The following is a 56,859-nucleotide window of genomic DNA, read 5'->3' as shown; positions in this document are numbered from 1 at the left end:
GAATTGAAAGGCGAATATAAAGAAGAACCTAAGATAGAGTATGCATTCAATAGTGAACTGATAAATTCATGGTTGAGTGAGAGATGTAATAAATATAAACTTGATATACAAGCCATTAATTCTGGTGATAATGACATTGATATATTTAGATTTCTTAATGATACTCAGACCACATTAAATGCTCTAGATATACTAGTAAACAAACTAGAGGATAGTGAAAAGGTCTTTTCAAAAGAAATACTTATGGATAGCATGGGCGTGATAGATGGCCTATCGACATCACCCTTCAGACTTTTTGATTGTCAACATGATATAGCAGTGTATGGTAGCGCGGGAGCTGGAAAAACAACAACACTTCAAATGTATGCGAGAAAACTAGAGCAGGAAGGAAATAGAGGTGTTATATACTTACCTTTAAATCGATTCTTAAATAAAGTCGACATGAACATGGATTCAAAATCAAAAAACTATGACATTTTAATGAGCATGATCTTGATCTCTAAATCACTTGAGCCAATTCGGGAGAACATTGAAAAACTTGAGTTTCACTTACAAAGCAAACAAAGAAACAAAGTTATATTTGATGGATTAGATGAGGCATATGTAAAATTTCCAGGGATAATAGAAGCAATAAACATTTTTAAAAATAAGTTTAATAATATTCAGTTGCTAATTTCAAGCAGGGATTGTGTTAGTTATCTTTCTGAAATTAATTTTTTAGGGATTACACTGATGCCATTCAGTGAAACTCAGCTCTACTGTTTCATACAAGCATGGTTTAAAGATAAAAACCCAGAATTAAGTGAAGTTATAATTCAAAGTATAAAAGCAAAAAAAATATCTGACATAGTGAGAACTCCATTATTAGCAACACTACTGTGTGATTTAGCTGAAAAAGGAATAGATATTCCATCTAGTGAAAGTGAAATTTTCACTAAAAGATTAGAGCTGTTATGTGGTTCTTATGATACCTACAAAGACATTAAACGAACAAAATTATCCCAAAGCATTTTAATTAAAGCATCCCATAAAATTGCTTTCGCTATGCATTCAAAAACCTTAAGAGCAGCAACTAAGCAAGAGCTTGCTTCTTTTTTAATTAATGATCCCAGTTTTAATTATGAGGAGTCAACATGTTTATTAGCAGTTGATGAGCTAATAGATCCGTGCAATATACTATTCTTCGATCCTATATCTGAGACATTCTCTTTTGGTCACTTGAGGTATCAGGAACACTTAGCGGCATTAGAGCTAATACAGAATAGGTCAATAGAGATTATTCATTACTTAAAAAATGATTGGTGGCGGGGTGCCCTATGTCTTTATGCTCAATGCTGTGAATTCTCTATTTTGTTGGAAGAGTTTACAATCAAATACACTAATATAAAGCCTGCCTTGATTACGTTACGCGAAATGGTTAAATTCAGACCTCAGAAAGAACGTCGCCATTTGAATGAACTAATAAATAATTATGAACGTTCAGATGATGATTACTTCATCGCCTCTACCGAGTGGGAAGACAGTTGGAGAGGTGATAGCTACTAACTTCGCCATTCTTATTCCAGTTAATCATGGCCCGATAGAAGTAAGGCCAGTCATCTCGACAGTGCTTCGCACACTAGTCTCATCCTTTGAATGTAGTAGTCGCTGTGATGGGACTCTAGCGCGGACATGTCTATTTGGTCAGAGACGGACATCTCAATTTAGCTACTACAATATTGGTTCGCATAACAAAGATTATGTTAAATTCTATTGATTAATCATTTAAAATCAATGCTTTAGCGACATATTAAGTATTTCTCCCTATTCTAATTTCTATTGTGGAAGTTTGAGGAATAAAGTCCGCTCTTGGGTTTGCGATGCGTTAAAGCCATGGTGAAGATAAAAGCTTTTAGCCTCTTCAGTCAGTGCATGAACCATGATCGCACGGACACCAATATTTTCCGCGACCCGATAACAGCGCAATACTGCATCGTGAAGTAAATCAGCACCAAGCCCTTTTCCACGGAATGAAACATCTACTGCCAGGCGAGCAAGTATGATTACGGGAATTGGATCTGGCATATTGCGCCTGATATTTCCCGTTGCTTCCACGTGGTTAACGCTGCCGGTGGCCAGAGAGTAAAAACCGACAACCTGTTTAGTGCCTGTTTTACAAACAACAAACGTTCGGGCTGAACCGAGAGCCTGATTTTTTAATCCTCTCTGTTTAAGCCAGTCATCTAGTACAGCCTCGCCACTGACGAACTCAGTAAGTTGATGGGAGCTTGTTAACGGTTCTGGTGCTGTTATATGTCCCACTGGGGTTTCCTTGCCAGAAGTTTATCAATGGCAGCATCATCCGAAACTGGTGCATCGAGCATATCGATAAATTCTGCATACTGCTCATCGTTAAAATTGAATACACGCCGATCGAGGATCACATTCTCCGCAGCTTGGCATGCCATTTCCAGAATGAAGTCTGTACGTGATTTATGGAGGATCTCTGCAGCAGCATCGATGAGGGCTCTTTGTGATTCTTTGGCTCTGAGATTGAGTTGAACATCTGATTTCATAAGTGCTCTCCTTGTATAGCAATCGCTTTACAAGCATAACATAAGTACAGCGTATAGCAAAAGCTATACACACTTTTATCATTACTGCTATGGCAAGATAGTTTCACTTGTAACTTCATGACTTAAATGTACGTCTCAGCTCTTTGTATGCTTACGTGAATGCACATAATGCTCAGAGATTACAGTGAACGCTATCGGTAAAAATCTCGTTAGGGTAATCAGCCGCATATGATGGATAGTAATCTGGTCTAACATCTGGAAAAATTACTGACGAGAAGGTAGTATTCGGATCGTCAGTGATCGTCTTGTGGTGGGACAGATTGTTGATTCGGATTACTTTTGTGATCTAACTCAAACTGAGGTTTGACTGCTTTGTGGTGAGGCAGGCGGGTGGCAAAAGATAGTTTTACGGAAGAAATGCGGACTTCCGGAAACAAACAGGGACAGGACGTGTCCAGTAAAACGTTCAGGAGCAGGTGACGGGATTTCCCGGAGCCTGAATGCACAAACCCCCCGAAATCTGTCATCAACTTGGCGGAAGAGTCAGATATCAGGGGGTCCAAAAGCAGGCGCGTTGCCTGTGAAGGATTATAACGCATGCACCATAGAAAACAACACCCGGCCGCCATAAGAACAGGCCGCCGTGAATGACAATCAGATTTCTGTTCACTGGTCAGATCTACCGAAAGATGAGCTAACCCGTTTCTGGCAGGATGTCGATGCCGGCACTCAGGGTAATTTCCTCATTGCACCGGTCAAAAAACTGACCCGCCGCAAACGCGGTGAGCATTCCACAAAAGCCAAATGTGAGAACCCGGCCTGGTATCGCCCGGAGCATTATAAAAAGCTCTCCGGACAGCTCGGTCATGCCTACAATAGCCTGGTGAAAAAAGACAAAGAAACCGGGCAGGTCAGCCTGCGCATGCATGTTTCTCGTCACCCTCTCTATGTCGCCGGCCGCCGTAAGGCGGGACGTAAATATGGCTTCCGTCCGGAACGTCAGCGCCTGCTCGATGCCCTCTGGCCAGTGCTCATCAGCTTCTGTGATGCCGGCAAGCATACCGTCGGCATGTGTATCTCCCGTCTTGCAAAAGAACTCAGTGCAAAGGACGCAAAAGGCAATGTCATTCCGGAAACAGAAGTGACGGTGTCACGCCTTTCACGGCTTATTGAGGAACAGGTACGGTTTGGCGTTCTGGGCCTCGCAGAAGAACGCGCCTGGGATCGTGAATCCCGCACCTGGCTGCCAACGTATGTCTATATCACCCCCGTGGGATTCCAGATGCTGGGCGTCGATATGGACAAGCTGTTTAAAGAGCAGGAGAAGAAGCTCCGTCAGAGCGCCGAGCGTGAGCAGCTGATCCGGGAAGGGGTGATGAGCGAACATGATGATGTTCAGCCCCATTCCGCGCGGAAATGCTGGTCCGGCCGTAAGCGCCGGGAGGCACTCGTTTACCGCCGCAAAAAAGGCGCGGAGCGTAAACGTGCCAACAATCTGATTAAGCTGCCGGCAGATGAACGACTCCATGCAATGTCTGAATGGATTTACCGCACCCTGCCGCCTGACGAAGCGTACTGGTGCACATCTGAGCGCCTGAAGGCGCTGGCCATCCAGCATCTTTACCAGCTGGATCTGGCGCTTTCTCCACCTGACTAGTCACAGACGAAACAACAGTCTTTCTGTTTACAGGCCCCTCACCGGGGCTTTTCGTGCTGGTTTTTTTCGGCCATTCTGCTCATTTTTCATCCTTTACTCCTTTCTCCTTCCGGTCACCATGACGTACTGCGTGTCGTTATGGTCCACAATGACCACTGTCTCTTTTTTTTACACAGAAATCCGCAAACGAATAAGTGAAGTAACCCGGAAATGAATAAAAGACATTCCGCAAAACAGTCTTACTTCACCTTTTTTATCTCTCTGTGCATTACATTCCAGAGTAGATCTTTGTCTTCGGCCACTCTGTGGATAACGTAAAATGCCTTCGCATGCAGCGGCCTCACGGCCGCGCGCTCAGAAGGAAATCAAAAGTACCTCCCGTCGCAAGCGCCGGGCCCGGTTCTCGCCACAACCAGGCACCGCATACATACCTGACCCCTGCTAAACCGACGCCGCCCCGGCCCGGAGGGCCGGAACACCCTCGCTTTAAGAGGGATGTTGTAACTAGAAATCAAAGCAGCTGCAGTTAGCGTCGCGGCAAGCCCGCTGTACACGCTCGTAAGCGCCTCACGGCGCTAACGCGGAGATACATCCCGTCAGCGGCCTCTGGCCTCGACGTGCTCACTCCGACCGCGCACGTCACTACCAGGCGTGGCGGTTCGCGGGTATGGCTTTGCAGCTACCGTGTTAAGTTCCCTGGTGTTGCTGAAATAACTGAAGAACATCCCCCTAAGCGTCAGCAGCAAGCTGCCGCCGCTAAGGCCCCGGAAATCACGCCCTTTACGTCGTAAACGCCGTAAAGCCCGCTCACCGGGGTTAAAAGGGATTACTTTAACTTCTTCATTGCTGTAAGCGGGTTAAGGCTAATCAGGGCAGGGGGGAGGGTGGCAGAATTTATAGCCAGGTAACCGGCTACGCCGGGCTTTCGGCGCCATTTGACTCCACAGATACATGCAGCTTCATCTGGCGCCTCCATGCCGCTAACGCGGCATCCGATGCTGTAGTCTTTAATGTCTGCTTTGTGCCAGAATCGGACGTTGATAAGATAAATTTTTATACTTAAAGGGGACAGGCTTCCTTAGTAAAAAGGAAAGGCTAGGCGATGAGGATGAGTTCCTGACTTAAAATTTGAACTAAACCCACACCCTGTTCCAGTGCGCATGTCAGCTTTACAAGATTGCTGAGCATAACGTCATAAACCGCCTACCCGATATCTCTCAAAAGTATCAAATTAAACCGATTATTTGCCCGTCCCATACAAAAAGCTCACTTTTCAATCTGAAATGTAATGTGCCATTGATCACATCTGCAAAAATTAGCCAACAGGGTGATTGGTATTTTGTTGATCTAAAGAACCGCAAGGGGCTAGATTGGTCGCGTTGCATGTTAAAAATCTGTAATAACCATTACCTCGGGTAATCCCTATTTCTTACTCTTCCGGTTGCACACCAGATCCGGATATAAACTTAGAGACAGACGATGGTCAACATCACTGAAACCAAAGATAAAGCCGCAGAAAAAGGCACCGAGAATCAACCGGGCTGGGTTAAAACTTGGTGGAAACTCATGGACTTCGATATTGGCATTATCCCTTTGCCTGTCTATATCGTAATGGTCATCCTGATGGTTAGCTTTACCGCGATTAACGGGATTACTAAAGAGTTAGCGATGGTTATCGCTATCGCGGCAACGTTCGCATTCACCCTGGGAGAGATAGGCAACCGTCTACCTCTACTGAGAAATATTGGTGGCGGAGCCGTACTGGTTACTTTCGTGCCTTCACTTTTGGGTTTCCTTGGCTGGATTCCTCAGCCAATGATCGATAGCGTCGGTGAGTTCTTCAAAACCAGTAAGATTTTAAACCTCTTTATTGCAGCAGTGATTGTGGGTTCTATCCTCAGCATGGATCGCTCTCTGCTGATTAAAGGGTTCCTTAAAATCTTCGCCCCTCTTGCGGTCGGTTCGATCTGCGCCGGTTTGGTAGGTACGGGCGTGGGCGTTTTGATGGGCATTGATATTCATGAAGCCTTTTTCTATATCGTTGTCCCCATCATGGCGGGTGGCGTAGGTGAAGGTGCGATTCCGCTGACCATCGGTTATTCACAAATTCTCGGACACGAACAAGGTGAAATGCTGGCGAAAGTTATGCCAGCCATTATGGTGGGCAACCTCACGGCGGTGATTCTTGCTGGTTTGCTGGCAAACATGGGAAAACGCCTGCCTCACCTGAGTGGTAACGGCGTACTACAGCCGGGCGCTGAAGATCTGTTGGGTAATAAACAAAAAATAGAAAAAGCATGTGATATCCGCGCGGTTGCAGCCGCAGGTATCGTCGCTGTTATGCTCTATCTGGTCGGCGTGCTGATGCATGACCTGCTGAAATGGCCAGCGCCGGTGGTGATGCTTTTCCTGGCCGTGTTGTTGATGCTGTGTCACCTGATTTCGCCACGTATCCAGGCGGGTTCAGCAGTGGTGTATAAGTTTGCGCTGACTGCAATGGCCTTCCCGATTTTGTTCACCTTCAGCCTGGTATTAACACCGTGGGAAAGTCTGATTGCAGGCTTCGCACCCGCAAACCTGCTAACCATTGTCTCAACCGTTGTGGCCATGGTGGCAGGCGGCTTCTTTACCGCTCGCTTCGTTAATCTTTATCCAATCGAAGCCGCGATTGTTACCAGCACTCACAGTGGCATGGGCGGTGCCGGTGATATTGCAATCCTGACGGCAAGTAATCGCATGCGCCTGATGCCCTTTGCTCAGATTGCTACCCGCATCGGTGGCGGCATCACCGTCGCTCTGGCGTTAATTATGATGCACTTGATGTACTGATAAAACGAATTGGCAAAGTAATGATGAAAACCCGGACTTACCGTCCGGGTTTTTTATTTAGGCTGTTTCTCGCGGGATGCGTCTGACAGGTGCATACGCATGTAATCTGATGCCGCTTCCTGTGCGCCTTCAAGCAGCAGGCCGATCAGAACAAGGTGCTCCTTACAGCGACGTAGTGCTTGCTCTCGATCTACGGCTTTGGTGTATTCCATTAAACGGCGGATGCGGTTTAAACGGCGCAAGGAATCCAGAACAAACATGTTGCCGGAGCACGCTGCAATCGCTTCATGAAGACGGGTGTTTGCATCAAAAATTTGGGCAGGCGTTACGGAGAAAATTGCCCCATTACACAACCAAAGCTGCTCTTCCTGACATTGGAGAATACTCGCTTCATCAAGTTTGAAAGTGGGTTCGAGGATGCCAGCAGGCTCAATGATTTTCCTGAAACGGTAGCTCTCATTATAAGCCCCGCCAGACGACATTGATTCTGCGAACATCCAGCCATGCCCGGGCAGGCGCTCAACCCACCCTTCATGGTGAATGCGCAATAAGATGTCACTCAGCAAACTACGCGTTACGCCGTAGCGGCGCATCATTTCATTCTCAGTGACTTTCTCAGGTAACTCCCCGTTCAGTCTGTCATTCGCAATTCTGAAATAGATCTCATCCGCGTTGCTTTTTACTGGCTCAGTAAACGGCGAACATGACAGCGCGCCTTCTGCAACGACATAGCCACCTTCCGGATGCCGGCTTATCAGCTCTTTATCAGCCATTTTCGCCAAAGCAGTTCTCACCGGTGAACGCGAAACACGCAGGTGCTCTGCCAGCGCGCGTTCCGGCAAACGGGAACCCACCGGCAGTGATTGATTATTAATGTACTGAATAATGCTCTGAACCAATTGCGTTGACAGCGTCTGGGGCATAACTGCTCACCCTTTAAATAACGAATACATCACTTTAACCCGAGTGGATGAAATCAGTAAATTTGTTACAACTGCTCAATTGTGATCGCTATAACAAAAAATCGCCATAACATTTGTTTTACACCTGATTAATGGTATTTTGAATTAACAATATACCAGAGAGGTGGGCCATGTCAGCGCGAAAGTCAGCATCAGATTTGCAGGATAAAATTTATGGTGCCTGCGACTGTCACGTACATCTCTTTATGCCCGACATTTTTTCCTACTCAAATGACCGGCGCTACACACCTGCTTCTGCCACGCTTATTGATCTCGCCGCCCACAATGAAATGCTGGGCGTTACGCACACTGTGCTGGTGCAGCCGAGCTGCTATGGCACAGACAATCGGGCAGTCTGTCACGGCCTCACTGCTTTAGGTGCGGAGCATGCCCGGGGCGTTGTGGTGATCGATGTTGATCACATTACAGATAAAGAGCTTCGTGCACTTCACCTGAAAGGCGTGCGGGGCATTCGTCTTAACCTCTCTGTATCTGGCCGGGGTGATATCGCACGTATCCGTGCAGAGATGAATCATGCCGCTGAACGCATTGGTCCAATGGGCTGGCATATGCAGATTTTTGCCAGTCCGACGCAGCTGGCCCTGCTTCTACCGCTAATCCGGGACAGCAACGTGCCGATTGTGCTGGATCACTTTGCAGGCGGCGCCGCGCTGGCTCCGCAGATCGCTGAATTACTTGAGCGCCCTGATATATGGATCAAGCTTTCGGCACCGAGTCGTGTGTCTGGCGTTCCAGAGTATGCCGACCTGGCTCCGGTGGTCACCCGATTCGCAGACGTTGCCCCTGACCGCCTGATTTGGGCCTCCGACTGGCCGCATACCGGTGGTCATGGCCGCCGCAGCAGCTCGATTGAAGACATTGAACCTTTTGCTGCCATTGACGATCGGCAGGACCTCCACCACCTGGCCAGGTGGATCGATAACGACGAATTATTCCGCCGTATTCTGACTACCAACGCATACACCCTCTACGATTTCTAGAACTTAAGAGAAGGCTGAATCATGATTGTTACTGTTAACCCTGCCACGGGTCGCACGATTGCAGAGTACCCGCTTCACTCCTCTGCTGATGTTGAGAAACGAATTGCAGATGCGCATCACGTGCAGAAATCCTGGGGGAAAAAGCCCGTTTCCGAGCGCGCAGCCCTGCTCATTAACGTGGCTGAGGTACTTCGTCGCAATAAGTCTCGCTATGCAGCCACCATCACAGAAGAGATGGGTAAGCCGATTGCTGAAGCTGAGTCGGAGATTGAGAAGTGTGCTGTCACTTGCGAGTTTTATGCAGAAAGCGCAGGAAAGTATTTAGGCGACACGCACGTAGCGAGCAACGCCACCGATAGCCGCATCGTTTACGATCCACTTGGTGTTGTACTGGCCATCATGCCGTGGAACTACCCGTTCTGGCAGTTCGTTCGCTTCGCTGCACCTGCACTGGCTGCAGGTAACGGCGCATTACTTAAACATGCTAACAACGTCGCAGCCTGTGCTATTCAGCTTGAAGAGCTTTTCCGCGAAGCCGGTACACCTGAAGGCCTGGTGTCTACGCTGCTGATCAATGCCTCAGATGTTGCAGCTGTTTTAGCAGATGATCGCGTGGCAGCCGTCACGCTCACCGGCTCAACTGAGGTCGGTAAAATTGTGGCGTCACAGGCAGCCAGCCTGATGAAGAAACAGGTTCTGGAACTGGGCGGCTCTGATCCTTTCCTGGTGCTCGCTGATGCCGATGTTGAACTGGCGGCAAAAATGGCGGTTAAAGCGCGCTTCTCAAATACAGGACAAAGCTGCATCTCTTCCAAACGCTTCATTGTTGATGCCTCGGTTGCGGACAAATTCGTTGCCTTGTTTGTTGAGGGCGTGAAAAAACTCAAAACCGGTAATCCAACCGACCGCGACAATACGATTGGGCCAATGGCGCGCGCTAATCTGCGCGACGCCCTGCATGCTCAGGTTGAGCGCAGCGTTCAGGAAGGCGCAAAACTGGTTATCGGCGGTCAGGCAGTAAACAGCGATGGCTATTACTACCTGCCGACCGTGCTGGATAACGTCACGCCACAGATGACCGCGGCAATCGAAGAGACATTCGGTCCGGTGGCTGCGGTTATTCGCGTGCAGTCTGAAGACGAGGCCATTGCGGTTGCTAATAACACCGAGTTTGGCCTTGGTGCTGCCGTGTGGACTGGCGATGTTGAGAATGGGTACCGCGTAGCACGCAGCATTGAAGCTGGCGCGGTGTTTGTAAACGGTCTGGTTGCGTCTGATGCCCGCCTGCCATTTGGCGGCATTAAGCAGTCTGGTTATGGACGAGAGCTTGGTGAGCTGGGTATTCGTGAGTTTACCAACGTCAAAACCCTCTGGATCGGTCCGGCGAAGTAAAGAAGGAGTGTAAGCATGATTAAAACCGAATCGAATTCATATCTGCTGCATCCGGCTGATATTAAAAAACACGATCGCGGGGGCGGTGCCAGTACCACACCTTTGGTCACCGCAGGTATGGGTGCTACAGCCTTCATTACCGGTTACACCGAATTTGTTGGCGGTGCAAAAATCCCATTCCATTTTCACAACTGTGAAGAGAGCGTGTTACTGATTGAAGGTAATGCCATTTTCGATATCGATGGCAAAGAATTTCCGATCAAGCCGCAGGATGTGACATTCATCCCTGCTGGTGTTCCTCACCGGTTCAGAAACGCTTCTGAAACCGAGCCGATGAAGATCATGTGGGTTTACGGTTCTCAGGATGCAAATCGCACGCTGGTTGAAACCGGAGAAACGCGGCCAATTGCGGCAGAGCACATCAGTTAATTTTTACAGATTAAGTTAAGGAAAAAGTCATGAAATTTCTCGTTCTGCCGGGTGATGGTATTGGTCCTGAAATCATCGAATCAGCCGTCGCTGTTTTGCAAGAAATTGATAAAAAACACGGTCTGGGTATTGAGTACGACTACCAGGATATCGGTTTCGCCAGCCTGGAAAAATATGGCACAACGCTGCGTCCAGAGCTGCTGGAGAGCGCACGTAGTTATGAAGGTATTCTGCTGGGCACTATTTCACACGCTGATTATCCGAAACCAGAGAAAGGCGGAATCAACGTCTCTGGCGCATTCCGTGTAGGCCTGGATCTTTACGCCAACGTGCGCCCGGCCCGCACCCGTCCATACATCACCAGCAATCTGCGTGAAGGTAAAACGATGGATCTGGTGATCATGCGCGAAGCAACAGAGGGCTTCTACCCGGACCGCAACATGTCTCGCGGCTGGGGCGAAGTGATGCCAAGCCCGGATATGGCCCTCTCTACGCGTAAAATTACCCGTCACTGCTCGGAGCGTATCGCCCGTCGTGCATTCGAGCTGGCCGCCAAGCGCCGAAAAAAAGTAACCGCTATTCATAAAGCGAACAGCTTCCATATGACGGATGGCCTGTTCCTTGAAGCCGTTCATACCGTGGCGAAAGACTTCCCTGACGTTCAGCTCGACGATCTGTTAGTTGATGCCTCTACTGCACACTTGGTACGTAACCCGGAGCGCTTTGATGTAATGGTTGCAGAGAACTTTTATGGCGACATTCTTTCAGACCTCGCGAGCGAGCTGTCAGGAAGTCTGGGCCTGGCCGGCTCAGTGATGGCGGGCGATAACCAGTGCTGCGCACAGGCGCAACACGGTTCAGCACCTGATATTCAGAATCAGGATAAAGCCAACCCAACCTCCATGATTTTGTCCGTCGCCATGCTGCTGGAGTGGATCGGTGAGAAAAAAGAACTGCCAGTCTGGAGTGAGGCGAGCGCGACTATTCACAACGCCATTGAAAAAGTGCTGGCTGAGCCCGCACACCGCACCGTTGACCTGGGCGGCAGCACCGGTACCAAAGCTTACACCACTGCGGTAATCAAGCAGATCCGCAGCCTGTAACTGAGTGACAGGATGAGGGCAACGGACAGGGACGTCCATCTATTCAACCCAGACAGATGAGACACTAAAATGCCTGAGATTGTGGTTTATGCGGTAGAAGGACGTTCTGCCGAGCAAAAAAGAACGCTGATGGTGAAGATCACTGAAGCCGTGGTTGAATCCTTCGGCGTAGATAAAGACCGTGTAGTGGTCTCTGTGATTGAAACCAAAGCAGCGGATAAAACACGCGGCGGTGTGCTTTACAGCGAACGTAAAAAATAACATTGAAAATGCGGGCATTACGGCCCGCATTTTTCTGAGGAATTAAAATGATTCATGTTCTGGCCATTATTACGGCGAAACCCGGATTACGCGCTGAAATTATTAAGCATATTCAAGAGAACATTCCGTCTGTTCAGGCTGAAGAGGGATGCATTGAATATCGCCCGGTCACAGATTTATCACCGGATGCCGAAAATGGCTTTGGCCCCGATACCGTGTTAATCGTGGAAAAATGGCAAGATGAAACCTGCCTCAAAAACCATGCCGCCGCTCCGCATATGAAACGTTATGCGGAAAATGTGAAGGAATTAATCCAGAAGCGCGATGTCCGTATCCTGAAAGATATCTGATTGGATTTTTAATTAATTCGCAGGCCAGGCAGCTTTACTGCTGATGGTATGCCTACGCACTTTGAACCTTAAACTCGCTTTTATCAGGAGCCTGAAGATGACAACGCTTTCTCGTATAAACCAGCAGTTAGCGAATTATGGTATTACCACCTCTGCTGAGATTATTTATAACCCTGATTACGCCACCCTGTTTACCGAAGAAACGTTGCCTGAATTAACAGGTTTGGAAAAAGGTAGGATAACCAGCACTGGCGCCGTGGCGGTAGATACCGGGGAGTTCACCGGACGATCGCCTAAAGACAAATATATTGTCAGAGATGACACCACGCGCGATAGCGTCTGGTGGTCCGATCAAGGCAAAGGTAAAAACGATAACCACCCCTTGTCTCAGGAGATCTGGGATCACCTTAAAACCCTGGTTTGCCGGCAGTTGTCCGATAAACGCCTTTTCATTGTAGATGCCTGGTGCGGCGCGAATGCGGATACGCGCCTGGCAGTGCGTTTTGTCACTGAAGTGGCATGGCAGGCTCACTTTGTTAAAAACATGTTTATTTCGCCTGAAGCCGCTGAACTTGAAACCTTTACGCCTGACTTCGTGGTAATGAACGGTGCTAAGTGCACCAATCCTGACTGGCACGCCCAGGGACTCAACTCTGAGAACTTTATTGCCTTCAACCTTACGGAAAAAATCCAGCTTATCGGCGGTACCTGGTACGGCGGTGAGATGAAAAAGGGGATGTTCTCAGTGATGAACTACCTGCTGCCACAGCAGGGAATTGCCTCCATGCACTGCTCTGCTAACGTGGGCAAAGAGGGCGATGTTGCGCTGTTCTTTGGTCTTTCTGGCACGGGTAAAACCACGCTTTCAACTGATCCTGTCCGTCAGTTGATCGGTGATGATGAACATGGCTGGGATGACGATGGCGTCTTCAACTTTGAGGGCGGCTGCTACGCTAAAACCATCAATCTCAACCCGCAGGCGGAGCCTGAAATCTTCCAGGCGATACGTCTCGATGCGCTGCTGGAGAATGTGGCAGTAAACGCTGAAGGCATTATCGATTTCAACGATGCTTCGAAAACAGAGAATACGCGCGTTACCTACCCCATCTGGCACATTGAAAATATCGTTAAGCCGGTTTCCAAAGCAGGCCATGCCAGCAAAGTTATCTTTCTGACGGCTGATGCATATGGCGTGCTGCCTCCGGTCTCTGTACTGACTGACGAACAGGCGCAGTATCACTTCCTTTCAGGATTTACGGCCAAGCTGGCGGGCACCGAGCGTGGTGTAACGAAGCCAACGCCGACTTTCTCCGCCTGTTTCGGCGCAGCATTCCTCAGCCTGCATCCTGTTCGTTATGCCGAAGTGCTGGTTAAGCGTATGCAGGCATCGGGCGCGAAAGCATACCTGGTAAACACTGGCTGGAATGGCCAGGGCAAACGTATCTCTATTAAAGATACCCGTGCCATCATTAACGCCATTCTGCACGACGAGGTTGATCAGGCCGTGACTTTCAACCTGCCGATTTTCAATCTGGCAGTACCGCGTGGCCTGAATGCCATTGAGTACGACATTTTAGATCCGCGCGCATCCTGGGAGAGTGAAGAGCAGTGGCGGGATAAGGCGCTTTTCCTCGCTGATAAGTTCACCACCAACTTTGAGAAGTTCACCGATACCGCTGAAGGGCGTGCCCTTGCAGCCATCGGGCCCCTGAAAAAATAAAAATATAATTTTCTTGCCCTGTACCTACTACGAAGGAGATACACATGTTTTCACGTCGTTCTCTGCTAAAAACGTTGCCGCTGGTCGGTGTGGCTGCCGGCATCAATGCAAAGTTAAGTTGGGCTGCTGCTATCTCATCAGATAACTTTGCGAGCAAGCTGACATTCATTCCGCCAAAGGACAGCTGCGACTGCCATGTACACGTTTTTGATCCTGAGCACTTTCCGTTTGCTGAAGCGCGCGTTTACACGCCCGATCGCGCGCCAATCAGTGACCTGCAACGCCATCTGAAAGAGCTGCATATGGATCGGGTGGTACTGATTCAGCCAAGCCCGTACGGCACCGATAACCGCTGCATGCTGAACGCAATTAAGGTGCTTGGTCAGAAGAATGCGCGCGGCGTGGCCGTGGTCGACGATGAAATTACATCTGAAGAGTTGCATAAGCTGGATCAAGAGGGCGTGCGTGGACTACGTCTGAATATGGAAGCGCGTGCAGGGGGCAAACTAAGCGCCGAAGAGAGCGGCAACTATCTGAAGAAAATGGCAGATAAAATCAGTGCTCTTGGTTGGCACCTGCAGATCTACACCAATCTTCATGAAATTGCCGATTTAAGTAAAACCATCAGCCAGCTTCCGGTGCCTGTTGTCATTGATCACCTGGGTAAACTTAAAGCTGAAGAGGGCATCCAGCAGCCCGGTTTCAATGAACTCCTCACGTTACTCGATTCCGGAAAGGTTTACGTCAAACTGTCAGCGCTCTACCGCGTGACGAAAGATACAACATGGCAAAACGTCCGACCGTTTGTTGAGGCGCTGGTCGCCCATAAACCTGAACGTTTGATCTGGGCATCTGACTGGCCGCATACCATGCCGGCACCGGGTAAGAAGCGTACAAAGGAAGGGATAGAGTATTTCTACCCGATCGATGACATCTCAATACTGAATGCGTTTGGCGAATGGCTGCCCACGGAAAAACTACGCACTGAGATATTTGTTAACAACCCAACCCGGCTTTACTGGGCGAAATAGTTTTCTCATGGCGGTTTGCCATAACGCTGTGTATTACGTCACCCGGCATCCGTGATGCCGGTTTTTTAAGGTTCCAGGCATAGTGATAACCGCAAGTCTAACCAGCCATCTGGTGCACCAAATTTCCCTGTCTCTTCCGCTGTTCATACTTATCGTTGCAGGTTATGGGCTTGGCCGCTTTTCGGGCTGGCCGGCAACCGTAAACGAGGGGTTAAACCGCTTCTGTTTTAACGTTGTGCTACCGTGCATGCTGTTTAACGTCATGAGCGGTTTTTATAAAACTCCGTCCGTTGATCCCCGGCTGCTGATCGCGTTTTTTGGCAGCTGCTTCGTTGTTTATGCGCTTGGCCGGTTAATCGCCAGGCGTGTATTTAACCTCGACCCGGTATCGTCATCCGTTTTTGCGTTAGGTGGCATCTTTTCAAACAACACCATGCTGGGTTTACCGCTGGCCACGATTTTACTGGGGCCAGCCTCACTGCCCTCCATCGCGCTGGTGTTGATCTTCAACAGTCTGATTTTGTGGACCCTGCTCACGGTATCGGTTGAGTGGACCCGAAACGGCAATATTTCACCACGTGGAGTGATCAACACGCTGGTCAGCGTTTTTAAAAATCCCATCATTATCGGCATTGTGGCTGGTTCAGCCTGGAGCCTGTTACACCGACCCTTGCCTGAAGCCATTGGTAAGTCGGTTGAAATGGTTTCGGATATGGCCGCACCACTCTCCCTGCTGGCGCTGGGAATGAGCTTATCTTGCTATAGCATTCGCGAAGGGCTGAGAGAAAGCTATGCAATTTGTCTGTTAAAACTTCTTATACAGCCTTTGGTCATTGCCTTGATTGCGTTCGCCACGGGCCTTCCTGCAGCCGAAACAAAAGTAGTGGTATTGCTGGGTTCAATGGCATTAGGGGTGAATGTTTACTTGATGGCGCAAAAATTTGGCGTGATGCAGGGTGCATCGGCAACCAGCACACTCTTCAGCACAGCTATCTCAGCATTCACAACGCCCTTGCTGATGATGTTGATCACCCGGTTCTATCCCTGTAGCTAACAGCAGAACAAAGCTCAGTATGATGCTGGACTCTATGAAAATTAGGACGTCATTACGCTTCGCAATACATCATGCAACCTAGAGATGGCTCAATTAAAGCAAGGTACCCGGCAGGCAGATATCAATATTGCGGTTAGCCGGCAAAGTCACAGCCCGAAAGGTTTTGAATGTCCGCTTTCGCTCATAATGGACAACCATACTCAAATTTCCCATATTGCAGGAGACTTGAGTATGAACATGTCACCGTGGAACAAAGACCGTATCATCGGGCAAAAAAGGCCACTTCAGATATCTCATATCTGGGGGATCCGCATCCGTCTTGAACTGGAAGGTAAAACACGCGATTTAGCTCTGTTCAATATGGCCATTGACAGCAAGCTTCGAAGCTGTGATCTGGTCAAACTCAAAGTGTCTGATGCTGCATATGGTAACTCTGTTTCAAGTAGAGCTACGGTGTTGCAACAGAAAACCGGTAGCCCTGTGCAATTTGAGATAACTAAAGGGACAAGAGAAGCAGTTGCTGCATTGATAAATGCTTGGCAATTTGCACAGTAAAGACTTCTTGTTCCGGTCTCTAGTTGGAACTAACCAGCACACATCAATCCGGCAATACTATCGAATTTTTCATGGGCGGATAGAAAAGCTTGGTCTTGAAAATTCGCTTTACAGCACACACTCCATACCAAGAACAAAACCTTACTTAATCTACAAAAAACAAGAATCTCCGGGTGGTCCAACTTCTGTTGGACCATAATAAACTGGAAAGCACAGTCCGTTATCTGGGCATTTAAGTCGATGATGCGTTAGAGATATCTGAATCGATTGAAGTCTAAGGTTGTCAGGGCTGCAACAGCAGCCCTGTGCCAGAAACGGACATTACTTCCAACAGTCTAAATGATTTAACGGAACGTCAGTCATCATGTATTTTTAGGAAAAAGATGTCCGCGGAACCAGTTAACAACCCTATTTATGACAACGGGTTGATACCAGTGATCATCACCGTGTTCAGCACCTTCAATGAGTACATAGTCCGCTTTGTTTCCCGACTCCAAAAGTGCCTTGTAAAGCGTTACGCTCTGATTAGGTGATACTAACGTATCTTTGCTTCCATGCATTATCAGGAACGGAGGTCTACATCCCTTGATATGTCCTATGGGGCTTGCATTAATCGCTTTTTCAGGTGTGGAGCTGATAGAAGTACCTTCAAAATCCCTGAAAGCCACACCATTAACTAGTAATGATTCTGTTACTGCAGGAGACTGATGCACCTTTTGACGATGCTCAGGAAAGCCGTCACCTATGTTACGCAGATCTGAAATTCCATAAAGCGTGGTCACAGCCTGCACATCAGCGGACTGGCTGAGGAAATTGCCGTGATCAAATGATTTATCGCCATTAGTGGTACCGAGCATCTGAGCCAGCCATCCTCCAGCAGAATCACCTAATACACCAATTCGCGAGGGGTCAATTCCATAATCGGGGGCATGTTGACGAAGGTACCTTACTGCTGATTTAGCATCTATTAATGGCGCAGGGAAAATATCCGGGATTGTCCTGTATTCTGCAGCTGCAACAACAAAGCCAGCCTCAGCTAAGGCCATGCGCATTTCCAGAAATTTATTGTGCTCAGCTGTCATAAATCCTCCCCCAGGAAAATAGATGATGGCTGGTTTCAAATCACTTGTGCGAGGAACCAGAAAGGACATGTGCAATTGCCTGACCGAGCGAGTCTTTTTTACTGTCTCGTATACCACATCACTGATATTGTCTATAGGGGTTCGATTCAAAGTGACTTGGATAATTTTCGCCCCATGAGCATAACCAGGAACATCATGATAATTAGAGGATATTTCATTATTTTCTTTAGAAATCATAAAAAAACACCAGTTTTTAAATATTGTTTCACCAGCCCACCTATAATTCTGAAAGGGTAGGCCATCCTGTCAGATAATTTTCAAGGCCGAATTAATGGTAGCAAAAAATAAAATTCGCTTTAACACCCATTTGAAATATGTACAGACTAACATTGATGTCAGACATACGTAAAATATAATCCTCTGTAATTACACTATCCCGACCAAGCTTGGTGAAATCGGTTCTGTCTCCGGATGACTACTGTATACATACATATCGGAAGGCTCATCAATTCAAACCCTTGTATTATCTACAAATCACAAAAAGTGATATTTATATTCATAGCCAGTTACGCCCTTGGGTTATTGTTATTTTTTTCATATTTCAACCGGTCTTCACGAAAGCGATCAGCATTATCGACAATCCAGGTCCACAGCGGGATCATTCGCACAAGTAACTCCATACCTGTATCGGACAGCTCGTATTCGACTCGTGGCGGGATTTCACTGAAATCATGGCGAATAACCAGTCCGTCGCGCTCAAGCTGTCGTAATGTACGTGTCAGCATGCGCTGAGTCACTCCGTGCATACGCCTGCCAATTTCGGCGTGACGTAGTCTGCCATAAACGCCAAGCGTGTTGACGATACCCAGTGACCATCGACTGCCTGCATGAGCCAGTACCTCCCGCCGCAAGCCATCATCATCGTCTTTCAGACCCTTACAAACAGCCTGCGAATACTGAAGAATTTCGTCCCGATCCATTTCACAGATTCCCGGTATCATACGTGTACCTTCTTTTTTAGCCTGTTATGAATTGCTAGAGTGGCGCAACAATTCATGTAAGGCCAGATTATGAACAAAACTGATCTTAACGCTACGTCTGAGAAAATCCTCGTGCTCGGTGCCGGTGAGCTGGGCCTCCCCGTTCTGCGAAATCTTGCCCTTCGGGCAAAAGATGTGAAGGGAACGAAAATCAGCGTACTGCTGCGCGAAAGTACCGTAACGTCAGATGAACCCGTAAAAAAATTAGTAATCAAGGAAATCAGAAACCTCGGTATTAATATAGTCACGGGCGATCTCGTCATGAGTTCTGTCGACGATTTGGCCAGCCTCTTTGCGCAATTTGACACAGTCGTTGGCTGCACGGGGTACGCGGCCGGAATAAATACACCAATGAAACTGGCGCAGGCGGCCCTGCAGGCGCGGATTCCACGCTATTTTCCATGGCAGTTTGGTGCCGATTTTGATGCCATCGGACGCGGCAGCCCACAAGACATCTTCGACGCGCAGATTGACGTGCGTGATTTACTACGCAGCCAGCATGAAACTGAGTGGGTCATCATTTCGACCGGCATCTTCATGAGCTATTTGTTCGAACCAGACTTCGGTGTGGTCGATCTGCAGAACGATACTGTTCACGCACTCGGCAGCATTGACAACACCATGACGCTGACAACACCTGATGATATCGGGATGCTGACGGCAGCGATCGTATTTACAACTCCTCGCATCCGTAATGAAATTGTGTATATCGCCGGTGATACACTGACCTACGCAGAGGTTGCAGATAAGCTGCAATCAACGCTTGGCCGCCCTTTCGACTGCACGGTATGGAGCGAACAATATCTGATGGATAAACTGGCGCTCAACCCACAAGACATGATGTCTAAGTATCGTGCCGTTTTTGCGCAGGGGCGGGGAGTTGCATGGGATAAAAAGCAGACATTCAATGAACGCCATAACATTCCGGTCACCGATGTGGCAGCCTGGATTAATGCAAACCTGACCCCGGGCAGCTCGCTATAAACGTATTTAAGCTGCTGTAATAAATACCAGAGTCTTTCTCCTGCCTATCCGAATACGGTGATGAGAAAGACTCTGTTCCCCCTGTTGGCACTGATAGCAAAGCGGTTATGCTGTGTGCGCTGAAAACCGGCTCTCCGGTAAACCGGGGAATACGGCTGATTTCGCTCTCAGCAGCGCTCCATCATGCCTTGACGGCACAGAAAGACCCACGCTGGCACTGGTACAATACAGCGTTGTGAATGCTTCTCCCGCGAGTGTCGGACAAGTGCTCTGAATTCCTGGAGAGGGCAGGATACGGTCCGTCGTTCCGTCCGGACGATAACGTACAACACGGCTTCCTCCCCATTCGGCATTCCAGATATAGCCCATTGCGTCCACGCAGGAGCCGTCAGGCGCCCCCTTTCCTTCTGTTACAGTGAACACGCGCTGGTTATTCATAGAGGGGTAATCACAGCACATTATACGGCCCTGCATCGAGTCACAGTAATACATCGTGCTGCCGTCCGGACTGAAGCAGATGCTGTTCGGGATGGCCACCTCAGGCAGGGGTAGCGTCTCAATGCTGAGTGTCACTGCATTTAGCCTGTGAAATCTTCCTATGACTTTCGCGGGGTACCCGTCATCCATGGTCCCGAAGACGAAATTACCCTCACGGTCGCACCGACCATCCCCTGTCCGTGTGCCCGGTCCTCCTGGTGACGCCACTATCGGCATAAAGGTACCTGTATTCAGATCGCAGAAGGCGAATCTGGATTCCAGCCCCATCAGTAAAACGTCAGAATTTTCAGTAAGTGCAAACGAACCGAGGCGCTCCGGCAGGGACCAGCGCATCACAACACTGGTGTCTTCTTCAAGGGCAAGCAGTTCGCTGCCTTCAATGTCAGTCCAGTAAATCCTGCGTGTCCTCTCGCACCAGATTGGGCACTCTCCCAGCAAATTTCTGGCATCAGCAGCCACTGAAAACATGTTATTTCTCCCGCATATAAAAGTTTCGCATCGCCTGACCAAAAACTTACGGCCATCTGCACTATGGCAGAGCGCCGTAAGGAGTAATTCTCACCCTGTCAGGGCAAAAAACGCGCTGAAAGTTTGTCACCAAAAAGCATGATGGCGAGACCTGCCAGCATGACCAGCATGCCCCCCAGTTTGAGCAGCGAAACCGGTCGCCTAACAGCACCCAGCAGACCGAAATGGTCAATCATTTGCGACGAGAGTAATTGCCCAACGATTGCCAGCCCTAGCAGAGCTGAAAAACCGATTTTCGGTGCCAGCACCACGTAGCTGAACAACGCACAGGCACCGATCAGGCCGCCCGCCAGACTCCACGCAGGCTGCGAAGGAATAGCAGCGAGAGAGCTAAATAACCCTCCACGTAGCAGCGAGTAAATCCCGAGGCTCAACGCCCCGGCCGTAAAGGAAAAGAACGCGGCGGTGACCGGATCCCCTCCGAGTCCTTTTGCGAGCTGACTGTTCAGGGTCGTCTGCAGGGTAATACCAAGACCCGCTGCAAAAGCTATTACGTAATAAATCGCGCTCATGCTGTTATTTCCTGTCAGTTTGCCTGTACCAGCGGCAGGAATTTCTCCGCAAAGATGTCCGGCTCATACCCGGCTGCCGCAAATAGGTGCTCGCGTGATTCATCAATGGCGGCGCGAAGGCGCTCACTGTCCACACCCAGCACTTTGCCGTTCTGCTTGACGATGCGCCCGCCGATCATCACGGTATCGATATTGCTGCGTTCAGCTGCATGTACCACCGTTCCGAATGCATTTCCGTTCGGGTAAAGGTTGAGGTCAGCCGCGTTAATCAGGATCAGATCAGCCTGTTTGCCCGGCGTCAGGCTGCCTATTTTATCCTGCAGACCGGCACAAAACGCACCATCGACCGTTGCCGATTTAAGCAGCTGCGCTGCCGGGATCGTTGTCAATGAATGATCTGATTCACAGCAGTGCTGCTTATGCATGCCCATTACGCGCTGCAGATAAAACGCCACGCGCATTTCCATAAACATGTCGGTGCTGTAAGACGTTTCGTTATCCACGCTCAGGCCAGGATTGATGCCATGACGCAGCGCAGCCTCGATGGCAAACATCCCGCTTTCAATACCGTAGTGCGAATCTGAGCGCGGGCAGACGTTTACCCGCACGCCGGCTTCACGCAGGATTTCCCAGCCCTCATCAGGCAGCGCGGTACAGTGGTTAAAGATATTGTCCGGACCCAGCAGGCCCTGCTGATGCAGCGATTCAAGCTCGGAGGCCATCTCAGCACCAAAGAACTCGGTCACGATTGGCAGCCCCAGCCTGCGGGCCTCGGCCCACAATTCCGGCTCCAGCTGGGCCATGACGCCGAGCGTCACAAGACTATCAGGATTATCCCTGAAATATTTTTCCTGCAGACGCTGCCAGTTGCCAGGCCAGTGCGCTTTATCCCATTCGCCTGCTACCGGCGCACCGGACGCATGAATAGCGCGAATACCGGCATCAAGCAGGGCTTCAACGGCGGCGTCTGAATGCGCTGCGGTACGGCTGTTGTGCGAGTTATCGATCATGGTAGTGATACCCGCATCAATCGCGCCCAGCGCCGTCAGCAGGTTGCCAACATAGATATCGGCAGGCCGGTAATATTTCGCGAACGAGAAATGCGTGGCATTGCTGTAGTCGTCCAGACAGGTGGCGTTGGGGTTGATGCGGCGCAGCTGACCTTCCCAGGCGTGACGATGAGAATCGACCATCCCCGGCATGGCAATCATATTTGTGGCATCAATGACGTGAGCACCCTCGGCGTTCAGGTCCTTGCCGATTGCGGTGATGGTTGAACCTGTGACAAGAATATCGCCACGTTCATGGTTACCAACATTCTCATCCATACTCAGTATGGTTGCACCGCGGATCAGGGTTACCGGCGCATTTTCCGTCTGATTATTAACAATATTTCTGATGTAATCGGTCATTTGAAGTGTCTCTTTCAGGTTCAGAAGGGAAACAATACGCCTCCTGTTTAAACTGAAAAAGATGACTAACTTGTTTTCATCATTCAGAATTTACGAATAATGAGCATTATCACCGTTACATGCTATTCAGGAGTGCAGTCAGGTGGATCGTATTCAGGCTATGCAGGTTTTTATAAGGGTGGCTGAGGCCGGAAGCTTCGTCCGGGCCGCGGAAACACTTTCCCTGCCTTCTTCTACTGTTACCAGCACCATCAAAAACCTGGAGAAATATCTGCAGGTGCGTCTGCTGAACCGGACCACAAGACGTGTCAGCCTTACTCCGGAAGGTCTGCAGTATCTGGCGCAGTGCCGGGAAATTCTGGCCTTAGTTGAACATACGGAAGCCAGTCTGGCCGATTTGAACAGGCGCCCCCGTGGCCGTTTACGCGTTGATATGCCCGGCGGTATAGCGCACTTCATCGTCATGCCAAACCTGAAAGAGTTCTACAGCCGTTATCCTGACATTTACCTGATGACCGGCGTCAGCGACCGGCAGGTTGACCTGGTTCAGGAGGGTGTAGACTGCGTGATCAGAACCGGAGAGTTACTTAACTCCACGCTTGTAGCTCGTCCGCTCGGAGAATTTCGCTGGATAACCTGCGCCTCTCCCGACTATCTCAGGGAGTACGGTATTCCGCAGTCACCTGAAGATCTGTCTCATCATCGGGCTATTCATTATTTTTCCGGACAAAGCCGGCGTACAGACGAATTGCGTTTTGTAAAGGGAACAGAAACGCTGTCCGTATCCGTCAGTGGGCAGGCAGCCGTCAACGAGACGGGGCTTTATATAAAAATGTGCCTTGAAGGGTTCGGACTGGCGCAGCTTGCTGAAAATGTTGTAGCAGAACACCTGGAGAAAGGAACGTTGGTTGAAGTTCTGGCCGACTGGCAGCCGCCGTCTGTTCCTGTCACGCTACTTTATCCTCATCAACGTTTTCTTTCCCCTGCTGTACGTGCATTTGCAGACTGGATAGGTGAAATATTCAGTTGATACGCCTGTCACAGCTCCCCGTTGCACATTAAAAGTCGCCAGTATTCAGGGCCCCTGAAAGAGCGGCAGACTTTGTTTCTGCGGGTAAGATCTTCCCGGAGCAGCGACTTCCCGGAGAAAGGCACTACTCAATAATTCACATCTCCGGTTTATGGAGGATGCCAGCTAAGAGCGCCAGCAATATCCGGGCCCGCTTTCAACTGAAGTGTCTGAGTAAAATACTTTCAAGGATGTGAAAAACGGTCCTGATGCGCTGCGGTACCAGGGTCTGATAGGGCCTGTAAAGATAAAGCTGCCAGGTTTCCAGTTTCAGTTCGGGCAGGACATTGACCAGCCTGCCGTCTTCAAGGTATTCCCTGCAGGCTAGATTACTCGACTGAATGACAGCTTTACCGGCTAACGCAGCCTGGATCTCCGACTGGGAGTCGGTGGTAAAAAACTCCAGATGGCGCGGTACAAAAGTATCAACGCCATCGAGCATATATTCGAATACTTTTCCGGTTTCAGGATTCAGCAGACCACTGAAAGGATAGCGCTGGCGCAGATCGTCGAAATTTTTCGGCGCGCCCAGCTTCTCAATGAGCCCGGGTGATGTCATCAGCGCGTGATGAACCAGCGTAATGGGCCTGACGATAAAATTCGGGTTTGGCTCCCGCTCTATACGGATCCCCATGTCAATGCGGTTCTGAACAGTATCCAGCTTCATCATGTCTAACCGCCAGTCTATAAACAGCTCAGGATAAGGATCGAGCGAGGTAAGAAGCTCATATAACACCTGCTCGTGGCCGGGAAACCGGAATAACGTGATCCTCACAACGCCCTTCATGTCATTGTCATCTCGGGCCGTCTGAAAAAGAGCCTCTGAATCTTCAAGTAGCCGCATGGCCTTCGGCAGGAAAAGCTCACCAAAGCTGGTCAGCACAATTGATCGGGTATTCCGCTTAAAAAGGGGCTCGCCGAGCTGATTTTCCAGTTCGGCAATAGTCCGCGTCACCACTGAAGGGGAAATGGCCAGTCTGACTGCTGCTTCACGAAAGTTCATCGTTTCTGCAGCGGCAACAAAAAATTTCAGCGCATCAAGTTTATTCATCATTATTGTGATTTTAGCAATTCTGACTTTCTAAATTAACAATTTTTCAGCAACAAATCCAGCCATATACTTAACGTCTCAGAATCAGAAATGCTTTAGAAAAGGGTTAGATAATCATGAAAATGAGAAGGTTAGGTAGCCAGGGACTTCATGTCTCGGAAATGGGGCTGGGGTGCATGGGCATGGACCATGGCTATGGCTATTCAGTTGAAATCCGTGAGCGAACAAAGCTGATAGACAAGGCTGTAGAACTGGGCTGCAACCTTTTCGACACTGCCCCCATTTACGGATTTGAAAACGAAGAACTGCTGGGTGTTGCGCTCAGCAAACACAGGGACAACGTTATCATCGCGACCAAATTCGGCGTGACCGGAATGGAAAACATTGATGGACAGCTGGTGCCGGTATTAGACAGCCGTCCGGCGTCTGTCAGAGAGCAACTGGAAGGTTCACTCAGTCGTCTGCAAACCGACCATATCGACCTGTTTTATCAGCATCGTGTCGATCCAAAAGTTGAGCCGGAAGTGGTGGCGGGATTAATGAAAGAGCTGATCGCGGAGGGGAAAATTAAGTACTGGGGCTTATCCAATGCGCCCGTATCTTACATACGCCGGGCTCATGCGATCTGCCCGGTCACCGCGGTCGAAGACCAGTATTCAATGATGTGGCGTAAACCTGAGCAGGATTTGTTCAAAGTCTGCGATGAACTTGATATTGGCTTTATGGCCTACAGCCCGCTGGGTAATGGATTCCTGAGTGGTCAGGTTACCGCTGATACAACTTACGGGGAAGGCGATTACCGGGGCATGATGGGGCGCTTCAAACCTGAAGTAATGGAAAATAACCAGGCGCTACTGGATTTGATTGCTCAAATCGCGGAAAGAAACAACGCAACTTCAGCACAGATTGTTCTTGCCTGGGAGCTGGCTCAGAAGCCTTACATCGTACCGATCCCGGGAACAACGAAATTACACCGGCTCGAAGAGAATTTTCACGCCGCAAATGTTCAGCTCAGTGACGCTGAATTAAATGATATCAATCAAGCTTTATCCCGGCTTGAAATTGACGAAACATTCTTCTGAAAAATAAGAGATCGACATGAAAACAACTGTATTTGTTACCCACCCCAACATTAATCAGTCACGGGTAAACTCAGCCCTGGCAAAAGGTGCAGCATCACTGACCGACTTGGAAGTGCGTTATCTGTATGACCTGTATCCGGATGGCAAAATCGACGTGGCCGCTGAACAGGCTGCACTGGAAAAGACGGATCGTATCGTGCTGCAGTTTCCTATGCAGTGGTACAGCACGCCGCCACTCCTTAAACAGTGGCTTGACGATGTACTGACGTACGGCTGGTCACATGGTGGAGAAACACAGGCGCTGCGCGACAAGCAACTCATGCTGGCCGTTTCGCTGGGTGGTGCAGAGTCTGCCTATCAGCCTGATGGCGCTGCCGGACATACGGTAGGCGAGTACCTGCTGTCTTTTGAAACCATCTCCGGGTATCTGGGTATGAACTACATCAAGCCGTTTATTACAGGCGGAAGCGCGACGATAACTGACGAAGAAATCGCAGCTCAGGTCGAACAATATAAAACGGTATTAGCCTGATTACCTTCGGGCGACCATCAGTGTTTTAAAACGCCCTCAAATGTGCCGTTGCCGTTAACGGCACATTTTTTATCTATGGGAAGGAGAAATCCTGTGTCTTTACAGCCAGTTGAACTGAATAAAGCATACCGATTATTGCAGATCGGCCCAACTACAATGATTTCCGCTAAACATAATGGTAATGCCAATGTAATGGCCGCCGCATGGGTGAGTCTGGTGGGGATCAATAAAGTCATGGCGTATATCAGTCCGCAGGCTTACACCCGTGGATTGGTGGAAGAAAGTGGTCTGTTTGCCGTACAGATACCCGTAGTCAGCCAGATGGAAACCGTTTTGTACGCAGGTGAGCACAGCTACCGTGACAGGCCTGACAAGAATCATAAAATACCGATGTTCTACATGAAAGAGTTCGATATTCCGCTGGTACAGGGCTGTGCTGGCTGGCTTGTATGTAAAGTAATGCCAAACGCGGAATACGAGCTGGAACATAATCTGTTCATGGGAGAAATTGCCGGGGCGTGGAGTGACAATCGGGTTTTTCGCAATGGGCACTGGATATTTGATGAAGCACCAGACGAATTACGAACCATACACTATGTCGCCGGGGGGCAGTTTTATGCCATCGGCAAAGGAACCCGCTTTGACCATGGTCCGGGCAAAGACTGATACACGAGTGCTTTATGTACTGGTACAACAAACTGCAGGGCTGGTTGTTAAAATGCTTTTCTTTTCCCTCATGACCAGCAGCAGGCGATGTTGCCTCTGAGCCAGAAGGGGAAGCCGCTTTTCGACGCCTGCAGCCTGCCTTCCTATATGCTCCTGTCAGCCCGCAGCACTCATAAATGAACAATGGCATATCAAAGAGAAGGATCTGTGTCTTTAACCAGAAAGTGACAGTTTTGTTCTACCCACCGGTTGAGTTCATTTGCTGCCTGCCAGAGGGACGTTCCCAGCTCCGTGAGTGCATATTCGACTTTGGGCGGTACTTCACGAAAGACAGTGCGCGTAACAAGATGCCTGCTTTCGAGTTCCTTAAGATTCTGTGACAGCACCTTTTCTGATATGCCCTGAATTTTTCTTCGCAAATCACCCGGCCTCGATGCACCGTCAGAAAGGGCATGAATAATGAGCAATGTCCATTTGCTGATCAGAACTTCCAGAACTTCCCGTGCAGGACAAGCTTCTTTTAATACATCACCGGGATTTTTGTTATCGAGCGTAAAACAGGGGGTGTATTTTTCCATACTTACCTTTAGGTGGGTACTTGAAGATAAGTTAGTCTAAATCTACTATAGCGCTGAAATCAAGAGATTTGCATATGCCATGCTGCTGCGGCTTAACCATCGTAATTATTGAAATAACCAGATAATGAGTTGGTAATGCTAAGTTTGTGACACGATGACGTCAAACGTTACGGACACTGATAGCCATTAACCGCCAGCACGAAAAAAATAATTTTTTGTGTAATAACGGTAGTTTTATCAAATAAGCTGGCTTGCTATATAAGCACCTACGCTAATAAAAATCAATCCTTATGACTCGGGATATATCAATGAAATATCATGTACTTTCTGCTTCACTGTTAGTTTCACTTCTTTTTACTACTGCTGCACAGGCGAAAACAGCGAGTTATAAGCTGGATGAATCGCATACGTCTGTGATTATCAGCTGGAACCACCTGGGTTTTTCGAACCCGACGGCATCCGTCCATCACGTGGATGGCACAGTTAAGTTCGATCCGGCAACGAAAATCTTATCACTGGTTAATATCAACATTCCTGTAGCCAGTATTGATACTGGCGTTCCAGCACTGAATAAAGAGTTTGGCCAGCCAGATTATTTTGATGCGGAGAAGTATCCAGTCGCAAATTTCAAAAGCACCAGTATAAAAAGTAATGGCGATAAGTATGATGTGTACGGCAATCTAACCATTAAATCCATAACCCGACCGGTTATTCTTCATGCAACCCTGAATAAAGCAGGTTTCCAGGCTATGGAGAAAAAAAACGCAGTAGGGTTTAATGTCACTGGTATGATTAAGAGATCCGAATTTAAAATTGATAAATACGTTCCATATGTAAGCGACAACGTCACACTGACCGTGTCTTCGGAGGCATATTCAGAATAATAAGATGTTGAGTCTTTAACGCTTCAGAAGCATGAGCTGATGAAGCATCTTTATTTACAGTCCAAACTTTTGCCAATTTTGCATCCTGTGCGCAATCCTTCGGAAAGGATGAACTAATGAGTCAGCGTGTATCACTGCATGCTGAACCTACCAGTCCGGTCAGAGGGCAAGACGGGAAAAATTATGATGTCAGACAATTCATCTGAGGGCTAATTCATGACAGGTAACTTTTTAGAACTTGCCAGAAAACGGCGCACCATTTATGCACTTGGAAAAGATATTCCTGTCCCAGAGAACGAGTTGATCGGCACTGTCATTGAAGCAGTGAAGCAAGCTCCTTCTGCTTTTAACTCGCAAAGCTCAAGGCTTCTGATTTTACTGGGTGATCAGCATGCTCGCTTCTGGGAACTTACGCGTGAGCAGTTACGAAAAATCGTCCCTGCAGAGAGTTTTTCCGCCACCTCCGAAAAAATAGACGGATTTGCAGCAGCTGCTGGCTCAATACTTTTTTTCGAGGATCAGGATGTTATTAAGTCACTTCAGGAGCAGTTTGCAGCCTATGCTGACAATTTCCCGGTATGGTCTGAGCACAGCACAGGTATTGCACAGTATGCTGTCTGGCTGGCGCTGGCTGAAAAAGGAATCGGTGTCAACCTGCAACACTATAATCCTCTGATCGACGACGATGTTCGCACCGAGTGGAATGTTCCTTCATCCTGGAAACTCCGTGCGCATATGAATTTCGGTGCCATCCTTTTACCCGCTGCAGAAAAAGCCTTTATGAGCGACGAAAAGCGATACATCGTTGCAAGATAGGCCGGAAGATTTGCTTCTCATTACATTTACAGCCAGCGACCGCCCCGAGTGCCGGGGCGGTCGCTTAGCTATCCTCGCCTTAAACGGCCCATCAGCGTAAAACCCGCTGTTTGGGATTAAGAACGGTCCCGACAGCAGTAAAATTATTCAGAGCGACAGTTAATAGCATTCGTAACATAACCGATCGCTCCCCTGCTCAGTCCGGCTGCTGTGCAGGTTCCAGGTGAGCGTTTCGTCCGGCAGCCATTCCGGTGCAGGCACCAGCGATGGCGATTGCTACAGTCATCAGTAACGGTACCGTCCAGCCTCCGGACAGCTCCTGTACTTTGCCCAGTAACAGTGGCCCCATTGCCGCCATCAGATAACCGACACTCTGTGCCATGCCTGACAGCGCGGCAGCATCTCCGGCGTTTTTAGTCCGGAGTCCGATGAAGGTCAGACCCAGCATCATGCTGGCGCCCGAGCCGAAGCCAAGAAGCGCCGCCCACAGCATTGCCAGATTCGGCAAATACAGGATGCCGATATAGGACACCGCGGTTAACAGGCTCACGCCAGCAGCAGCTAATTTCTGATCGTTAAGACGACGCAGCGTGGCGGCCAGAATCAGGCCAGGAATGGCGGTGGTCAGCTGAAGGATGCCGTGTACCTCACCAGCCTGAGCGGAGGAGAGTCCACTGTCCGTAAGAACGGCTGGTAGCCAGCCGACCGCAACATAAAACGGCATCGCATTCAGGCCCATAAACAGGGTGACCTGCCAGGCCAGAGGCGAGCGCCAGACCGCAACGGTCGCCGCTTTTTTCTCCCCCACAGCTGGAAGCTGATGCTTTTCCTTCAACTGGGGCAACCATAAAAGCAGCGCCAGCAGAGGCGCAATCACCAGCATGGCTAACGCGATGTTCCAGCCCCAGCTCTGCGTCAGAGGAATGACAATGGCTGAACCAATAGCACCAGCCGCGCCCATGGTGATGGAATAGGCCCCCGTCACGGAAGCCACGTTGCCGGAAAAATCACGCTTTATAAGGCCAGGCAGAAGAACATTGCCCAAGGCAATCCCGATACCTATCAATATGGTTCCGCCATAAAGCGCCCAGACACTGCCTGTGGAGCGAAGCATAATACCGGCTGAAATCACGGAGAGTGCACCAAAAAGGGTGCGTTCCAGACCGTACTTCCTGGAGACGGAGGCGCTCAGGGGGGAAAAGGCGGCAAAGGCCAGTAAAGGCAGAGAGTTAAGCAACCCAACGGCAGTAATACTTAGCCCAAAATCATGGCGAATTAACTCTAAAACGGGTGCAACAGCGGTAAAAGGAACACGCAGGTTAATGGCGATAAAGAGGATACCGGTCACAAGTATGACTGAAGACCACTTGTTCGTAGTGTAGGACATAAACGGTGCTTTCTCTGAAAAAAGAAAGACTTTAAAGGACGCATGAGTTACATAATACAGATAAACTGACAACATATAACTAAATCATGCCAGTTAATAAAAGGACGGTGACCACACCGGATGAGTTTGATGCTGATGCTTTCAGTCAGGCTGCTATCGCCCTGCAAGTGTCTTCGTCTGGCGAGTATGCCGGGCAGAGTCCGCACGCTCATCGTAAGGGTCAGCTTATTCTCTCTTTGCGCGGTGCAGTAAGCTGTGAGGTTGAGGATGCGCTGTGGCTTGTTCCACCGGGACATGCTGTCTGGGTACCGGGTGAAATCCCTCACAGCTGCCGGGTCACAAAGAATGCAGAGACCTGCTTTCTGTTTATCGAACCCGGCGCGGCAGCGATGCCGGAAACCTGCTGTGCCCTGGCGATTAGTCCTCTGGTCCGTGAGCTTGTTCTGTTTCTGGCAGAGCAGGAACATGTTTATTCGCCTGACAGCAAAACCGCGAGGCTGGCAGCAGTACTGCTGGAACATATTTCGGACGTGCCGGTTAGAGCGCTTCACCTGCCTGTATCCGACCATCCGAAAATCCGGGCTATGGCTGAAACACTTTTTAAGTATCCTGATGACCGGAGGACGTTAAAAGAGTGGGCTGTACACCTGGCAACCAGCGAGCGATCGCTGGCCAGGCTGATAAAAAATGCCACAGGACTGAGCTTTGGTCGCTGGCGTCAGCAACTGCATTTAATGATTGCGCTTAGCCATCTGGCAGAAGGTCAGCCCGTGCAGCGCGTAGCCGGAACGCTGGGTTATGATTCGGTCAGTGCGTTTATTACGATGTTCAGGAAAGCGCTGGGTAAATCACCGACTCAATATTTTTCATCTCTAAACTAATCCAGAAAGACACCAACCGGAATTTTATAAACAATTCCAAGGTCCGCTTCTCGCTCATAGCGGACCTCCAGCTCAGCCAGCATGTCCGCTTTGTGCCAGGAGCCGACATTCAGAATTTACCAGCTACTCATTTATAAAATGATCTAGCTGGTATCATTCAAATTTAATTCTTCGTATTCGCGGGAGAGTTAGCTACCACGACCTTACCTGTTATCCCGCCATTTTCAACAAGCCGATGTGCCTCTCGCAGACGAGCCGCGTCGAGTGGATGGAGCACGCAGTTCACTGTCGATCGCAGCACACCATCATCCACCAGAGCGGCTATCTTTTCGAGAATATGATGTTGTTCAACCATGTCTGGCGTTTCAAAAAGCGGGCGGGTGAAAACCATCTCCCAGTGCAGAGAGACACTTTTGGCTTTGAATGGCACAGAATCCAGCGAATCGTGGTCGGTGATAACCGCGACTTTTCCTTGCGGAGCAATTAATTCCGAAAGCTGTATCCAGTGCTCCGCTGTGTTCGATAGCGCAGCTATGTACGTGACAGGCGGTATGGGTAACGAACTGATTTGCTCATTTAATGACAGGCGGTGATTAATGACGTGATGCGCACCGAGGGCCAGACACCAGTCACGACTTTGAGCCCGGGAGGCTGTGCCAATGACGGTCAGATCTGTCAGGCGACGCGCAAGTTGGATCATCATTGAGCCCACTCCGCCCCCGGCACCTAAAATTAGCAAGCTGCCTGTAGCCGACTTTTTGTCCTGCAGAACGCAAAGTCGCTCAAAAAGGAGCTGCCAGGCGGTCAGGGAGGTTAATGGCAGCGCTGCGGCGGCGGCGAAGTTCAGGCTTTTGGGCATATGTCCTGCGATGCGCTCGTCAACAAGATGAAACTGCGCGTTGCTGCCGCTGCGATGGAAAGAACCCGCGTAATACACTTTGTCACCGGGACTGAACAACGTAACTTTTTCTCCCACTGAATCAACAATGCCAGAGGCATCCCAACCTAAGTAATTAACACTATCGGGTGCATCAACGAGGCCTGCCCGTATTTTGGTGTCTACAGGGTTAACCGAAACGGCGTGTATGGCGACACATAAATCATAGGGGCCGGGTACAGGGCGTTCTGTGGTTACGTCAGTCAGGCAATCCTCTTCACTCAGAACGGAGTTTTTTCGATAAGCAATGGCTTTCATGACCGGGCGTTCACGCATAACCCTCTCCGGAAGTTAACTGTGATTCATCGTTCAAAATGCCGAATGACCTTCCACCGCCGGGGCAATCGGCCTGGCCACGCTCGTCTATAGAATTCAGTACATACAAAAACACCATATTCATCTTCCAACGTGATAAAGAGTTTTTACCTTAGCCGCTTTGGTATCAGGAAAAAACTGGTGTACATTTCCTGTCTTTACGGACTCTGATGTCCGCAATGAGGGATATTATGGACAGCCTCAATAGTTTCCTGGTTTTTGTGCGTGTCGCGGAAGCAGGCAGTTTTGTCGCTGCCGGACGTGCTATGGGTATTTCTGCTTCAGCCGTCGGCAAGAGCGTGGCGCGGCTGGAAGCGAAGTTAAACGTGCGTCTTTTCCACCGTACAACGCGCAGCATAACCCTTACGGCAGAAGGTGAGCGCTTACTGGAGCGAAGCCGACGGATTCTGGCCGAGATAGAGGCAGTGCAAGCAGAGTTGGTAGGTTCCACTAAAGAACCTCGTGGCCGTTTACGTATAAGTTTACCGGTAATGAGTACTCCCTTGCTTCCAGTGCTCGGTGATTTTATGCGGAAATACCCCAAAATTGAGCTGGATTTAGACTTTACCGACAGGCTTGTTGATGTTGTTGGTGAAGGGTTTGATGCAGTTATCAGAGCTGGCGAACCGGCAGACTCGCGCCTCCAGGCGAGGAAACTGGGATCTTTTCATTCAGTGCTTGTGGCATCTTCCGAGTACCTTGCTCAAAAAGGCACTCCCCTGTTACCAGCCGATCTTCTCAGTCACACCTGTCTGCATTATCGTTTTCCACACAGTGGCAAACTCGAACCATGGGAATTCAATAGTGATGACAGCATGTCCGAACTGACGCTGCCGGTTTCTATGATCTGCAATAATATCGAATCGCGGATAAGCTTCGCCCGGCAGGGGCTGGGGTTAGCTTATTTGCCAGAGTTTGCCATCAAAGAACATTTATCTGATGGCACGCTAAGACCTGTTTTAACCGGCTACACAAAACGTACAGGCGTTTTTTATGTTCTATGGCCTTCCGGAAAACACCTGACATTAAAAGTACGCGTTCTCATTGATTTTCTTCGGAAGAGAGTATTATTAGAAACATGATGCGCCCCCAGGTACCGTCGACATCAGTAGTGCGAGGGCTATAGCCAACAGCCTTTAATGTCCGCTTTTCGCTCATGAGGGACAGCCATACTCAGATCACCCACATTTCAGGAGATTTGAGTATGAACACATCACCGTGGAACAAAGACCGTATCATCGGCCAAAAAAGACCACTTCAGATATCTCATATCTGGGGGATCCGAATCAGGCTTGAACTGGAAGGTAAAACGCGCGATTTGGCTCTGTTCAATATGGCCCTGGATAGTAAGCTTCGAGGCTGTGATCTGGTAAAACTCAAAGTATCTGATGTTGCATATGGTAGCTCTGTTTCAAGCAGAGCTACGGTGCTACAACAGAAAACCGGCAGCCCTGTCCAATTTGAGATAACCAAAGGGACAAGAGAGGCTGTTTCTGCATTGATAAAGCTTGGCAATTTACGCGGTAAAGACTACCTGTTCCGATCTCGGGTCGGTATTAACCAACACATATCACCCCGGCAATACAACCGAATTTTTCATGGGTGGGTAGCAAAAATTGGTCTCGAAGATTCTCTTTACAGTACACATTCCATGAGAAGAACAAAACCTTACCTGATCTACAAGAAAACTAAGAATCTTCGTGTGATTCAACTCCTGTTAGGTCATAAGAAACTGGAAAGCACGGTCCGTTATCTGGGTATTGAAGTCGATGATGCGTTAGAGATTTCTGAATCGATTGAAGTCTAAGTTTGTCAGGGCTGCAACAGCAGCCCTGTGCCAAAAGCGGACCTTTCATACTTCTTGGTATATTCAGGCGAATAAGCCTTAATGCGATGAAACAAATATCGACGCTTGCTGTACAGGCGGAACGGCGAAGTATCGCTGCATACGTTTAATCTCCTCTGCGGGTGGCAGACCAAACAGGCGTTTAAACTCGCGATTAAATTGCGACGGACTTTCATAACCGACGGCGTAACTCGCTGCAGCAGCAGTTATTTGCTGACGCACCATCAACATCCGCGCCTGGTGCAGGCGTACCGATTTAACATACTGCATCGGCGGCATCCGGGTTATCGCTTTAAAATGGCTGTGAAACGTCGGCACACTCATTCCGGCTTCCATCGCCAGTTGCGTCAGCGTTAACGGCTCAGCGTAGGTAGCATGGATGCGCTGTAGCACTTTACCGATTTTGCCAAATTGCCCTTGCAAGGTCAGCGCGGCGCGCATGGCATTTCCCTGTGCGCCTGTTAATACGCGGAAATAGAGCTCACGTACCCGTGCAGGACCGAGGATCGCCGCTTCAAGCGGATTGTTAAGGACTTCGAGCAAGTGCCGCACGGCCGTTTTTACCGCGTCGTCCATTGGGCTCGACATCATGCTTTGCGGCGCGGCGAGAGGATATCGGGCGTCATGCTGTTCAATCTGCAACATCAGTTCAGCGGCCAAATGAAAATCCAGATGCATATAAATCGCCAGCAACGGATGTTCAGCGGACGCGTCGGTTTCCATCACAAACGGCACCGGCACCGAAACCGCCAGGTAGTGCTGTTCATCATATAAATAGGTCTGCTGACCAAAATAGCCGCGTTTGCTCCCCTGGCAGACAATCACGATCCCCGGATCGTAAAGCACTGGCGTTCTGGCAAGTGGACGATCGGCACGCAATATTCGCACATCAGGCAATGCGGTAAGGTTATATCCCTCCTGCACCGCAAGTGCTTTAACTAAGGTAATCATCCCGGGCATCACAGCACCTCATAAAATCAGGCAAGAAAAATAGAAGATACGGCCTAAAAATGCGGCAGGACGTAGAATACCATGCAACCTTCATTGTTCATGGGAGTTCTTTTATGACATCTGCAAAAACGATTTTAATCACCGGCGTCAGCAGTGGCTTTGGCCGTGCACTGGCGCAGGAAGCCCTCGCCACAGGCCATCGGGTCATCGGTACCGTGCGCAGCCGCGAAGCACAGCACGATTTCGAGGCGCTTCATTCGCAGCGGGCTTTCGGCCGTCTGCTCGATATCACGAACTTTGAGCATATTGATGAGGTGGTTGCGGAGATTGAGTCTACCGTCGGTCCGGTTGATGTGCTGGTAAACAATGCCGGTTACGGTCATGAAGGCATAATGGAAGAATCCTCGCTCGCAGAGATGCGCCGCCAGTTTGAAGTCAATGTGTTTGGCGCAGTGGCAATGATCAAAGCCATGCTACCGGGCATGCGCCAGCGTCGTCATGGCCATATTATTAATATCACCTCGATGGGCAGTTTCATTACCCTGCCCGGCATCAGCTATTACTGCGGCAGCAAATTTGCGCTGGAAGGAATATCAGAAACGTTAAGTAAAGAGCTGGCTCCGTTCAACATACACGTAACCGCCGTGGCACCTGGCTCGTTTCGCACCGACTGGGCCGGACGATCGATGGTACGCAGCGCTCGCAGCATCCCGGACTACGACGCTTTATTTGATCCGATTCGTCAGGCACGTGAAGAAAAAAGCGGTAAGCAACTCGGCGATCCCGTTAAGGCCGCACATGCCATGCTGGCAATGATTGAGAGTCAGAACCCTCCAACGCATTTATTGTTAGGCAGTGATGCATTAAGTTTAGTGCGGCAAAAGCTCGAGGCATTAGGTAAGGAAATAGAACAATGGGAAGAAATAACACGTTCAACGGATGGCTGATCAGCTGCTGAGACAGAGAGCATACTGGATAATGGATTATGGCTGGTCGCACAAGCGCTCATTTCGCTCGGGCATCATGCTGATGCCCTTGCAGTTCAGCCTTTTTACTTTCAGGCTTCCAGGCTTGCGGTGAAATCAACTTCCGCTCCTCGCTCATAGCGGACTGCGCTCACTTATCGCAGTGAGCGTTACCTTGAGTTTAATGCCTGCCTGGTACAGTCAGGTTGACAGTACCTGTTTCAGGCCTTCGTCATTAAAAACGGTTCCGGTCTTCAGGACGCCATAACACCAGTGCACCAGTTTCCGCATCAGCGCGCCAATGGCCACCATTTTAGGTTTACCCCGCAGGCACATCTCATCGTAAATATTACGCATTCGCTTATTGTAGATTTTTCCGCACAGCGCAGACATGTAAAGCTTCGCTCTCAACTGAGGCGGACCGATTTTCGACATCCGGGGCCGGCTCCGAACCGATGTGCCTGAACGTTTCTCGATCGGCACCACGCCCAGAAATGCGGCAGCCTGCTCAGCTGATGAAAAGTCATGGCTGCGAAGCACGACCAGCATATGCATTCCCAGCTGGGGGCCAACAGATTTAATTGAGGTCAGAAGTGTATAATCACGCCTCAGTGCAGGGCTGGCTTTGATATGCGCTTTAATCTGCCGCTCGATATTGCTTACCTCGTCGCGCAGCAGCTGCGCCATATGCATGCAGGAACTGATAATATCTGCAGGTGTGTCTGTGGACAGGTATTTCTCCAGCCTGTTCTCCTCACGCAGGGCATCACCCAGCAGAACATCCCGCCGTCGCAGGAGTGCACCGAGATATCTGATTTCGGGTGCCGGCGGCTCCCAGCGGTGAGGGTTCTTAAGGAATGCGTAGCAGGCCAGCATATACGCATCCACCTTATCCGTTTTTGTCATTATTCCCATGCCGCGTGCAAACTCTCTGCTACGGTGAGGGTTGGCCAGAGAGACATAGAAACCAGCATCATGTAACTCAGTAGCCAGCCGTTCGTGATAAACCCCGGTAGCCTCCATCACCACATGAACATCTTCCGGACCGCAGTGCTGGAGCCTGAGCCAGCGAAGAATATTTTCAACTGAATGTCTGTTATTTTGGATGTTACGGGTTTTTATGCGTCCTTTGATACCGTCATAAAGCATGCAAAGATCCAGGGTGTTTTTACTTACGTCAATGCCGACTGGAAACATGGTTAAACTCCTCTCACATAAACCGTCACGCCTGTTCGCCTTGTACATACGGAGTCGAGCTCCCGGTAACCGTTCAACCTGATGTGCTGGCGTGAAAGGTGAAGCGGAGGGCCATATGCTGCAAATCAAGGTTCAGCGGTGCCGACTTTTCTGACCTTAAGGGAAGGGGGCGGCTCACTCTGCTTCAGTGGTGGTAGCTAATCACCACAAACTGTTAGATACAAGGGAAGGGATGGGACAGGCAGAACCTTTCAAACCGCAGCGGCTTAAGCCGGTCACGGCGCCCGTCGACTTTCTCTCCCTGTCTGGCTTCAGCTGGCGCCTCCATGCCGCGATGCGGCATCAGTGAGTTCTGCAGGGCAGCGTGCCCTTTTTTTGTTGTCAAAACTCGTTTCGGGAATATGCTTTCAGAAACAGATAAGCGAGGCGATAAAATGGACACGTTGCTTTTACCCGGCCAGAATCCCCGTGCTTGGGCCGAAACCATGATCAACCTTGAGGCCCGGAAACTGGTGAATACGGCCAACACGGTGGCGGCTATGCATCTCCAGGATGGTTTTATCCGGATTCAGTTTGTGGATGAGATCAGGGCATTCATCATGGCCCAGTTTGAGGCCGCGCGCCGGGCGAAAACGGATGATGACTGTATGGCCTGTCTGCGGGCCTTACGGGCTGAGAATACCAGCCTGCTGGAGCAGTCCCGATCGCTAAAAACCGGCTATGCAAAACTCTATGCTGAGGTGAAGGTTGTCCGGGACGAGAACAAAATTGTGGGCTACATCATTTCAGCGGTCGACGTCGTGGTGGCCGGTGCGGCCATCTTTGGTGGGATCGTCATGATGTCCTCCATGACGCCGGTGGGCGTGGTGGCCGGTGCCGTGATTGTTGTTAACGGGCTTAACACTATTTCACGTGAGGCCGCACACAACCTCCTCGGTGATAAGCAGACGGAGGGAATTTTCGCTGACGGCTCGATGGAGGTCGCAGAATTCCTGGGCTTCAGCCGGCAGCAGGGGCTGGGGACCTACAAGGCTGTCACACTCTTCAGCGAAGTCTACGGCGCGTATGGCCTGAGGCTGAAACCCGAAGCACAACGGCTGTGGTACTGGACCAGGCCCGATTTCTTCAGGAAAGTATCCGGCACGCCACGTCCCGCAATGGCGCTTAAAATTGCGGGATGGGGGGTTAAAGCCAAAGTGGCGCTTGATTTACTGACTATTGAGCCTTCCGGGAAATAGTCTTCTGCAGGCGGAATGCTTTCCAGCCCAGTACAGGTGGGAAGGTCACCCAGGCAATGATCAGGACGACAAGGGAACTCATTCCCCCGGAAAGAATGTGTGTCCGGCTGCCGGCAATGAGGGTGACCAGCATAACCAGAACCAGCGCGACAGTGATCCATACCGACACCCGGAAGCGCCGAGAGAGCGCATCGATGAGATGCTGCATGGTGCCTCCGCCTGCTGCAAGCCTGCCCAGTAAATTGTCCACTTCACTCTTGCTGAAACCTGCCTCAAGCAGCTCTTTCTCACTGATAGCCATCACGTCCTCCCTAATCAGGCGAAAGTATACTGTACCAGACCAATAATCCCCAGGTGACCGGCGTAAGCATAATAAAAGAAATTACGCGGCATGAAACGCCTGCGGCCCTCCGGACAGATTTGCCTGCAGAATGAAACCACCACCAGGGGGAATACCAGAGTAGGCAGCGTGGCCAGTAATAATGTTTCTGCGGGCATATCCAGGAGATGCGATAACCCGTTTAAACAAATCAGTGACAGCACGGCAGCGAGGGCTGCCAGCCGCTGCACTCCGGGTGTATCGCGGCCAGAAACCGTTGCCATACTGATGGCCAGCGTTATTCCTGCCAGCCCGTAGCTTGCCGGCTGCAGTGGCCAAATCATGAGGGCCAGGAGCAGATATCCCGCAAACATTCCTTTCCGGCCGTGCCGGTACTGCAGGGCAAGCAGCTGCGTGACGCCGGCAAACACGAACAGAATGTTCAGGGCCCACCAGGGCTGCTGATGCCAGAAGGCCAGGCTGAACACCGGCTGGGTGATGACTGCCCAGATCCACAGACGATTGGCTCTCTTCTGAAGTCGTTCCGGGGTGCGCTGTACGTTCATCGCCCATATAAGCGTGAACAGGGGGAAGGCCATCCGGCCAAGCGCATACATCACCGGCAAGGCTGGCGACAGAAACACCGTATTGATGTGGTCGATAATCATGGCCAGAAGTGCGAGAAGTTTGACCATATCGAGAGCTGCGGGACTGAGCTGGCTGGCGTTCCGGATAGTGGGAAGAACGTCGGGTACTGAACGATTCATGCTGTAGATTCCCCTGGCGACAAGCGGTTAACAGCCAGCCCTGAAAATAATGCCAGAATGCCCTGCCGGTTTGCGTTGTGACCCTGATCTTAAGTTTCTCCAGAATCTTGCGCACCGCAAATTCTGATTTATCACGCAGCACGCGCATTGCGCCTGCCACATCCTTATTCTGAATACAAATACTTAAAATATGAAAATCGTTCACACCGCCCCCTTTCTTACACTCTTATTATCGGCTGCATGAATATTATATTTAGCGGAGTGGGAAAAATCCTAATAAAAAATTCATATTAGCGCCCAAAATCTGGGCAAATGTATCGACCCTTTTATATATATGGCGTTCGCTCATGAATTATCTGTATTATTTGCTGAAATTTTTTCCCTGACCAAAGCGAAATCTTCACGAATAGATTTTGCGGCAGGCTTCCACCCTTTAGCCCATTCCTCGTTCATACGGCCTTCACTGACAATTTTCAGGGTGATGGCATAAGGGGTGCGCTGCAGTTTCTTCGACAGCCAGAGTATATGATCGTCGATTCTGTCATCCGGAATATCAGCAATAATCGAATGAATAAGGTCCAGGTCCTCCGGTGCCCACGGTTTTCCTGAACGCGGAAACACTTCATCCGGAAGGCGTGGTTTTTTTTCCTTTTCTTCTTTTACCTGCTTTTTAGCTTCTTTTTCCGCAGTGATGAGGCGCTGCCGCTCCGTTAACCCTCCCAGAATTGCAACCGTCCTGACCATATTTTCACGCTGCTCACGTGTAATATTTACTTCACCGCATATAATGGCATTTAAAGTATCTACAAGGTTTTCCAGCTTGCTTTCTGTCAATTTTAACGTCATTCGGAAATCTCCTTAATCATTATTCTTTTTTAGCCCATTCTGATGCAGGCTACGCCAGCGCCAGGGCTCAGTCTGACCCGGTTCTGACCAGAGTCCGACTGACTGAAGGCGGGCTTCGGCCTCCAGAACAGCGTAGTCTGGCCGGGTGGGTTTTCCGTGGTACCGGTATGCCCAGGCCAGGCCTTTGCGTATCTGTTCGGCATTCACATCCGTCACGCCAATCCACACGGTACCGAGCAGACGTCCATAGCGATCCTTATCACTTCCGGTGACGGTTACATGCCGCTGGGCCACCATTGATGAGAGTTCCTGACGGGAACGCTGGCCAAAGGGCTGACTCTTTTCCGGCGCATCGATGCCGGCCAGACGAATGCGCGTCAGTTGGTTTCCTGGCTCAAGCATCTCAACGGTATCCCCGTCCAGCACGCGCACAATCCGGCCGCTGAAATCTGCACTGGCCGAAAACGCCATAACGATCAGGATCAGAGAGCAAAACTTCCGTTTCATTATTCGTTATCCCAGGTTGTATACATTGCGGTTATTAAGAACGTAAATTTCAACTCGGCTTATCCTCCAACGAGGCTTTTTAAAGGAATACCGAACATTGAATGTAATTTCCTGATCATGGGCAGTGTCAGATTACGTTTACGGTTAAGCACTTCATAGACCCGGTTAGATTTTCCGATTGCCGGCTCAAGATCTTTTACCGTCAGTCCCTGCTGTTCCATCCTGAACTTAATAGCTTCAATCGGGTCCGGCGCTTCGATAGGAAAGTGTTTATTTTCGTATTCATTAATCAGCACACACATGATTTCAAAAAAGTCTCCCTCCGGGGTATCGGCAGGAGGTTCGTTATCAAACATAGGCTCTACGGCGCGTAACGCAGCTTCATAGTCCTGTTCAGTTTTAATTGGTTTAATCTGCATAGGGTTTACTCCATGCTGACAGTTTCAGCATCTATTTTGTCATATTCTTTATGCGTACCAATGAATTTTATAAACATCCATCCTCGCTGGTATGCAATCGCAACAATTAACCGATAGTCATTTCCCTTAATATTAAAAACCACTCGCCTGTTTTTAAGAATACTGGCACTGCGGTACTGTTCTTTGATTTCTGCCGGGGTTTTCCATTCAGCTTTACTGGCCTCATCTACCCAGGCTTTTAGCGGCTGCTCTGCATCGGGATTCGCCGTCCAGAAATCCCTCAGTGTCTTGATAGCGATTATCTTCATGTCATAATGTTAGTCCCATTTTAGGACTATCTCAAGTTTTTTGTCCCATTATGGGACTTTTATTTTTCTGAAGAGACATACCAGGGGTCAGGGCCGGCTATGCTTGCACTGAGTGATTTGATATTTTTTGTTGTCTGCCAGCAGTCGTGACATGAGCCTAAGGTACACAAGGCTCAGGATACCCCTGGGCCACAAGAGGTATCTATGATGAATTATCAGATGACGCTGAACGAACTCGTTACCACCACAGAACAGGCCAGAGCGAACTACCGCCGTCATGGTACCGATACATCCAAAATGTTCTATGAAGTTTGGTATGTACTGCTGGGAAGGGAGGCTTTCGACCAACAGACGCTGACGCTCAGGTGTCCGCTTGCACTGGAAGAAATGTACCGCCTGGCAATTGACGCGCCGTAGAACTATTAAGTTGCAGTCAGAGCCGCGAAAGCGGCTCTTGAAGATACTTACCTGAACTGCTTTTCTGATGTGCTGATCCCCTCAGCCAATGAGCTCCAGGGCATAATTGATATTGAGGCCTGTCATATTGGTATTGAGGGCCTTCATCATGTCTGCACTCGTATACTTGACATTGCCCTTCAGGCTTCCCTGATAGCCTTTTGACGTGACCACTGCCAGTTGTTCCGGATTGCAGAGGGCTTTCATGCCTGCGAGCAGGTCTGACTCAACGGCACGCAGATAAAGCGGGGAGGCCGCCACCACAAACCGATCGTCAGGCCTTGCCTGCATCAGCGCCTTCAGGGAGGTACACCGTCGTTCCGAAGGTGGACGCGTTGTCAGCCTTTCCCAGTAAGTGCGATGGCAGAACGGCATCGTGGAGAACGTCGCTTCATACGGGACCACGGGATCAGAGACATGAAGTAGCCCCAGGCCTGCGGATAAAATCCACATCTCAGCACCACTACGCGCTGCAGCTGCAGCTGCCCTGCTCCAGTGCTGGCCTGTATATAGCTCGCCGGCGGTCATGGGGGGCGATCCGCGACGGGCCTGCGCCAGTCTTTCCGTCCAGAGCCTGTAAGCTCCCTCCACGTCACGTTCATCCGGGAAGACCGCATCACCTGCAGCCACAGTTTTGCGGCGCGTGCAGGTGACGATGAGATGGACGTCAGGTCGCGTTTTATAACAGACAGACATTATTTTCGAGCCGGTTTACGAAGCTTCTGAAGGAGTAAAATTTCCCTGTCATCCAACTCATCCCCATGTTTCAGCTTTTTAAATATAATTTTGTATCTCTTCGCTCTTCTCCATGTATGAATACTGACCAGCATTGCGGTTAATGCAATTATGATGGCAATAATTGATACATAAATAGATGTATTTTCTGGCAATTTTCTATTCCTCATGCGGACGAGGGAATGAAGACGTACCGGCCACTGCTCCGGCGTCGTTCCACACAATCACCCTGGCCAGATGGTCCGCCACCTCCTGCCCTGTGTAACCGGCCAGGATCGCCAGAGCCCTGGAGCCTGCGTCACGGGGCTGCGGACTCCGGAACCCGAATGCGTCCGTCATCAGGAGCCACTGCAGACGTTCCGTCCAGCGCTCGCCGGGTTTGCGGACCGGCGAAAACACAATCTCCGTCAGCTGCCCGCGGTTGCAGTACAGCTGTCGCCGTTCCAGCTCATCCAGAAGGCAGTTCAGTTCGCGCCGGTCAGCGTCTTCCTGACTCATCTGAGCCCAGCGGATGCGGTGCAGCCGCAGCTCCTGCGCCTGGTCGCCCGTGAACCCCGCGCGGGCCAGCAGGTCAGCCAGCGCGGCCTGCGTGTCTTCTTCATACCCGGCAGCCGTGAGCGGGAACGCCTCCGGACTGTCGCGCAGAACGTGCAGAAACCGCGCCGGTGCCGGCAGCGCTCGGAGGGCTTCCTCAGGGCTCATCACGGCAAGGCGAATATCCTCAGTCAGCCCGGTGATCCCCAGCGCCTGCAGCGCGGTGTCCAGCTGGCGGTACCAGGTGCCGGTCAGGTCCGCCGGCGCGGTACCGTCCGGTGTACCCTCCTCCGGCGCGGCGCTCTCATTGATCTGCACCCGGACCGCAATCCCCGCCTCATGGCAGGCCTGCAGCCAGGCGGCGACCTGCAGGGGATCGCCTTCCAGGCGCGTCAGCTGCCCGGCCGTGTTCCACAGCTGCAGGCAGGTGATGCCGTCGAGACGGATCACGTAGTCGCCCCGGCACGCCAGGTACCAGCAACCGTTCAGCTCCACCGGCCGGTCGTCAGCTTCCTCTGCCTGGCTGCGCGGGACCAGGGGCAGAACCCGGACCGCCGTCGCGCGCTGCTCCGCCAGGACGCGCGCCTGTTCGTCAGCGAGTAGCGGGGCGGCCAGTGCACGGCCGGCGTCCGTCAGCTCAACGGCCAGCTGCATGTTCGGGGCGCGCAGGGTGCGCAGCCAGCCCGCGGCTTCCATGCGCCGGCAGGAGGCGCGGAGGTTCGTTCCGTACACCGGGGCGTCCCCGCCCTGCTCCAGCACCCGCTCAATATCCCGCGTGGCCACCGGTCCGGGACGTTTCGCATCAAGGGCGGCCAGCACAATCAGCACCCGCCGCTGCAGGGGGGACGGGCGGCGTGTTTTCACACCGGTCATTAATGCAGCCTCATGGTCTGGTTTCCTGCAACGATCAGCATCAGACGTTCCCTGTCCGCGTCGATGACCTCCCGGGGGGCTTTTGCCGCGACGGCCAGACTGGACCAGAGTGATAACACGGCATACGCCTTTGCCTGCTCGAGTGCGAGGCCAATGCCGTCAAGGATCTCCGTTCTGGCCAGATGCTTTCTGATAGCGGCTTCACATTCACCTGTCAGGATTTCATAGGGGAGTGAAGTGTTCTGTTCTCGTTCCATCCTGCACGCTCCGTCTGATAATGTCGGGTTAAGTGAAAATTCATATCATGAATGATTTTAAACTGATCCAGTAAATATAATATCAAATATGATTTCAATGAATAACAACAAATACCATATCCAGTATGATTTTGTGCTTCTTGTTTTATTATCATATCCTATACGGGTTTCCCGCCGCGCAGATCCGAAAACTCCCGAAGTCGGATGCTGAGCCACGGGGCAGGCAGACTTCCGTCCTGTCTTGTCACCGCAGAAAAGGCATAAAAAAAACCGCCGGGAAGGCGGTCTGTATGCAGCTGACTGGCTGGATCACAAGGTGGCGAATCACGCCGCCGCCAACTGAATAACCCCCCCGTCAATACGGCTCTCGCAGTACGCTTACGAGCAGTGGAAGAGCTTTTACATACGAAAAACGTCCATGGTATTACACACCGATAACACCAATGCCGGCCGATAAGAATAAGCGCTCTTGTGCCGCAGGAAAAAAAACGTCATTCCTGTGCAGGGCTCTGCACAGCGTACAGGCCCGCTACTATGGGTACAGGATTCTTCTCAGCCCTAATCTACTGGCGCAGCTGACTTTTCCATATCGCAGCGTTCAGCATTTTTTTTAAAGTACAGATGAACATTAAGGGCAAGCAGAAGCAAAAGCAGGGCGGTATCAGCAGATAAAACCCAGGCAATCTCACCGGACTGCAACGCTGTACCTATAGTGGTCATCCCGAAGAATGTCACCACTGAACGCGGAACACGGAATGCAGCCATGGTCTGGCCATATTCACCTTCATGACTTGCAGCCCTGACCTGACCGGCAATAAAAATTGACCACCATACACCAGTGAGTTCAAGGCACAGGGCAAGAGAGGGGAGAAACCACGGCTTTCTGTCATAGTCCCAGAAAGTAAGTAAGGCCGCTGCCGAAAAAATAAACAAAAAGGTGCAAAGAAAAAAACGCCACCGGAAGTTAACCGTAGTTTGCCCCACCGAGCGGGGATAAAGCCACGAAGCCAGGCTGTCAAGGACGCCGCTGATTGCTCCCAGAATAAAAACAGCAGCAAACGGTGTGGTACCTAATGAAAACGCAATCACGTCAAAATTGGTATTAAACGACGTCTCCGTAAACGCCATCACGCACATAGCCAGCGCAAGAAACCAGTTTCGTTTAAGACACCGGAAGGTCTGACGATAAATACCGGCGAAGTCTCTTTTTTCCGTTTCAGGGACATCCTCATCCGGACCGGCGCAGGTCTTACCGCGGATCAGGGGAAGAAGTGTAAGGGCCGAAATGAGGAAACAGCCGGCGGCTACACTGAAAAACAGGGAGGGTGAATAGCGGTCATACAAGGCGGCCAGTACCAATCCGGTGACGAAAACGGCGATCCCGCTGATATATGACGCCACGGCCACACTCGTTTCATAATCCCTGTGAAGTTCAGGCAGCAGATACTGATTAACGATAATCGACGCAAAATTTACGGTGAGGGAAAGGGATATAACCAGTACTGGTGTGACGACGGGTCTGAAATGCGACTGATTTCCGAAAGCGAAAACCAGAAAGCCACAACACGCCTGCGCAGTCATCAGCCAGAAGAACCGGTGACGGCTCCGATCGATGAGCCGCCCGGCCAGAGGCCCCCACACCAGGCTTGACAGCGCAGTTGAACCTATCAGCACTGAAATAACAAGCGGGTCGGTTTTTATTTTAACAAGATAGAAGGAAAAAAAACCCAGATAAAGGCAGAAGCCGAATGTGGACAACAGTATGAAAAGACACAGCGTAAGCTGCCGGTAGCTCTTAATCATGCACATCTTCCCCATACAGAAAAGCATACTCCATCACCCGCTTTCTCCCGGCATGCTCAGCGGCGCGTATTGAAGGAAGGTTACTGCTTTCGATGGTTCCCCATAGCGATGCCGGTGTGCGGGGCGTGCTGAGAAAAGAAAGTAAAGCCTGTTGAGCGGAACCCGCAATATGCTTTCCGCGAAAGCGCGGAATAACGATCTCCTCGGTGATCCACTGTCCGGATATAAAAGCCCTGCGCGCGTTATCACAGATGATAAAACCGGCACGCAACCCCTCATAAACTATGATGAACAGGTTTCCGTCCTTAATGGCATCGCGAATGTCTTCTTCATCTGCAGGAACCACCTTATCCTTCAGGAAAGGATTGCTGGAATAAGTCTCGGCATAGGCAAGTTCCAGAGCCTGAAGGCACCACTCAGCTGACTGCTGGCAGGCACGCTCAATGCGGACAGTATGGCCGCTGATTACAGCTCCTTTTTTTTCATCCACGCTGCCGCCGACATAGAAAAACTGGTCGGCACAACCGCGCGTATCCTCAGATACGGGTCGGAGAACGCGGACTGAACGTGCGCCCATGGGATGCCATACGTCCAGTATTGAGGCCATTGCCCGCCGGGTCAGAGGAGCAGAGCTGGCGACCAGATCAATGAACGGCTTCTTCAAATCGCCGCCTCTGTATCTGGGTCCGGTGAGGTAGTCATTACCGTCGCAGGAAATGATTTTCTGAAGAAAAAAATCCTGAGGCAGACCGGTTTCCCGGAAAGGGAAATTTGATGAAAAATTGCTGTCCTCACACCAGAGCAGCTGTTCATCAATATAGTCTTTCATGCCGTTCCTGAGTAACCATGAGTCAACAGGCAGCCTGCTGAACTGCTCAAGCATATAATCAAGCATTAACTTGTTCCTTTTATTTCAACGGGGGCAGCCCCAATTACCACTGGGATACCTGTTTTATAGAAAGATAGAATGATGTTGATGACGTCTTTTCGGTCAGCACCGGGCCGGACAGAGAAATTGTTGAGGCTCCGGCGTTCAAAGATGTGATGAAAGACTTCTTTCGTTAATTCAAGGGCATTTTCCTTATAAGTGAACCGGATGTAAGAATTCCCCTCATCCGGTAAAACATCCTGACCCGTATGCAATACCGGTTCAGTTCCCCCGAGCAGATTGCCCATACTCCGGAAAAATTCCACCGCTGAGATATCGCCGGCGTGATCTTCCACACACGCGGGTTCAGGGAAAACAGGGAAAGAGGAAACTCCGTAAACGAGCCCCACCGTCAGGTGCAGCGACTGGTGTCCGTCTTCCGTTACCGGATTATGAAGCGTCCCTTTCCGGACGAAGAGAATATCGCCTGCTTTTAGCGTGATGTCTTCGTGTTCAAACTTCCATTTTTTCTTACCCGCGAGCTGCACGATGACCACATCGTGGTCATCAGTATGCGCACCGGCACCGGTGCTGTCAGCGGGCGACCAGTAAATATTGTAATGCGAAAGGATCCCTTTTTTATCAGCCAGATAAGTGTACAGAGAAAAGTATTCCGGCATCCTTTTCTCGAGGTGGTTGAATACGATTGTCCGCTTACGCAGCAGCATAAGGGCCATCGTGTAAAATCCCAGTATTCCGCCAGTACACGTCTCACTGGCAGTGATAGTAGACATCACCACAGCAGAGCAATTTGATGTCTTTTTCAGGATGACGGATCCCCCGAAAAAGACGGTGAAGTGAGTAATTAAATAAAGTCTCTGAGAAGGAGGCATTTCCCTCTGACAATACGAAGTCCTTTTTAAAAGGTTCAGTGTCTGTCAGCAGAGTTATCAGCTCTTTCATCGGAAAGGTAATCATACCAGCACTCCGGTGCGAATCAGTTGCGTGATTACCTGAGTGAAAACATCTTTAGTGTCAGTATCACGGAATTCATAGCTGAAGCCATGTCTGGCCATCTCATTTTTAAGATCAAACACTTTGTCCGCTACTTCATTTTTGACCAAAAAATCTTTTCCACGAAGGTATATGCGCGTTGAGCCGGCTTCCGTTTCCCCGAAGACGATGTCACCATGATATTTATAAGACCTGTTACCGGTTATTCGGGGGGGGGGGAAGTATATTTGAAAAAACTGTTACTTTTCAGCCGACTTATAATCCGTGCCAGACCTTTCTGTGCAATATCATCAATGTTGTTTTTTCCTGAAATAGTTATGTTCACTTAATGTAAAAATTAGCACAGTAATATTCAGGTGGGTGACTGACTCAGGGTTGTACGCAGGACGATCTGCGGCACGTCATAATTTATCTGAGTGACTATTTTTGTGGAAAGGGTTGAATACTGATGGGTGATAAACTTTTGAGTCAGGTCTGGGTGTTTCTCACCAATAATTACGTGGGACATACGGATTTATGGCTGAGCACCCGCCCCTGGCCTGCCAGCATGGAATCTGCACCGATATCTCTCAGCACACAAAGACAATGGGTGGTGGTGTCGAAATCGAACAGACCGCTTGCTTATTACTGCCCGGCCAGCGCGATGTGGTGCTACGGTTCAGGGATTTATCCGCTGACCTTTGACCCGAACATCGATTCGGCCAGCAAAGCCCCTCCCGGTATTTATCTGGGTGAAGATGTCATTTACGGTCTTGATTATTTCATCTGATAAAAATGAAGGGCGGGTATCGCATTACTCTGAGACCCATAACGTTTGCCACTACTTTGAGTGTGAACGGATAACTCCAGTGAACTGTATTCATCATATGATGCATATTTGAGGGTTAATTGTAGTACATTTGTATTGCTTAAGTGTGCTAAATGGATTACAAATACTCCTGACTACTAACCCTAATCTGGAGCCGTCATGATGAGCAAGCTACAGGAAAAATCTGCGCGAATAGTTGCAATAATGAACAACAAAGGCGGGCCTGGTAAGACCAGTTCAGCGACCAATCTTGCTGTCCACTATGCCCGATCAGGAAAGCGCACGCTGCTGATTGACTCCGACCAGCAGGCCAATACGACAGAAGTGACCGCAAATGGCAAAAAGTACTATTCCATGTATGGGCCAACAATTTGCGACCTATATAATAATTCCCGATTTGATATCCGTGATGTCATCATTCCTGCGATGGCCGGTGAAGCGCCTATCCCTAACCTTGATCTGATCCCGTCCGACCCGACGTTTGAAAAAATTATCGAACAGACCCTTACACGCAGTCACCGTGAAAAAATCCTGGGCCGACACCTTGAGAAAGTCCGGGCCGAATACGATTACATCATTATTGACTGCGCACCTGGGCTCAATATCGCAACCGGTAATGCCATTTTCATTGCCGACCATGTTCTTGTTCCTGTCGATGGTGGGAGTTTTTCGCTCAGTGGTCTGGAAATCATGCTGGACTACATGGATGAGATCTCTGAAGAAGATTACTCGCGTTTCAGCGTGTTCCGTAATAACTACAACGGTGCCAATAAGAAAATTAACACTTATATCGATACCGCGCTGACATCACACGAGAGGATCTCTCCGCGCCTGTTGAAAAGCCGGATTCGTACCGATCAGGCAATTGTGCAGTCTCAGGTGGCTTGCCTGCCACTCTACTACTACCAGAAAAGCGCAATGGCTTTAGTTGACTACGGCAAACTGGCACGTGAGCTAGAAGAAATTATCAGCAGTGAGGCAGCATAATGTCTAAAGAACTTGTTCGACCAAAAATGGAAAAACCGGAACGGGCCAGAAAAGAAAGCAGCCTGACAAATATTGCGGCTAAAAAGAAAAATACGACAGGTGAAACGCCCAAAACAATACGCATGACACCCGCCGAAAAGGTGCTGGCACAGGAGCTGGTCGAACAGATCCAGGCTCTGACACATAAAAATATCACGGTATCGACGTTGTTGCGTGCAGGACTCTACCTTGCTCAATCAGCCGGGCCGGAGAAGGTGCTGAAAGCGATTAAAGAGAATATTTAATAATACAAATGAAATACATTTGTATTTCGTTTGTACTCTTTTGTAAGCTGGATTTCCAGCTCAACTGGGCCTGCTGGATAAGCAGGCCATTTTATCCTGATAGTTAAATATCGTAATTTCTGCGTTACGCAAAGCAGGGGACCGGTGAGAACAAGTAGTCAACATCAAGAAATAGTGATTCGGTCTTCATTCTTGATGTATTTTTGAAGGGAGACCTTTAAAGGCGTCTTCCCAATAGAGTTCCCTTTGCTCATCATTAACGACTTTACTCATCCATGACTCTGAGCGGTTCCACCGCACAGCAACTTCTTTCATGGTCCAGTTCTTTTCTTTTAATATTTTTTTTATCGCCTGAGTGGATAACCGGGCATTGCGCCAGTCTTCCAGGGTTTTTCTGGAAACATGAAAATCAAATTCCGGATATTTTTCTTCAAGATTTTCTTTAGAAATAAAAGACCAGCTAGGTTCCTGATACTGGTTAAAGTGTACAAGGCTATATCGATCATCCTGGGTTATGCTGATTTGAGATTCGTAATGTTCTACCCATACAGAATTTTGACGAATATACTCAAACAGAATAGACAGCACCTCTTTACCTTTACGTTCCTGTGATTTAAATAAATCAAAAACACCCTGCTGGTTATTTATTTTTATTGCACCGTCATTAATGAGTGCATTTACCGCTGATGCCCGCACACTCTCAACAGCGTTGGTTATCGAGGTATTATAATAATTTAACAATTGAGCACAGAAAAAAATCATCTTCCCGTCAATGATCTGAACTTTCAAATAGCAGTACCCTTCATCATTCCAGAAGGCCCTGAACTGCAAGGGAAGATATGTTTTTTTAAACCCTTCAAGCAATCTGACACTGAGCTTCACCGTAGACCCCCTTTGATGATTTCATGACAATAAATTGAATTATAGTTCAAGATGTGTCAAATCATATGTTATGACAGACGCAGTACTGAGGTGCATATCTTAAGGAAATTTGATGTTTTTAGGGGCAGAAAGACCATGGCTACCGCAGTCTTGTACATTTAACGCGGCCGGATGAGTATCAATAACAGTTATATCCGTCAAAGGCGGTGAGCTCTCACATAGAAACAGAACCATAATGAAATACAAAAGAACTACTTATGTATTACATTAAATCGTGAAGTGGTTTCACTTAATGGCTGTAGGATGGTTAATCTTCTTGTCGTCCTTCCCCACTATAACCTACCAAAATTAGTTGGATATCTCATTTAATGCACTCTTAACCGATCGTTCTAATACATCCAGCTCCTGGTGATGTATTATCACCTCAGTTGTCAGCTTAACGGGCAACTACCTCACGTTACGCCTGGATAACAGGCGCAACACACACGTAAATCTGAGAGGAATTCCACATGGAAACTCAAAGAAATCGATATATAAACTTTACAGAAGGAATTATCCATGACCCAATTTACCGAGGACCTACATAATGTAGTAGATCAAATCTTAGCCGGCGCAGAAATCTCTGATAGTGAAATTTTCAAAGAATTAACTATTGAACCTGATTTTTACAAGGTGCAGGACCAGTATTACGGTGGAAATGGTATCCATTTCAATTCGAAATCAGAAACCCGCTTTTCACTGCGTAACAAATCCAAAGGTGTAATGTATCTGGCCACCACGGCATTTACAGGACTGAAAGAGTTTTATCAGGATGATCAGTTCATCGAAACAGAGGATCTTGAGAGCAACTGTATGGCGGTAATTCAGGCAGCACGCACAATCAAAATCATTGATTTGGCTGCCCTGGCACCCCATCTGAAAACTCCGTTAGGTTATTTGATGGGCTCTAAAGCTGTCTATGGGGATACTCAGTGGCTGGCAGAAGTGCTTTCTCAGTATGCTGATGGTATTGAATATTTGTCTCAACACACCGGCAAAACCTGTATCGCTTTGTGGTCTGACACCGTTGATGGAAACGGGATGCTGAAGAATATCTCAGTCACCCCGTTGAGCCAGTTCAGTCTCAACGGAAAAAGTACGCAGGCGATCTTAAAATCAAAGCTGGGTATTCTTACTCTCTGAGATCAAAAATGGGCCGAAAGGCCCATTTTCTACATGGTATGGTTGGTACCAAAGTTTTCCGCCAGTATTCTGAAATGGGCCATCTCTTCAGGTGTGGCACCACGACGCAGTGCTTCAACAATAGAGATATGTTTCCCAGTTCCCGGAATATCGACCTTACGGGTAAAAAAGTGACATTTACGTACAGCACTGACCTTGTGTTTAATCAGGGATAATAATTCCGGGACACCGGCCAGCATACCGCTTTCTGAATTTTCTTCACGGGTGCAGAACTGAAATACCGGATACAGATTTTCAGCGCCCCATTTGATAAATATCACTTCCCCACGATTGCCTTTCTTTATAAGGGTCGGAACCGTTGTGGACAGAATTTTAATGACGGCGGAAGACTTATGTACCCCTCCGGATTTCTCCAGAGATTTAAGAAACAGCTCTCTGGCTTCTGCGCGATCTTCCTGTTCCTGCTTTTCCGGAGTTCTTGCATTAATTAGCGTCATCAGCTGAGCCCGCTTTCTTAACTCAGCCCAGAATTCTTCATCCTGCAACGTAAGCATATCCATCAGCTGTTCGCGTGGCAGTTCCTGCAATGCCTCAACGAACTTGGTTCCCACATTGTGGATGCGGGCCAGTAACAGCTGGATTTCAGTGTGCTCAGCGCTTTTGTGTTGAGCACGGGCTTTTGATGCATAACTTGCGTTTGTCATAATCGCCTCGCCTCGAGTGTTTAAGATTTCCATGTGCTAATAATACACAAAATCTTAAAGGAGTGCAATTTTTGCACTTTCTGCATTCTGCGCAAAATCTGCATTCCGATTTCCGCTATTTGAGGAAAGGTCACCCGACTGAGGGCTGTTTGTCACAGAACACAACATACGGTCCTTCCCTCCCCTTCTGACCCCATCATCCAGGCAAAAAAGATCCTTTTTCGATCCTTTTCCGATCCCGATCTCTGCTCACGCTAAAATAATTGTTTCTGATTTATGGTATATATCCAGAAAGCGGAAATTCAGCGCGCAGCGCTCTGCGGGTTTTTTCCGTGGCAGGCGCGGTCGCGAGCGACGAAAATGACAGCAGAACTTCATCAGATTGCGCTGCGTGAAAAATGGCCGGGTTGCAAGGGTGTGACCCGCCAGAATTTACACAGCGTGACCAGAACGACGGGGACACCATGACTCTGCCCTCTTTTATTAATGCCTCCCCTGCCCTGCCGGCAACGGGACAGCCGGCGGGCCTGGACTACGGCCGCGCACTTTCCCTGCGCGAGATGGCCCGGCACTACACCGAGCTGCCAAAATATCTGCTGGCCCCGGAAGTGGCCGGACTTCTGCACTTTGTTCAGGACTGGAGCCAGCACGCTTTTTTCAATACCTTATGGAATACCGGGGCGCGCCTGAACGAATGCCTTGCCCTGAGGCGACGCGACTTTCACCTTAATGAAAGCATTCCGCATGTCGTTCTGCGCACGGCCAAGCAGCGGCGTGCCGGCGGTGGCCGTCCGCGCAAGGGGAAAAGTGCCAACCGCGTTGTCCCGCTCTCCGATCCGGCCTACGTCGATGAGATGCGCCGGCTGTTCGCCAGCACGAAGGAGCAGTTTGAGGATGACCCCATCACCGGCGAACGCCGCGCGCAGCCGGTGTGGAATGTGTCCGACCGGACGGTGCGTAACTGGCTGGTGCGGGCTACGGATGCTGCAAATCGTGACGGTGTCAGACTGAGTATCGACGTCAGCCCCCACACGTTCAGGCACAGTTTTGCGATGCACCTTTTATATGGCCACGTTCACCCGAAGGTGCTTCAGGGTCTGCTGGGGCACGAGAAGTTTGAGAGTACCGAGGTGTACACGAAGATATTCGCGCTCGATATCGCCGCCAGTCAGCAGCTGCGGTTCACCCTCGATACACGTGACGCGCTGCAGCTGCTGCGCGGTAATAACTGAAGCAAGGAAAGGCACATGTTTGATGATGATGATGATGCAGACCAGGAACCCCGGGCCCCTGAACTCAGCCAGGATGTTCAGGCCCTGATCGACAACGGGCTGGCGTTTCTGGATAAGGCGCGTGAAGAGCTGGAAGCATCTAAAGCGAAGTTCTCGGTCGTCAGCTTCTGGACCGCGGTTGAGATCCTGCTGAAAGTCCCCCTCGTACACGAACACTGGACACTGGTCTGTTCAGGTTAAAAAGTTGTCCGGAGTAAGTATGTTGCAGGCGATTTTCAGTCCGTGACTTACGATGAAACCCGTACCCGCCTCGGGGACATCCTCGAGAAACCCTTGCCTAAAGAAACAATGACCGTTTTCGATAAAGTCAGGCAGCACCGCAACCGGGTGGCTCACTTCTATCATCCATCATTCACTGACGCTGAACAGAATCAGATCCAAAGAGAACAGGCAGATGCCTGGTTTGCCCTCAACCGTCTCATGCGGGATGAATGGAAGTCCATCTTCGCCGCTAAAGACAGCTACAGCTGGAAGCTGGCGCACGGTGAAACCCGACTGCTCAGGGGAAGTGAGTTCTATGCTGCCGTTCGGCTGCGGCAAGTTAAAGAAGAACTGGATGCGCTGGCCAAATCCGGTAAGCAGATAGCCGTCTGTGATATCTGCAAACAAGAAGCACAGGTTACCCAATCTCATTCCACCGGGAGTGAGGAACGAACGCTGTTCATTACCCGATGCCATGTCTGTACCAGTCAGTCCCGTCATATTTTATTCAGTTGTCCAAACTGTGACGAGCGACAGTCCTTACCTGAAGGTGATGAACCTTTTACCTGTGACAACTGCAACGAGGTCGTCGATCGAATGACGCTTCTCGATGAGGAAACATTCCGGAGCGTCGATGAACAGGAGTACTCCGTACTGCCTGCCGGTTGCACAAACTGCATGACACCTGACAGTGTCTGTAAACTCGGTGATGGTTATCTCTGTACTCACTGTCTTTCTTACTATGAAGAACTGCACGCGTGCGGGTTCTGCAACCACTTCAGCGATAGCGTGCCTGAACTGAGTCATTTTAGAGGATGTGAATTTTGCGATGGTGACAGCCGTTATCATGATGATTAAACAATACAAAAGGAATACATTTGAAATTCATTTGAATTACAAAAGAAATCCTTTTGTAATCGTTTCGTGGTGACAATGAGAAATAATAAAATACATATGTATTTCAATTGTATTACGTTAAGGGCTTTCTATGTCAACGTGGACCAGTATCTCTATCGGTAACTTCACTCTTTACGATACGCAGAATGACTATTATCAGTGGTATTTTCAGCAGGGCGACCGTGTCAGGGAGATTGTCAAAGAGGAGGACGGAAGCTGGTCAGAAGAGACGTTTATCGGCTATCGGACGACCGTAGCGCAGATGCGCCGGCGGTTACAGCTGAACGGATATGACCGGACGGCTCTCGAAAGGGATTTTTCTACTGCCATTGAGTCCTGGAAAGCGGATTCTATTGCGGAACTTGAAAGCGAACTCCATTCCGAAGAAGGGGGCGCTTATCGAGGTGGCAAAATTGCGTGGCTGGAGCACATCATCCCGGTTCTTGACAATGCGACGCTGGATGACTGGCTTGACCGGTTAAAAAAGGCGGCGTGTTGGCCAAGCACAGAGAGTGATGACAACCCGTATATGAGGTGGATTAAAACAGGTGATCCTGTCCTTTCCC

The 56,859-nt window shown here is 49.7% G+C and carries 59 protein-coding genes and 2 pseudogenes (1 of these 61 only partly in view); 33 read left to right on the top strand and 28 right to left on the bottom strand.

Annotated elements, in window-relative coordinates; translation table 11 throughout:
- Positions 1-1,545, top strand: the 3' portion of a protein-coding gene (locus LA04_RS05185) for an NACHT domain-containing protein (protein WP_047650719.1). Its footprint begins 1,164 nt before the window's first position; only the last 1,545 of its 2,709 coding nucleotides appear in the window; its start codon lies off the left edge, out of view; its stop codon occupies positions 1,543-1,545.
- Between the two features lie 270 nt (positions 1,546-1,815).
- Here the strand turns inward: LA04_RS05185 and LA04_RS05180 are convergent, their stop codons facing one another.
- Together LA04_RS05180 and LA04_RS05175 are read right to left on the bottom strand one after the other, a co-directional pair.
- Positions 1,816-2,301, bottom strand: a complete 486-nt coding sequence (locus tag LA04_RS05180; protein WP_047650718.1) for a GNAT family N-acetyltransferase — start codon at positions 2,299-2,301, stop codon at positions 1,816-1,818.
- Positions 2,289-2,555: a type II toxin-antitoxin system TacA family antitoxin gene (locus LA04_RS05175; RefSeq protein WP_047650717.1), complete on the bottom strand. Its 267-nt coding sequence runs from the start codon at positions 2,553-2,555 to the stop codon at positions 2,289-2,291. Before LA04_RS05175 ends, LA04_RS05180 begins: the two co-directional genes overlap by 13 nt.
- Before the next feature lie 643 nt (positions 2,556-3,198).
- Here LA04_RS05175 and repA point away from each other — a divergent pair.
- The gene (gene repA, locus LA04_RS05165) at positions 3,199-4,212 is read left to right on the top strand and encodes a plasmid replication initiator RepA (RefSeq protein ID WP_047650716.1); all 1,014 of its coding nucleotides are present in this window, start codon (positions 3,199-3,201) and stop codon (positions 4,210-4,212) included.
- A 1,479-nt stretch (positions 4,213-5,691) separates the two neighbouring features.
- Positions 5,692-7,041, top strand: coding sequence for a 2-hydroxycarboxylate transporter family protein (locus tag LA04_RS05160; RefSeq protein WP_047650715.1), 1,350 nt, complete (start codon positions 5,692-5,694; stop codon positions 7,039-7,041).
- A 53-nt stretch (positions 7,042-7,094) separates the two neighbouring features.
- Here LA04_RS05160 and LA04_RS05155 read toward each other — a convergent pair whose 3' ends face one another.
- On the bottom strand, positions 7,095-7,964 hold the full coding sequence (locus tag LA04_RS05155) for a GntR family transcriptional regulator (RefSeq protein WP_047650714.1): 870 nt from the start codon (positions 7,962-7,964) through the stop codon (positions 7,095-7,097).
- Between the two features lie 170 nt (positions 7,965-8,134).
- On the opposite strand from LA04_RS05155, the gene LA04_RS05150 reads away from it, so the two are divergent.
- The 10 genes and pseudogenes from LA04_RS05150 (at position 8,135) to LA04_RS24925 (ending at position 17,135) form a co-directional block, all read left to right on the top strand.
- Entirely contained in the window at positions 8,135-9,004 is an 870-nt protein-coding gene (locus tag LA04_RS05150) for an amidohydrolase family protein (protein ID WP_072015507.1), read from the top strand.
- 21 nt (positions 9,005-9,025) lie between these two features.
- Positions 9,026-10,396, top strand: a complete 1,371-nt coding sequence (locus tag LA04_RS05145; protein ID WP_047650713.1) for an NAD-dependent succinate-semialdehyde dehydrogenase — start codon at positions 9,026-9,028, stop codon at positions 10,394-10,396.
- 15 nt (positions 10,397-10,411) lie between these two features.
- Entirely contained in the window at positions 10,412-10,825 is a 414-nt protein-coding gene (locus LA04_RS05140; protein WP_047650712.1) for a cupin domain-containing protein, read from the top strand.
- A 29-nt stretch (positions 10,826-10,854) separates the two neighbouring features.
- Positions 10,855-11,928: an isocitrate/isopropylmalate dehydrogenase family protein gene (locus LA04_RS05135; protein ID WP_047650711.1), complete on the top strand. Its 1,074-nt coding sequence runs from the start codon at positions 10,855-10,857 to the stop codon at positions 11,926-11,928.
- Between the two features lie 69 nt (positions 11,929-11,997).
- Entirely contained in the window at positions 11,998-12,189 is a 192-nt protein-coding gene (locus tag LA04_RS05130; protein WP_047650710.1) for a tautomerase family protein, read from the top strand.
- A gap of 47 nt (positions 12,190-12,236) precedes the next feature.
- The gene (locus LA04_RS05125) at positions 12,237-12,539 is read left to right on the top strand and encodes a putative quinol monooxygenase (RefSeq protein WP_047650709.1); all 303 of its coding nucleotides are present in this window, start codon (positions 12,237-12,239) and stop codon (positions 12,537-12,539) included.
- Between the two features lie 97 nt (positions 12,540-12,636).
- On the top strand, positions 12,637-14,259 hold the full coding sequence (gene pckA, locus LA04_RS05120; RefSeq protein WP_047650708.1) for a phosphoenolpyruvate carboxykinase (ATP): 1,623 nt from the start codon (positions 12,637-12,639) through the stop codon (positions 14,257-14,259).
- A gap of 44 nt (positions 14,260-14,303) precedes the next feature.
- Positions 14,304-15,290 carry an amidohydrolase family protein gene (locus LA04_RS05115; RefSeq protein WP_047650707.1) on the top strand — a complete coding sequence of 329 codons (987 nt, stop codon included), beginning with the start codon at positions 14,304-14,306 and terminating at the stop codon, positions 15,288-15,290.
- A gap of 82 nt (positions 15,291-15,372) precedes the next feature.
- The gene (locus LA04_RS05110; protein WP_407044000.1) at positions 15,373-16,344 is read left to right on the top strand and encodes an AEC family transporter; all 972 of its coding nucleotides are present in this window, start codon (positions 15,373-15,375) and stop codon (positions 16,342-16,344) included.
- Between the two features lie 231 nt (positions 16,345-16,575).
- Positions 16,576-17,135: pseudogene (locus tag LA04_RS24925) on the top strand (tyrosine-type recombinase/integrase).
- Positions 17,136-17,261: 126 nt separating this feature from the next.
- On the opposite strand, the gene LA04_RS05100 reads toward LA04_RS24925, so the two are convergent.
- Together LA04_RS05100 and LA04_RS05095 are read right to left on the bottom strand one after the other, a co-directional pair.
- Entirely contained in the window at positions 17,262-18,218 is a 957-nt protein-coding gene (locus LA04_RS05100; protein WP_047650706.1) for an alpha/beta hydrolase, read from the bottom strand.
- A gap of 329 nt (positions 18,219-18,547) precedes the next feature.
- On the bottom strand, positions 18,548-18,982 hold the full coding sequence (locus LA04_RS05095) for a winged helix-turn-helix transcriptional regulator (protein WP_200882517.1): 435 nt from the start codon (positions 18,980-18,982) through the stop codon (positions 18,548-18,550).
- Positions 18,983-19,051: 69 nt separating this feature from the next.
- On the opposite strand from LA04_RS05095, the gene LA04_RS05090 reads away from it, so the two are divergent.
- The gene (locus LA04_RS05090) at positions 19,052-20,005 is read left to right on the top strand and encodes an aromatic alcohol reductase (RefSeq protein WP_047650705.1); all 954 of its coding nucleotides are present in this window, start codon (positions 19,052-19,054) and stop codon (positions 20,003-20,005) included.
- 105 nt (positions 20,006-20,110) lie between these two features.
- Here LA04_RS05090 and LA04_RS05085 read toward each other — a convergent pair whose 3' ends face one another.
- From LA04_RS05085 to LA04_RS05075, 3 genes are all read right to left on the bottom strand, one after another.
- On the bottom strand, positions 20,111-20,971 hold the full coding sequence (locus tag LA04_RS05085; RefSeq protein WP_047650704.1) for an SMP-30/gluconolactonase/LRE family protein: 861 nt from the start codon (positions 20,969-20,971) through the stop codon (positions 20,111-20,113).
- Positions 20,972-21,069: 98 nt separating this feature from the next.
- On the bottom strand, positions 21,070-21,543 hold the full coding sequence (locus LA04_RS05080; RefSeq protein ID WP_012539997.1) for a DMT family transporter: 474 nt from the start codon (positions 21,541-21,543) through the stop codon (positions 21,070-21,072).
- A 14-nt stretch (positions 21,544-21,557) separates the two neighbouring features.
- Entirely contained in the window at positions 21,558-22,955 is a 1,398-nt protein-coding gene (locus LA04_RS05075; protein ID WP_047650702.1) for an amidohydrolase family protein, read from the bottom strand.
- Between the two features lie 142 nt (positions 22,956-23,097).
- Between LA04_RS05075 and LA04_RS05070 the strand changes: the two genes are divergently transcribed.
- Positions 23,098-23,985 carry a LysR family transcriptional regulator gene (locus LA04_RS05070; protein WP_032700793.1) on the top strand — a complete coding sequence of 296 codons (888 nt, stop codon included), beginning with the start codon at positions 23,098-23,100 and terminating at the stop codon, positions 23,983-23,985.
- A gap of 196 nt (positions 23,986-24,181) precedes the next feature.
- On the opposite strand, the gene LA04_RS05065 is transcribed toward LA04_RS05070, so the two are convergent.
- Positions 24,182-25,075 carry a LysR family transcriptional regulator gene (locus tag LA04_RS05065; RefSeq protein ID WP_032700859.1) on the bottom strand — a complete coding sequence of 298 codons (894 nt, stop codon included), beginning with the start codon at positions 25,073-25,075 and terminating at the stop codon, positions 24,182-24,184.
- A gap of 116 nt (positions 25,076-25,191) precedes the next feature.
- On the opposite strand from LA04_RS05065, the gene LA04_RS05060 reads away from it, so the two are divergent.
- The 3 genes from LA04_RS05060 to LA04_RS05050 all read left to right on the top strand — a co-directional run bounded on the left by LA04_RS05060 (position 25,192) and on the right by LA04_RS05050 (position 27,355).
- Entirely contained in the window at positions 25,192-26,157 is a 966-nt protein-coding gene (locus LA04_RS05060; RefSeq protein ID WP_047650701.1) for an aldo/keto reductase, read from the top strand.
- Positions 26,158-26,173: 16 nt separating this feature from the next.
- Positions 26,174-26,689, top strand: coding sequence for an NAD(P)H-dependent oxidoreductase (locus tag LA04_RS05055; RefSeq protein ID WP_044242921.1), 516 nt, complete (start codon positions 26,174-26,176; stop codon positions 26,687-26,689).
- Between the two features lie 93 nt (positions 26,690-26,782).
- Positions 26,783-27,355, top strand: a complete 573-nt coding sequence (locus LA04_RS05050; protein ID WP_047650700.1) for a flavin reductase family protein — start codon at positions 26,783-26,785, stop codon at positions 27,353-27,355.
- A 191-nt stretch (positions 27,356-27,546) separates the two neighbouring features.
- Here the strand turns inward: LA04_RS05050 and LA04_RS05045 are convergent, their stop codons facing one another.
- Positions 27,547-27,933 (bottom strand): winged helix-turn-helix transcriptional regulator, encoded by a 387-nt coding sequence (locus LA04_RS05045; RefSeq protein WP_047650699.1) that lies wholly within the window; start codon positions 27,931-27,933, stop codon positions 27,547-27,549.
- 308 nt (positions 27,934-28,241) lie between these two features.
- On the opposite strand from LA04_RS05045, the gene LA04_RS05040 reads away from it, so the two are divergent.
- Together LA04_RS05040 and LA04_RS05035 are read left to right on the top strand one after the other, a co-directional pair.
- Entirely contained in the window at positions 28,242-28,817 is a 576-nt protein-coding gene (locus LA04_RS05040; protein ID WP_047650698.1) for a YceI family protein, read from the top strand.
- A 216-nt stretch (positions 28,818-29,033) separates the two neighbouring features.
- Positions 29,034-29,633, top strand: a complete 600-nt coding sequence (locus tag LA04_RS05035) for a nitroreductase family protein (protein ID WP_047650697.1) — start codon at positions 29,034-29,036, stop codon at positions 29,631-29,633.
- A gap of 196 nt (positions 29,634-29,829) precedes the next feature.
- Here the strand turns inward: LA04_RS05035 and LA04_RS05030 are convergent, their stop codons facing one another.
- The gene (locus LA04_RS05030) at positions 29,830-31,020 is read right to left on the bottom strand and encodes an MFS transporter (protein WP_047650798.1); all 1,191 of its coding nucleotides are present in this window, start codon (positions 31,018-31,020) and stop codon (positions 29,830-29,832) included.
- 86 nt (positions 31,021-31,106) lie between these two features.
- Between LA04_RS05030 and LA04_RS05025 the strand changes: the two genes are divergently transcribed.
- Positions 31,107-31,901, top strand: a complete 795-nt coding sequence (locus LA04_RS05025; RefSeq protein ID WP_052119522.1) for an AraC family transcriptional regulator — start codon at positions 31,107-31,109, stop codon at positions 31,899-31,901.
- 163 nt (positions 31,902-32,064) lie between these two features.
- Here the strand turns inward: LA04_RS05025 and LA04_RS05020 are convergent, their stop codons facing one another.
- A complete protein-coding gene (locus LA04_RS05020; protein ID WP_047650797.1) occupies positions 32,065-33,096 on the bottom strand; it encodes a zinc-binding alcohol dehydrogenase family protein in 1,032 nt (343 codons plus the stop codon).
- Positions 33,097-33,344: 248 nt separating this feature from the next.
- Between LA04_RS05020 and LA04_RS05015 the strand changes: the two genes are divergently transcribed.
- Together LA04_RS05015 and LA04_RS05010 are read left to right on the top strand one after the other, a co-directional pair.
- Positions 33,345-34,235 carry a LysR family transcriptional regulator gene (locus LA04_RS05015; RefSeq protein ID WP_047650695.1) on the top strand — a complete coding sequence of 297 codons (891 nt, stop codon included), beginning with the start codon at positions 33,345-33,347 and terminating at the stop codon, positions 34,233-34,235.
- 122 nt (positions 34,236-34,357) lie between these two features.
- A complete protein-coding gene (locus LA04_RS05010) occupies positions 34,358-34,960 on the top strand; it encodes a site-specific integrase (RefSeq protein ID WP_047650694.1) in 603 nt (200 codons plus the stop codon).
- 78 nt (positions 34,961-35,038) lie between these two features.
- Here LA04_RS05010 and LA04_RS05005 read toward each other — a convergent pair whose 3' ends face one another.
- A complete protein-coding gene (locus LA04_RS05005) occupies positions 35,039-35,959 on the bottom strand; it encodes an AraC family transcriptional regulator (protein WP_012540028.1) in 921 nt (306 codons plus the stop codon).
- 104 nt (positions 35,960-36,063) lie between these two features.
- On the opposite strand from LA04_RS05005, the gene LA04_RS05000 reads away from it, so the two are divergent.
- Positions 36,064-36,897: an oxidoreductase gene (locus LA04_RS05000; protein WP_047650693.1), complete on the top strand. Its 834-nt coding sequence runs from the start codon at positions 36,064-36,066 to the stop codon at positions 36,895-36,897.
- Positions 36,898-37,116: 219 nt separating this feature from the next.
- On the opposite strand, the gene LA04_RS04995 is transcribed toward LA04_RS05000, so the two are convergent.
- Positions 37,117-38,112, bottom strand: a complete 996-nt coding sequence (locus LA04_RS04995) for an IS110 family transposase (RefSeq protein ID WP_047650692.1) — start codon at positions 38,110-38,112, stop codon at positions 37,117-37,119.
- 434 nt (positions 38,113-38,546) lie between these two features.
- On the opposite strand from LA04_RS04995, the gene LA04_RS04990 reads away from it, so the two are divergent.
- The gene (locus LA04_RS04990) at positions 38,547-39,350 is read left to right on the top strand and encodes a DUF4225 domain-containing protein (RefSeq protein WP_047650691.1); all 804 of its coding nucleotides are present in this window, start codon (positions 38,547-38,549) and stop codon (positions 39,348-39,350) included.
- Here the strand turns inward: LA04_RS04990 and LA04_RS04985 are convergent.
- From LA04_RS04985 to LA04_RS04960, 6 genes are all read right to left on the bottom strand, one after another.
- A complete protein-coding gene (locus LA04_RS04985; protein WP_047650690.1) occupies positions 39,328-39,651 on the bottom strand; it encodes a hypothetical protein in 324 nt (107 codons plus the stop codon). The genes LA04_RS04990 and LA04_RS04985 overlap by 23 nt on opposite strands.
- Positions 39,652-39,665: 14 nt before the next feature.
- Entirely contained in the window at positions 39,666-40,436 is a 771-nt protein-coding gene (locus tag LA04_RS04980) for a TraX family protein (RefSeq protein ID WP_047650689.1), read from the bottom strand.
- Positions 40,437-40,781: 345 nt separating this feature from the next.
- A complete protein-coding gene (locus LA04_RS04975; protein WP_023345532.1) occupies positions 40,782-41,282 on the bottom strand; it encodes a hypothetical protein in 501 nt (166 codons plus the stop codon).
- Positions 41,283-41,294: 12 nt separating this feature from the next.
- A complete protein-coding gene (locus LA04_RS04970) occupies positions 41,295-41,789 on the bottom strand; it encodes a thermonuclease family protein (RefSeq protein WP_047650688.1) in 495 nt (164 codons plus the stop codon).
- Positions 41,790-41,848: 59 nt separating this feature from the next.
- Positions 41,849-42,208 carry a helix-turn-helix domain-containing protein gene (locus LA04_RS04965; protein WP_029403836.1) on the bottom strand — a complete coding sequence of 120 codons (360 nt, stop codon included), beginning with the start codon at positions 42,206-42,208 and terminating at the stop codon, positions 41,849-41,851.
- A 5-nt stretch (positions 42,209-42,213) separates the two neighbouring features.
- Entirely contained in the window at positions 42,214-42,516 is a 303-nt protein-coding gene (locus LA04_RS04960; protein ID WP_047650687.1) for a type II toxin-antitoxin system HigB family toxin, read from the bottom strand.
- Positions 42,517-42,720: 204 nt separating this feature from the next.
- On the opposite strand from LA04_RS04960, the gene LA04_RS04955 reads away from it, so the two are divergent.
- On the top strand, positions 42,721-42,933 hold the full coding sequence (locus LA04_RS04955) for a hypothetical protein (protein ID WP_032663669.1): 213 nt from the start codon (positions 42,721-42,723) through the stop codon (positions 42,931-42,933).
- A gap of 81 nt (positions 42,934-43,014) precedes the next feature.
- Here the strand turns inward: LA04_RS04955 and LA04_RS24310 are convergent, their stop codons facing one another.
- The 6 genes from LA04_RS24310 to LA04_RS04920 form a co-directional block, all read right to left on the bottom strand.
- Complete coding sequence (locus LA04_RS24310) at positions 43,015-43,500, bottom strand: DUF6884 domain-containing protein (protein WP_148103337.1); 486 nt, start codon at positions 43,498-43,500, stop codon at positions 43,015-43,017.
- Between the two features lie 366 nt (positions 43,501-43,866).
- Positions 43,867-45,114 carry a hypothetical protein gene (locus LA04_RS04940; protein WP_047650685.1) on the bottom strand — a complete coding sequence of 416 codons (1,248 nt, stop codon included), beginning with the start codon at positions 45,112-45,114 and terminating at the stop codon, positions 43,867-43,869.
- Positions 45,114-45,371, bottom strand: a complete 258-nt coding sequence (locus LA04_RS04935) for a hypothetical protein (protein ID WP_047650684.1) — start codon at positions 45,369-45,371, stop codon at positions 45,114-45,116. Before LA04_RS04935 ends, LA04_RS04940 begins: the two co-directional genes overlap by 1 nt.
- A gap of 558 nt (positions 45,372-45,929) precedes the next feature.
- Complete coding sequence (locus LA04_RS04930; protein WP_161785588.1) at positions 45,930-47,174, bottom strand: MFS transporter; 1,245 nt, start codon at positions 47,172-47,174, stop codon at positions 45,930-45,932.
- Positions 47,167-48,069 (bottom strand): hypothetical protein, encoded by a 903-nt coding sequence (locus tag LA04_RS04925; protein ID WP_047650682.1) that lies wholly within the window; start codon positions 48,067-48,069, stop codon positions 47,167-47,169. The genes LA04_RS04930 and LA04_RS04925 overlap by 8 nt, the downstream gene beginning before the upstream one ends.
- Complete coding sequence (locus tag LA04_RS04920; RefSeq protein WP_047650681.1) at positions 48,069-48,779, bottom strand: JmjC domain-containing protein; 711 nt, start codon at positions 48,777-48,779, stop codon at positions 48,069-48,071. Before LA04_RS04920 ends, LA04_RS04925 begins: the two co-directional genes overlap by 1 nt.
- Positions 48,780-49,504: 725 nt before the next feature.
- Between LA04_RS04920 and LA04_RS04910 the strand changes: the two genes are divergently transcribed.
- From LA04_RS04910 to LA04_RS04900, 3 genes are all read left to right on the top strand, one after another.
- Positions 49,505-49,825: a hypothetical protein gene (locus LA04_RS04910; protein ID WP_047650679.1), complete on the top strand. Its 321-nt coding sequence runs from the start codon at positions 49,505-49,507 to the stop codon at positions 49,823-49,825.
- Between the two features lie 198 nt (positions 49,826-50,023).
- The gene (locus LA04_RS04905) at positions 50,024-50,851 is read left to right on the top strand and encodes a ParA family protein (RefSeq protein ID WP_045261351.1); all 828 of its coding nucleotides are present in this window, start codon (positions 50,024-50,026) and stop codon (positions 50,849-50,851) included.
- On the top strand, positions 50,851-51,135 hold the full coding sequence (locus tag LA04_RS04900; protein ID WP_032627126.1) for a hypothetical protein: 285 nt from the start codon (positions 50,851-50,853) through the stop codon (positions 51,133-51,135). The genes LA04_RS04905 and LA04_RS04900 overlap by 1 nt, the downstream gene beginning before the upstream one ends.
- 186 nt (positions 51,136-51,321) lie before the next feature.
- On the opposite strand, the gene LA04_RS04895 is transcribed toward LA04_RS04900, so the two are convergent.
- A complete protein-coding gene (locus LA04_RS04895) occupies positions 51,322-52,017 on the bottom strand; it encodes a hypothetical protein (protein WP_047650678.1) in 696 nt (231 codons plus the stop codon).
- 558 nt (positions 52,018-52,575) lie between these two features.
- Here LA04_RS04895 and LA04_RS04890 point away from each other — a divergent pair.
- Positions 52,576-53,199 (top strand): RES domain-containing protein, encoded by a 624-nt coding sequence (locus LA04_RS04890; RefSeq protein ID WP_047650677.1) that lies wholly within the window; start codon positions 52,576-52,578, stop codon positions 53,197-53,199.
- A gap of 29 nt (positions 53,200-53,228) precedes the next feature.
- Here the strand turns inward: LA04_RS04890 and LA04_RS04885 are convergent, their stop codons facing one another.
- A complete protein-coding gene (locus LA04_RS04885) occupies positions 53,229-53,903 on the bottom strand; it encodes a hypothetical protein (protein WP_047650676.1) in 675 nt (224 codons plus the stop codon).
- 464 nt (positions 53,904-54,367) lie between these two features.
- Between LA04_RS04885 and LA04_RS04880 the strand changes: the two genes are divergently transcribed.
- The 3 genes and pseudogenes from LA04_RS04880 to LA04_RS04870 all read left to right on the top strand — a co-directional run.
- Positions 54,368-55,135 (top strand): tyrosine-type recombinase/integrase, encoded by a 768-nt coding sequence (locus LA04_RS04880; RefSeq protein ID WP_045261325.1) that lies wholly within the window; start codon positions 54,368-54,370, stop codon positions 55,133-55,135.
- Between the two features lie 15 nt (positions 55,136-55,150).
- Positions 55,151-56,254: pseudogene (locus tag LA04_RS04875) on the top strand (hsdR).
- A 130-nt stretch (positions 56,255-56,384) separates the two neighbouring features.
- Positions 56,385-56,859: HEPN/Toprim-associated domain-containing protein (locus LA04_RS04870; protein ID WP_047650675.1), on the top strand; the 475-nt coding region annotated here is incomplete at its 3' end.

Origin of the sequence: Enterobacter sp. UCD-UG_FMILLET, assembly GCF_000762975.1 — a bacterium.
In the GTDB taxonomy this organism is placed as follows: domain Bacteria; phylum Pseudomonadota; class Gammaproteobacteria; order Enterobacterales; family Enterobacteriaceae; genus Enterobacter; species Enterobacter dykesii.
The sequence above is the reverse complement of the archived record's forward strand: the minus strand, read 5'-3'. Positions and strand labels throughout refer to the sequence as shown.

Excerpts from the sequence above, each read along its gene's own strand:
- LA04_RS05175 (WP_047650717.1), bottom strand. The coding sequence starts at position 2,555 with ATGAAATCAGATGTTCAACTCAATCTCAGAGCCAAAGAATCACAAAGA.
- LA04_RS05160 (WP_047650715.1), top strand. The coding sequence starts at position 5,692 with ATGGTCAACATCACTGAAACCAAAGATAAAGCCGCAGAAAAAGGCACC.
- LA04_RS05155 (WP_047650714.1), bottom strand. The coding sequence starts at position 7,964 with ATGCCCCAGACGCTGTCAACGCAATTGGTTCAGAGCATTATTCAGTAC.
- LA04_RS05150 (WP_072015507.1), top strand. The coding sequence starts at position 8,135 with ATGTCAGCGCGAAAGTCAGCATCAGATTTGCAGGATAAAATTTATGGT.
- LA04_RS05145 (WP_047650713.1), top strand. The coding sequence starts at position 9,026 with ATGATTGTTACTGTTAACCCTGCCACGGGTCGCACGATTGCAGAGTAC.
- LA04_RS05140 (WP_047650712.1), top strand. The coding sequence starts at position 10,412 with ATGATTAAAACCGAATCGAATTCATATCTGCTGCATCCGGCTGATATT.
- LA04_RS05135 (WP_047650711.1), top strand. The coding sequence starts at position 10,855 with ATGAAATTTCTCGTTCTGCCGGGTGATGGTATTGGTCCTGAAATCATC.
- LA04_RS05130 (WP_047650710.1), top strand. The coding sequence starts at position 11,998 with ATGCCTGAGATTGTGGTTTATGCGGTAGAAGGACGTTCTGCCGAGCAA.
- LA04_RS05125 (WP_047650709.1), top strand. The coding sequence starts at position 12,237 with ATGATTCATGTTCTGGCCATTATTACGGCGAAACCCGGATTACGCGCT.
- pckA (WP_047650708.1), top strand. The coding sequence starts at position 12,637 with ATGACAACGCTTTCTCGTATAAACCAGCAGTTAGCGAATTATGGTATT.
- LA04_RS05115 (WP_047650707.1), top strand. The coding sequence starts at position 14,304 with ATGTTTTCACGTCGTTCTCTGCTAAAAACGTTGCCGCTGGTCGGTGTG.
- LA04_RS05100 (WP_047650706.1), bottom strand. The coding sequence starts at position 18,218 with ATGATTTCTAAAGAAAATAATGAAATATCCTCTAATTATCATGATGTT.
- LA04_RS05095 (WP_200882517.1), bottom strand. The coding sequence starts at position 18,982 with ATGATACCGGGAATCTGTGAAATGGATCGGGACGAAATTCTTCAGTAT.
- LA04_RS05090 (WP_047650705.1), top strand. The coding sequence starts at position 19,052 with ATGAACAAAACTGATCTTAACGCTACGTCTGAGAAAATCCTCGTGCTC.
- LA04_RS05085 (WP_047650704.1), bottom strand. The coding sequence starts at position 20,971 with ATGTTTTCAGTGGCTGCTGATGCCAGAAATTTGCTGGGAGAGTGCCCA.
- LA04_RS05080 (WP_012539997.1), bottom strand. The coding sequence starts at position 21,543 with ATGAGCGCGATTTATTACGTAATAGCTTTTGCAGCGGGTCTTGGTATT.
- LA04_RS05075 (WP_047650702.1), bottom strand. The coding sequence starts at position 22,955 with ATGACCGATTACATCAGAAATATTGTTAATAATCAGACGGAAAATGCG.
- LA04_RS05065 (WP_032700859.1), bottom strand. The coding sequence starts at position 25,075 with ATGAATAAACTTGATGCGCTGAAATTTTTTGTTGCCGCTGCAGAAACG.
- LA04_RS05060 (WP_047650701.1), top strand. The coding sequence starts at position 25,192 with ATGAAAATGAGAAGGTTAGGTAGCCAGGGACTTCATGTCTCGGAAATG.
- LA04_RS05055 (WP_044242921.1), top strand. The coding sequence starts at position 26,174 with ATGAAAACAACTGTATTTGTTACCCACCCCAACATTAATCAGTCACGG.
- LA04_RS05045 (WP_047650699.1), bottom strand. The coding sequence starts at position 27,933 with ATGGAAAAATACACCCCCTGTTTTACGCTCGATAACAAAAATCCCGGT.
- LA04_RS05040 (WP_047650698.1), top strand. The coding sequence starts at position 28,242 with ATGAAATATCATGTACTTTCTGCTTCACTGTTAGTTTCACTTCTTTTT.
- LA04_RS05035 (WP_047650697.1), top strand. The coding sequence starts at position 29,034 with ATGACAGGTAACTTTTTAGAACTTGCCAGAAAACGGCGCACCATTTAT.
- LA04_RS05030 (WP_047650798.1), bottom strand. The coding sequence starts at position 31,020 with ATGTCCTACACTACGAACAAGTGGTCTTCAGTCATACTTGTGACCGGT.
- LA04_RS05025 (WP_052119522.1), top strand. The coding sequence starts at position 31,107 with ATGCCAGTTAATAAAAGGACGGTGACCACACCGGATGAGTTTGATGCT.
- LA04_RS05020 (WP_047650797.1), bottom strand. The coding sequence starts at position 33,096 with ATGAAAGCCATTGCTTATCGAAAAAACTCCGTTCTGAGTGAAGAGGAT.
- LA04_RS05015 (WP_047650695.1), top strand. The coding sequence starts at position 33,345 with ATGGACAGCCTCAATAGTTTCCTGGTTTTTGTGCGTGTCGCGGAAGCA.
- LA04_RS05010 (WP_047650694.1), top strand. The coding sequence starts at position 34,358 with ATGAACACATCACCGTGGAACAAAGACCGTATCATCGGCCAAAAAAGA.
- LA04_RS05005 (WP_012540028.1), bottom strand. The coding sequence starts at position 35,959 with ATGCCCGGGATGATTACCTTAGTTAAAGCACTTGCGGTGCAGGAGGGA.
- LA04_RS05000 (WP_047650693.1), top strand. The coding sequence starts at position 36,064 with ATGACATCTGCAAAAACGATTTTAATCACCGGCGTCAGCAGTGGCTTT.
- LA04_RS04995 (WP_047650692.1), bottom strand. The coding sequence starts at position 38,112 with ATGTTTCCAGTCGGCATTGACGTAAGTAAAAACACCCTGGATCTTTGC.
- LA04_RS04990 (WP_047650691.1), top strand. The coding sequence starts at position 38,547 with ATGGACACGTTGCTTTTACCCGGCCAGAATCCCCGTGCTTGGGCCGAA.
- LA04_RS04985 (WP_047650690.1), bottom strand. The coding sequence starts at position 39,651 with ATGGCTATCAGTGAGAAAGAGCTGCTTGAGGCAGGTTTCAGCAAGAGT.
- LA04_RS04980 (WP_047650689.1), bottom strand. The coding sequence starts at position 40,436 with ATGAATCGTTCAGTACCCGACGTTCTTCCCACTATCCGGAACGCCAGC.
- LA04_RS04975 (WP_023345532.1), bottom strand. The coding sequence starts at position 41,282 with ATGACGTTAAAATTGACAGAAAGCAAGCTGGAAAACCTTGTAGATACT.
- LA04_RS04970 (WP_047650688.1), bottom strand. The coding sequence starts at position 41,789 with ATGAAACGGAAGTTTTGCTCTCTGATCCTGATCGTTATGGCGTTTTCG.
- LA04_RS04965 (WP_029403836.1), bottom strand. The coding sequence starts at position 42,208 with ATGCAGATTAAACCAATTAAAACTGAACAGGACTATGAAGCTGCGTTA.
- LA04_RS04960 (WP_047650687.1), bottom strand. The coding sequence starts at position 42,516 with ATGAAGATAATCGCTATCAAGACACTGAGGGATTTCTGGACGGCGAAT.
- LA04_RS04955 (WP_032663669.1), top strand. The coding sequence starts at position 42,721 with ATGATGAATTATCAGATGACGCTGAACGAACTCGTTACCACCACAGAA.
- LA04_RS24310 (WP_148103337.1), bottom strand. The coding sequence starts at position 43,500 with ATGACCGCCGGCGAGCTATATACAGGCCAGCACTGGAGCAGGGCAGCT.
- LA04_RS04940 (WP_047650685.1), bottom strand. The coding sequence starts at position 45,114 with ATGACCGGTGTGAAAACACGCCGCCCGTCCCCCCTGCAGCGGCGGGTG.
- LA04_RS04935 (WP_047650684.1), bottom strand. The coding sequence starts at position 45,371 with ATGGAACGAGAACAGAACACTTCACTCCCCTATGAAATCCTGACAGGT.
- LA04_RS04930 (WP_161785588.1), bottom strand. The coding sequence starts at position 47,174 with ATGATTAAGAGCTACCGGCAGCTTACGCTGTGTCTTTTCATACTGTTG.
- LA04_RS04925 (WP_047650682.1), bottom strand. The coding sequence starts at position 48,069 with ATGCTTGATTATATGCTTGAGCAGTTCAGCAGGCTGCCTGTTGACTCA.
- LA04_RS04920 (WP_047650681.1), bottom strand. The coding sequence starts at position 48,779 with ATGGCCCTTATGCTGCTGCGTAAGCGGACAATCGTATTCAACCACCTC.
- LA04_RS04910 (WP_047650679.1), top strand. The coding sequence starts at position 49,505 with ATGGGTGATAAACTTTTGAGTCAGGTCTGGGTGTTTCTCACCAATAAT.
- LA04_RS04905 (WP_045261351.1), top strand. The coding sequence starts at position 50,024 with ATGATGAGCAAGCTACAGGAAAAATCTGCGCGAATAGTTGCAATAATG.
- LA04_RS04900 (WP_032627126.1), top strand. The coding sequence starts at position 50,851 with ATGTCTAAAGAACTTGTTCGACCAAAAATGGAAAAACCGGAACGGGCC.
- LA04_RS04890 (WP_047650677.1), top strand. The coding sequence starts at position 52,576 with ATGACCCAATTTACCGAGGACCTACATAATGTAGTAGATCAAATCTTA.
- LA04_RS04885 (WP_047650676.1), bottom strand. The coding sequence starts at position 53,903 with ATGACAAACGCAAGTTATGCATCAAAAGCCCGTGCTCAACACAAAAGC.
- LA04_RS04880 (WP_045261325.1), top strand. The coding sequence starts at position 54,368 with ATGACTCTGCCCTCTTTTATTAATGCCTCCCCTGCCCTGCCGGCAACG.